Origin of the sequence: Methyloversatilis sp. XJ19-13, assembly GCF_024580155.1 — a bacterium.
Taxonomy (GTDB): Bacteria; Pseudomonadota; Gammaproteobacteria; order Burkholderiales; family Rhodocyclaceae; genus Methyloversatilis.
On record NZ_JANINH010000008.1, the window covers coordinates 18,329 to 73,116 of the forward strand.

The 54,788-nt window shown below is 66.2% G+C and carries 56 protein-coding genes (1 of these 56 cut by a window edge); 31 read left to right on the top strand and 25 right to left on the bottom strand.

Features of this window, described 5'->3' with window-relative positions; all coding sequences use genetic code 11:
• Nucleotides 1-72 precede the first annotated feature (72 nt).
• On the bottom strand, nt 73-612 hold the full coding sequence (locus tag NMQ14_RS11905) for a bacterioferritin (protein ID WP_257096438.1): 540 nt from the start codon (nt 610-612) through the stop codon (nt 73-75).
• A gap of 331 nt (nt 613-943) precedes the next feature.
• On the opposite strand from NMQ14_RS11905, the gene NMQ14_RS11910 reads away from it, so the two are divergent.
• From NMQ14_RS11910 to NMQ14_RS11930, 5 genes are all read left to right on the top strand, one after another.
• Nucleotides 944-1,108, top strand: coding sequence for a DUF1328 domain-containing protein (locus NMQ14_RS11910; protein ID WP_069037660.1), 165 nt, complete (start codon nt 944-946; stop codon nt 1,106-1,108).
• 49 nt (nt 1,109-1,157) lie between these two features.
• Nucleotides 1,158-1,562, top strand: a complete 405-nt coding sequence (locus NMQ14_RS11915) for a hypothetical protein (RefSeq protein WP_257096440.1) — start codon at nt 1,158-1,160, stop codon at nt 1,560-1,562.
• Nucleotides 1,563-1,656: 94 nt separating this feature from the next.
• Entirely contained in the window at nt 1,657-1,854 is a 198-nt protein-coding gene (locus NMQ14_RS11920) for a hypothetical protein (protein ID WP_257081093.1), read from the top strand.
• Nucleotides 1,855-1,886: 32 nt separating this feature from the next.
• Complete coding sequence (locus NMQ14_RS11925; RefSeq protein WP_257096442.1) at nt 1,887-10,238, top strand: GH36-type glycosyl hydrolase domain-containing protein; 8,352 nt, start codon at nt 1,887-1,889, stop codon at nt 10,236-10,238.
• Nucleotides 10,235-11,128 carry a YihY/virulence factor BrkB family protein gene (locus NMQ14_RS11930; protein ID WP_257096445.1) on the top strand — a complete coding sequence of 298 codons (894 nt, stop codon included), beginning with the start codon at nt 10,235-10,237 and terminating at the stop codon, nt 11,126-11,128. The genes NMQ14_RS11925 and NMQ14_RS11930 overlap by 4 nt, the downstream gene beginning before the upstream one ends.
• 6 nt (nt 11,129-11,134) lie before the next feature.
• On the opposite strand, the gene NMQ14_RS11935 is transcribed toward NMQ14_RS11930, so the two are convergent.
• The 5 genes from NMQ14_RS11935 to NMQ14_RS11955 form a co-directional block, all read right to left on the bottom strand.
• The gene (locus tag NMQ14_RS11935; protein ID WP_257096447.1) at nt 11,135-12,763 is read right to left on the bottom strand and encodes a diguanylate cyclase domain-containing protein; all 1,629 of its coding nucleotides are present in this window, start codon (nt 12,761-12,763) and stop codon (nt 11,135-11,137) included.
• 25 nt (nt 12,764-12,788) lie between these two features.
• On the bottom strand, nt 12,789-14,282 hold the full coding sequence (locus NMQ14_RS11940; RefSeq protein ID WP_257096449.1) for an ATPase domain-containing protein: 1,494 nt from the start codon (nt 14,280-14,282) through the stop codon (nt 12,789-12,791).
• Complete coding sequence (locus NMQ14_RS11945) at nt 14,279-14,560, bottom strand: hypothetical protein (RefSeq protein WP_257096452.1); 282 nt, start codon at nt 14,558-14,560, stop codon at nt 14,279-14,281. Before NMQ14_RS11945 ends, NMQ14_RS11940 begins: the two co-directional genes overlap by 4 nt.
• A gap of 298 nt (nt 14,561-14,858) precedes the next feature.
• Nucleotides 14,859-15,779 (bottom strand): OmpA family protein, encoded by a 921-nt coding sequence (locus NMQ14_RS11950; protein ID WP_257096454.1) that lies wholly within the window; start codon nt 15,777-15,779, stop codon nt 14,859-14,861.
• A gap of 31 nt (nt 15,780-15,810) precedes the next feature.
• Entirely contained in the window at nt 15,811-16,230 is a 420-nt protein-coding gene (locus NMQ14_RS11955) for a DUF4398 domain-containing protein (RefSeq protein WP_257096456.1), read from the bottom strand.
• Between the two features lie 273 nt (nt 16,231-16,503).
• Here NMQ14_RS11955 and NMQ14_RS11960 point away from each other — a divergent pair, with 273 nt between their 5' ends.
• Entirely contained in the window at nt 16,504-17,817 is a 1,314-nt protein-coding gene (locus NMQ14_RS11960) for a PHB depolymerase family esterase (protein WP_257096457.1), read from the top strand.
• Here NMQ14_RS11960 and NMQ14_RS11965 read toward each other — a convergent pair.
• Entirely contained in the window at nt 17,793-19,058 is a 1,266-nt protein-coding gene (locus NMQ14_RS11965; protein WP_257096459.1) for a ferric reductase-like transmembrane domain-containing protein, read from the bottom strand. The two genes, NMQ14_RS11960 and NMQ14_RS11965, sit on opposite strands and share 25 nt — an antisense overlap.
• A gap of 273 nt (nt 19,059-19,331) precedes the next feature.
• Here NMQ14_RS11965 and NMQ14_RS11970 point away from each other — a divergent pair, with 273 nt between their 5' ends.
• The 7 genes from NMQ14_RS11970 to NMQ14_RS12000 all read left to right on the top strand — a co-directional run bounded on the left by NMQ14_RS11970 (nt 19,332) and on the right by NMQ14_RS12000 (nt 22,517).
• Nucleotides 19,332-19,943: a hypothetical protein gene (locus NMQ14_RS11970; RefSeq protein ID WP_257096461.1), complete on the top strand. Its 612-nt coding sequence runs from the start codon at nt 19,332-19,334 to the stop codon at nt 19,941-19,943.
• A gap of 63 nt (nt 19,944-20,006) precedes the next feature.
• Entirely contained in the window at nt 20,007-20,222 is a 216-nt protein-coding gene (locus NMQ14_RS11975) for a glycine zipper 2TM domain-containing protein (protein ID WP_257096462.1), read from the top strand.
• A 107-nt stretch (nt 20,223-20,329) separates the two neighbouring features.
• On the top strand, nt 20,330-20,557 hold the full coding sequence (locus tag NMQ14_RS11980; protein WP_257096463.1) for a hypothetical protein: 228 nt from the start codon (nt 20,330-20,332) through the stop codon (nt 20,555-20,557).
• Between the two features lie 188 nt (nt 20,558-20,745).
• Nucleotides 20,746-21,078: a YqjD family protein gene (locus NMQ14_RS11985; RefSeq protein WP_257096464.1), complete on the top strand. Its 333-nt coding sequence runs from the start codon at nt 20,746-20,748 to the stop codon at nt 21,076-21,078.
• Between the two features lie 79 nt (nt 21,079-21,157).
• Complete coding sequence (locus NMQ14_RS11990) at nt 21,158-21,388, top strand: CsbD family protein (protein ID WP_069037647.1); 231 nt, start codon at nt 21,158-21,160, stop codon at nt 21,386-21,388.
• Nucleotides 21,389-21,713: 325 nt separating this feature from the next.
• On the top strand, nt 21,714-22,004 hold the full coding sequence (locus tag NMQ14_RS11995; protein ID WP_257096465.1) for a hypothetical protein: 291 nt from the start codon (nt 21,714-21,716) through the stop codon (nt 22,002-22,004).
• A gap of 198 nt (nt 22,005-22,202) precedes the next feature.
• Nucleotides 22,203-22,517 (top strand): BON domain-containing protein, encoded by a 315-nt coding sequence (locus NMQ14_RS12000; protein ID WP_257096466.1) that lies wholly within the window; start codon nt 22,203-22,205, stop codon nt 22,515-22,517.
• A 77-nt stretch (nt 22,518-22,594) separates the two neighbouring features.
• Here NMQ14_RS12000 and NMQ14_RS12005 read toward each other — a convergent pair whose 3' ends face one another.
• The 3 genes from NMQ14_RS12005 to NMQ14_RS12015 all read right to left on the bottom strand — a co-directional run bounded on the left by NMQ14_RS12005 (nt 22,595) and on the right by NMQ14_RS12015 (nt 25,632).
• Entirely contained in the window at nt 22,595-23,206 is a 612-nt protein-coding gene (locus tag NMQ14_RS12005; RefSeq protein ID WP_257096467.1) for a hypothetical protein, read from the bottom strand.
• Between the two features lie 152 nt (nt 23,207-23,358).
• Entirely contained in the window at nt 23,359-24,345 is a 987-nt protein-coding gene (locus tag NMQ14_RS12010; protein WP_257096468.1) for an NADPH:quinone reductase, read from the bottom strand.
• Nucleotides 24,346-24,372: 27 nt separating this feature from the next.
• Entirely contained in the window at nt 24,373-25,632 is a 1,260-nt protein-coding gene (locus tag NMQ14_RS12015; RefSeq protein WP_257096469.1) for a D-amino acid dehydrogenase, read from the bottom strand.
• A gap of 178 nt (nt 25,633-25,810) precedes the next feature.
• On the opposite strand from NMQ14_RS12015, the gene NMQ14_RS12020 reads away from it, so the two are divergent.
• Entirely contained in the window at nt 25,811-26,824 is a 1,014-nt protein-coding gene (locus tag NMQ14_RS12020; protein WP_257096470.1) for a class 1 fructose-bisphosphatase, read from the top strand.
• Here the strand turns inward: NMQ14_RS12020 and NMQ14_RS12025 are convergent.
• The 4 genes from NMQ14_RS12025 to NMQ14_RS12040 are packed head-to-tail and all read right to left on the bottom strand — an operon-like array spanning nt 26,812 to nt 30,425.
• The gene (locus NMQ14_RS12025) at nt 26,812-28,083 is read right to left on the bottom strand and encodes a TIGR03862 family flavoprotein (protein ID WP_257096472.1); all 1,272 of its coding nucleotides are present in this window, start codon (nt 28,081-28,083) and stop codon (nt 26,812-26,814) included. The two genes, NMQ14_RS12020 and NMQ14_RS12025, sit on opposite strands and share 13 nt — an antisense overlap.
• Nucleotides 28,083-28,730 carry a lytic transglycosylase domain-containing protein gene (locus NMQ14_RS12030; protein WP_257096474.1) on the bottom strand — a complete coding sequence of 216 codons (648 nt, stop codon included), beginning with the start codon at nt 28,728-28,730 and terminating at the stop codon, nt 28,083-28,085. Before NMQ14_RS12030 ends, NMQ14_RS12025 begins: the two co-directional genes overlap by 1 nt.
• Entirely contained in the window at nt 28,727-29,086 is a 360-nt protein-coding gene (locus NMQ14_RS12035; RefSeq protein WP_257096476.1) for a VanZ family protein, read from the bottom strand. Before NMQ14_RS12035 ends, NMQ14_RS12030 begins: the two co-directional genes overlap by 4 nt.
• A gap of 4 nt (nt 29,087-29,090) precedes the next feature.
• A complete protein-coding gene (locus NMQ14_RS12040) occupies nt 29,091-30,425 on the bottom strand; it encodes an undecaprenyl-phosphate glucose phosphotransferase (RefSeq protein ID WP_257096478.1) in 1,335 nt (444 codons plus the stop codon).
• A 253-nt stretch (nt 30,426-30,678) separates the two neighbouring features.
• Here NMQ14_RS12040 and epsL point away from each other — a divergent pair, with 253 nt between their 5' ends.
• Entirely contained in the window at nt 30,679-31,854 is a 1,176-nt protein-coding gene (gene epsL / locus NMQ14_RS12045; protein WP_257096480.1) for an XrtB/PEP-CTERM-associated polysaccharide biosynthesis outer membrane protein EpsL, read from the top strand.
• Nucleotides 31,855-31,861: 7 nt separating this feature from the next.
• On the opposite strand, the gene NMQ14_RS12050 is transcribed toward epsL, so the two are convergent.
• The 5 genes from NMQ14_RS12050 to NMQ14_RS12070 are packed head-to-tail and all read right to left on the bottom strand — an operon-like array spanning nt 31,862 to nt 36,029.
• Nucleotides 31,862-32,398, bottom strand: a complete 537-nt coding sequence (locus tag NMQ14_RS12050; protein WP_257096482.1) for an adenine phosphoribosyltransferase — start codon at nt 32,396-32,398, stop codon at nt 31,862-31,864.
• Entirely contained in the window at nt 32,395-33,456 is a 1,062-nt protein-coding gene (locus NMQ14_RS12055; RefSeq protein WP_257096484.1) for an aminopeptidase, read from the bottom strand. Before NMQ14_RS12055 ends, NMQ14_RS12050 begins: the two co-directional genes overlap by 4 nt.
• 7 nt (nt 33,457-33,463) lie before the next feature.
• Nucleotides 33,464-35,266, bottom strand: a complete 1,803-nt coding sequence (pabB, locus tag NMQ14_RS12060) for an aminodeoxychorismate synthase component I (RefSeq protein WP_257096486.1) — start codon at nt 35,264-35,266, stop codon at nt 33,464-33,466.
• 40 nt (nt 35,267-35,306) lie between these two features.
• Nucleotides 35,307-35,618, bottom strand: coding sequence for a DUF3301 domain-containing protein (locus NMQ14_RS12065; protein ID WP_257096487.1), 312 nt, complete (start codon nt 35,616-35,618; stop codon nt 35,307-35,309).
• A gap of 6 nt (nt 35,619-35,624) precedes the next feature.
• Nucleotides 35,625-36,029: a hypothetical protein gene (locus NMQ14_RS12070; protein ID WP_257096488.1), complete on the bottom strand. Its 405-nt coding sequence runs from the start codon at nt 36,027-36,029 to the stop codon at nt 35,625-35,627.
• Between the two features lie 204 nt (nt 36,030-36,233).
• On the opposite strand from NMQ14_RS12070, the gene NMQ14_RS12075 reads away from it, so the two are divergent.
• From NMQ14_RS12075 to NMQ14_RS12110, 8 genes are all read left to right on the top strand, one after another.
• A complete protein-coding gene (locus tag NMQ14_RS12075) occupies nt 36,234-37,184 on the top strand; it encodes an EpsD family peptidyl-prolyl cis-trans isomerase (RefSeq protein ID WP_257096489.1) in 951 nt (316 codons plus the stop codon).
• A gap of 74 nt (nt 37,185-37,258) precedes the next feature.
• Nucleotides 37,259-38,062 carry a polysaccharide export protein EpsE gene (epsE, locus tag NMQ14_RS12080; RefSeq protein WP_257096490.1) on the top strand — a complete coding sequence of 268 codons (804 nt, stop codon included), beginning with the start codon at nt 37,259-37,261 and terminating at the stop codon, nt 38,060-38,062.
• 12 nt (nt 38,063-38,074) lie between these two features.
• On the top strand, nt 38,075-39,463 hold the full coding sequence (gene epsF / locus NMQ14_RS12085) for a chain length determinant protein EpsF (RefSeq protein WP_257096495.1): 1,389 nt from the start codon (nt 38,075-38,077) through the stop codon (nt 39,461-39,463).
• Nucleotides 39,464-39,476: 13 nt separating this feature from the next.
• Nucleotides 39,477-40,340, top strand: a complete 864-nt coding sequence (epsG, locus tag NMQ14_RS12090) for a chain length determinant protein tyrosine kinase EpsG (RefSeq protein WP_257096497.1) — start codon at nt 39,477-39,479, stop codon at nt 40,338-40,340.
• Nucleotides 40,341-40,401: 61 nt separating this feature from the next.
• Complete coding sequence (gene xrtB, locus NMQ14_RS12095) at nt 40,402-41,271, top strand: exosortase B (protein WP_257096646.1); 870 nt, start codon at nt 40,402-40,404, stop codon at nt 41,269-41,271.
• A gap of 19 nt (nt 41,272-41,290) precedes the next feature.
• A complete protein-coding gene (gene tadA / locus NMQ14_RS12100; RefSeq protein WP_257096499.1) occupies nt 41,291-41,767 on the top strand; it encodes a tRNA adenosine(34) deaminase TadA in 477 nt (158 codons plus the stop codon).
• Complete coding sequence (locus NMQ14_RS12105; protein ID WP_257096501.1) at nt 41,767-42,246, top strand: L,D-transpeptidase; 480 nt, start codon at nt 41,767-41,769, stop codon at nt 42,244-42,246. Before tadA ends, NMQ14_RS12105 begins: the two co-directional genes overlap by 1 nt.
• On the top strand, nt 42,243-42,671 hold the full coding sequence (locus NMQ14_RS12110) for a GNAT family N-acetyltransferase (protein WP_257096503.1): 429 nt from the start codon (nt 42,243-42,245) through the stop codon (nt 42,669-42,671). The genes NMQ14_RS12105 and NMQ14_RS12110 overlap by 4 nt, the downstream gene beginning before the upstream one ends.
• On the opposite strand, the gene NMQ14_RS12115 is transcribed toward NMQ14_RS12110, so the two are convergent.
• From NMQ14_RS12115 to NMQ14_RS12135, 5 genes are all read right to left on the bottom strand, one after another.
• Nucleotides 42,641-43,045 carry a two-component system response regulator gene (locus tag NMQ14_RS12115; RefSeq protein ID WP_257096505.1) on the bottom strand — a complete coding sequence of 135 codons (405 nt, stop codon included), beginning with the start codon at nt 43,043-43,045 and terminating at the stop codon, nt 42,641-42,643. The genes NMQ14_RS12110 and NMQ14_RS12115 overlap by 31 nt on opposite strands.
• On the bottom strand, nt 43,042-44,766 hold the full coding sequence (locus NMQ14_RS12120; protein ID WP_257096507.1) for an ATP-binding protein: 1,725 nt from the start codon (nt 44,764-44,766) through the stop codon (nt 43,042-43,044). The genes NMQ14_RS12115 and NMQ14_RS12120 overlap by 4 nt, the downstream gene beginning before the upstream one ends.
• Before the next feature lie 104 nt (nt 44,767-44,870).
• Nucleotides 44,871-45,662 (bottom strand): NRDE family protein, encoded by a 792-nt coding sequence (locus tag NMQ14_RS12125; RefSeq protein WP_257096509.1) that lies wholly within the window; start codon nt 45,660-45,662, stop codon nt 44,871-44,873.
• Nucleotides 45,663-45,681: 19 nt separating this feature from the next.
• Nucleotides 45,682-45,975 (bottom strand): DUF4936 family protein, encoded by a 294-nt coding sequence (locus tag NMQ14_RS12130; RefSeq protein ID WP_257096511.1) that lies wholly within the window; start codon nt 45,973-45,975, stop codon nt 45,682-45,684.
• Entirely contained in the window at nt 45,975-46,997 is a 1,023-nt protein-coding gene (locus NMQ14_RS12135; protein ID WP_257096513.1) for a folate-binding protein YgfZ, read from the bottom strand. The genes NMQ14_RS12130 and NMQ14_RS12135 overlap by 1 nt, the downstream gene beginning before the upstream one ends.
• Nucleotides 46,998-47,108: 111 nt before the next feature.
• Between NMQ14_RS12135 and mltG the strand changes: the two genes are divergently transcribed.
• Genes mltG through queF form a run of 7 tightly spaced genes read left to right on the top strand, consistent with a single transcriptional unit; the run spans nt 47,109 to nt 52,581 of the window.
• Complete coding sequence (mltG, locus tag NMQ14_RS12140; protein ID WP_257096515.1) at nt 47,109-48,122, top strand: endolytic transglycosylase MltG; 1,014 nt, start codon at nt 47,109-47,111, stop codon at nt 48,120-48,122.
• A gap of 38 nt (nt 48,123-48,160) precedes the next feature.
• Nucleotides 48,161-48,778, top strand: a complete 618-nt coding sequence (tmk, locus tag NMQ14_RS12145) for a dTMP kinase (protein ID WP_257096648.1) — start codon at nt 48,161-48,163, stop codon at nt 48,776-48,778.
• Nucleotides 48,779-48,793: 15 nt separating this feature from the next.
• The gene (gene holB / locus NMQ14_RS12150; protein ID WP_257096516.1) at nt 48,794-49,831 is read left to right on the top strand and encodes a DNA polymerase III subunit delta'; all 1,038 of its coding nucleotides are present in this window, start codon (nt 48,794-48,796) and stop codon (nt 49,829-49,831) included.
• Between the two features lie 46 nt (nt 49,832-49,877).
• Nucleotides 49,878-50,243, top strand: a complete 366-nt coding sequence (locus NMQ14_RS12155) for a PilZ domain-containing protein (protein WP_257096517.1) — start codon at nt 49,878-49,880, stop codon at nt 50,241-50,243.
• A 60-nt stretch (nt 50,244-50,303) separates the two neighbouring features.
• Nucleotides 50,304-51,101, top strand: a complete 798-nt coding sequence (locus NMQ14_RS12160) for a TatD family hydrolase (RefSeq protein WP_257096518.1) — start codon at nt 50,304-50,306, stop codon at nt 51,099-51,101.
• Nucleotides 51,098-51,733 carry an ankyrin repeat domain-containing protein gene (locus NMQ14_RS12165; protein WP_257096519.1) on the top strand — a complete coding sequence of 212 codons (636 nt, stop codon included), beginning with the start codon at nt 51,098-51,100 and terminating at the stop codon, nt 51,731-51,733. Before NMQ14_RS12160 ends, NMQ14_RS12165 begins: the two co-directional genes overlap by 4 nt.
• A complete protein-coding gene (gene queF, locus NMQ14_RS12170; RefSeq protein WP_257096520.1) occupies nt 51,733-52,581 on the top strand; it encodes an NADPH-dependent 7-cyano-7-deazaguanine reductase QueF in 849 nt (282 codons plus the stop codon). Before NMQ14_RS12165 ends, queF begins: the two co-directional genes overlap by 1 nt.
• Here queF and NMQ14_RS12175 read toward each other — a convergent pair.
• The gene (locus NMQ14_RS12175) at nt 52,562-53,287 is read right to left on the bottom strand and encodes a uracil-DNA glycosylase (protein ID WP_257096521.1); all 726 of its coding nucleotides are present in this window, start codon (nt 53,285-53,287) and stop codon (nt 52,562-52,564) included. The genes queF and NMQ14_RS12175 overlap by 20 nt on opposite strands.
• 84 nt (nt 53,288-53,371) lie before the next feature.
• On the opposite strand from NMQ14_RS12175, the gene NMQ14_RS12180 reads away from it, so the two are divergent.
• A protein-coding gene (locus NMQ14_RS12180) for an ABC transporter permease (RefSeq protein ID WP_257096522.1) crosses the window boundary here: on the top strand, nt 53,372-54,788 show its 5' portion. The gene runs 1,064 nt beyond the window's last position; 1,417 of the gene's 2,481 nt are visible here — the first part of the coding sequence; the start codon lies at nt 53,372-53,374; its stop codon lies beyond the right edge, outside the window.

A 54,788-nucleotide genomic window follows, 5' to 3' on the forward strand; every position in this document is an offset into this window, starting at 1 on the left:
GGGGGCCGGGACAGGCGCTGCCTGTCCCGGCCCCGTCTTCATCGAGGCACAGGGCGTCGGGGGCATCCGCCCTTACACCGCCACCCCCTGCAGCAGGTCGGCCAGTTCGTCGGCGTGCTGCTCTTCCACAGCCAGTATCGATTCGAGCATGCGACGTGTGGTCGGGTCCTGCTCGCCCAGATGGAGGATGAATTCGCGATAGCTGTCGATGGCGATGCGCTCGGCGACCAGATTTTCGCGAATCATTTCGGCCAGCGTGCCGCCTTCGACATATTCGGCGTGACTGCGCGCGGTCAGTGTATCGGGCGAGAAATCGGGCGAGCCGCCCAATTGCACGATGCGTGCAGCCAGTTCGTCCGCATGGCCCTGTTCTTCCTTCGAATGCGTCAGGAACTCGCCGGCGACCGACTGCGAGTGAATGCCGCTCGCCATGAAGTGATGGCGGCGGTAGCGCAGCACACACACCAGTTCGGTGGCCAGCGCTTCGTTCAACAGCTTGAGCACCTGCGTGCGATCGGCGTCATAGCCGGCGGTGACGGCGCCATCCTCGACATGCTTGCGGGCGCGCTCGCGCAGGACGGCAACATCTGACAGCTTTGATTCGGTGTTCATGGCGTTCCTCGGCGAAAGTCTGGGACAGCGGGTGGGCAGTACAAAGCGGGTGGTTGGAGGTCGTTGTCCGAGCGGGCTCACCCGGGCGGGTGGCGGCCGGACACCGCCCCACTCTGGCGTGACGAAACCGCCCGGTCCGTGCGGTGGACCACTTAGCGCGCCTGTCGCCGTCCACGTTCGCCACCGCACAGACGGTCCCGGCCGCCGAGAGCTCAATAGGCCTTGTGGCGGGATGCCCCGGAAAAGTGAGCCTCGCACCCCGTTTCTTCCATGGCTTCGCGCTGCAACCCCGTCAGAGGCCGGGGGGCACCGTCATCGAGGAGGAGTTGTCATGCTGCATTACGCCATCGTGTTCTTCGTCATCGCCCTGATCGCCGCGCTGTTCGGCTTCGGCGGCATCGCCGCCAGTGCCGCCGGCATCGCGAAAATACTGTTCTTCGTCTTCATCGTGCTTGCCGTTGCAAGTTTCGTGTTCGGTCTTGTCCGTCGTGGATGAGGCGTTTGCGGGCCGCTGGCCACCCCTGATCAGAGAAAGCAGGCACACCATGAATGATCGCAACAAGAATGACCGTCAAGACGGTTTCGGCGCTGCGCCCGACAACTTTGCGGAGGCCATGGCGCACACCGCCGGGGAGGTGATTCGCTCGTCGAACCAGATCGCCCATCAGACGCTGGACCAACTGGCCGACTGCGTGGACAGCGCCCGCCTGCAGGTTGCGCCGGTGTTCGACCGGCTGGCGCACCGCGCCGACGAGATGAAGTACCGCGGTGTGGCGGCGGTACGCGACGGTTCGCAGCGACTGCGTTACCAGGCAGTGCGCGCCACCGACTCGACGCTGGGTTACGTCCGCCAAAAGCCGGTCAGGTCCCTGCTGTTTGCCGCCGCGCTGGGCGCCGCGGCAACGCTGCTGCTGTCAATCGTCGGACGCGCCGGAAGGCCGCGCGACTGAAACGTCGATCGCCGCGTCCGGCAACAGTGACCGCGCAGCCGTCAGCGCTGCGCCCGGTCGAATCTTCACATCGCTTCACGTCCCGGGAGATCGCATGCCTGCCAATACATTCTCTTCCGCCAGCCCGGACCCGACCTGCCTGAACGATCATCTCAGCCAGTGCGTCGTGGCACTCGGGCCGATGCATCGCATGCGTTGTGCAGCCGAGGCCGTCGATGCCTTCCTGGCGCCGCGTTTCGTCAGTCTGCTGCTGGTGATGTCGGCCCTGCTGCTCGCCGGCCTGTCGCTGTAAGAACGGCCCAGGGCTCCAATGACGATGTCTACATGACCCGGGCGCGACTGCGCCGGCAGATACCCGACGCAGGCGCCGAGGCGCTCGCACTGATCGATCCGTCACGCGGCGTGATCGAGTCACCGATCCGCGGCGAGCTGTTCAGCGCCGAACGTTTCCGGCAACACGGCCGCAGTCTGGGCGAGGCGCAGACCGCGCGGCTCAAGGCACCGCGCTCGACCGCCTTCTTCCCGCGCCTGCACGACAACATGAAGGTGCTGCGCGAGGCGCAGCACTACATCGGGCTGCAGGAACGCATCGGCCATCACGTCAGTCCGGCCGGTGAATGGCTGCTGGACAACTTCCATCTGGTGGCCGCCCAGATCAAGGCCGTGCATGACGGTTTGCCGCGGCGGTACTTCCGCGACCTGCCGGTGCTGGTCGGCGATCATCTGGCCGGCCTGCCGCGTGTCTACGGCGTCGCCTGGGCCTTCGTCGCGCACACCGACAGCGCCTTCAACGATGATCTGCTGATCGAATTCCTGAATGCCTACCAGCAGACCAGCGAACTGAACCTCGGCGAACTGTGGGCCCTGCCGACCACGCTGCGCGTCGTGCTGATCGAAAACCTGCGCCGCCTGTCCGAGCGCGTGGCGGCCGACAAGGCGGCACGCGAACTCGCCAATCTGTGGTGCGACGGGCTGGAACGCGAGGCGAGCGGCCACGCACGCATGATCGACGCCGACGCGATGTTCGGCCTGATGCAGGCGCGTCGTGTCGGTACCGTATTTGCACTGCAGGTGATGCAGCGGCTGCATTCCGATTCCGGATCGCGCTCGGCAGCCGGCCTGCGCGGTCGCGAGTCGGTGCGTGAAGCGCTGGCGCGCGCACTGCCGGACCCGGCCAGCGCGCAGGCCAGGCAGCAGGCCGACGAAGCGGCCGACAATCTGAGCGTCAGCAACGCCATCGGTTCGCTGCGCATGCTGGGCGACGCCGACTGGCGCGCGCTGATCGCGCAGACCAGCATGCTGATGCAGCTGATGCTGGCTTCAGCGACCTTCCGCGCCGAACGCGACGACACGCAGGACGCCACGCTGCATGCCATCGAGCGGCTGGCGCGCACGAGCGGCCACAGCGAACTGGCGGTGGCGGAGCGGCTGCTTGAGCATATGCGTGTTCCGGTCAGTGATCCGGAGCTCGACCCGTCGTCGCCGATCGAGTCGCCAAGCTTCTGGCTGCGCGGCGGGGGAAGCGCAGCGATGCGCCGGACGCTGGGCCTGCGTCCGGCCGTTCTGTCCGGCTTCGGCGAACTGCGCAACCGATACGCTGTTCCGGTCTATCTCGCCTTGCTGGGCTTTGGCACCGTGCTGTTTGCGCTGGGGTTCATGCAGCATGCCGTGGCACCGTCCGTCACCGCTCCGATATGGGCAATGCTGGCCGTGCTGGCGCTGCTGCCGGCGAGCGAAGCGGTGATCGCCGTGCTCAACCGGCTCATCAGCGAATGGGTACCGCCACGCCGCCTGCCGCGGCTGGCGCTGCTCGCCGGCATTCCACCCACGCTGCGCGTGCTGGTCGTGGTCCCGGCCATGCTGTCGTCGGCCACCGCCATCCGCGCGCTGGCGCGCCAGCTTGAACGCCATCATCTGGCGAACTGCGAGCCGTACGCGCAGTTTGCGCTGCTCACCGACTTCAACGATTCGAAGGTCGCGCATGACGGGCCGGACGCCGCACTGCTGGCCACCGCCGTCACCGAAATCGACCGGCTCGAAGCGCTGTATCCGCCCGACGCGATCGGTGAGGGCCCGCGCCATCGCCGCTTCCTGCTGCTGCATCGCGACCGGCTCTGGTCGGACAGCGAACAGTGCTGGATGGGCTGGGAACGCAAGCGCGGCAAGCTCGAACAACTGATCGACCTGCTGGCAGGCGGGCTGTCGGGGTTCGTCGATCTGGGGCCGCGTTCGAAACCGGCGCCCGATACCCCCTTTGTCGTCACGCTGGACAGCGACACGCTGCTGCCGCCAGGGGCCTTGCGCGAGCTGGTCGGTGTGGCGGCGCATCCGCTGAATCGTCCGCGGGTCGATGTCGCGCGCGGCCGCGTGGTGTCCGGTTATGCGGTGCTGCAGCCGCGCATCGTCACGCCGCTGCCGTCGCCGCTGCACGCCACACCCTTCCACAGCCTGTTCGCCGGCCGCTGCGGTGTCGACCCGTACAGCGCTGAAACCTCCGAGCTGTATCAGGATCTGTTCGACGAAGGCACGTTCACCGGCAAGGGCTTGTTTCACGTCAAGGCGATGCAGGCCGTGCTGTCAGGGCGGCTGCCCGAAGGCCAGGTGCTCAGTCACGACCTCCTCGAAGGGTCGATTGCGCGCTGCGGCGGTGTCAGCGACATCACGCTGATCGAGGACGCGCCGATGCACGCCGACGTCGCCGCCTCGCGCGTGCACCGGTGGACGCGCGGCGACTGGCAGCTGTGGCCGCTGCTGTGGCGCGCCCGCCGCTTCGATCTGAATGCCATCAACCGCTGGAAAATGATCGACAACCTGCGCCGTTCGCTGGTGGCACCGTTTTCGGTCGTGCTGCTGCTGGTCGCGTTCGGCAGCGATGTGTTGTCGCCATGGGGCGTGCTCGCACTGATGGGCGCTGCCTTCGGCGGCGGCCCGCTGCTCGGCGCACTGGCCGGCATGGCACCGGCGCGTGACGACCTCGCGCTGCGTCACTTCTATCAGCAGGGGCTGGTCGATATCGGTCGCGCGCTTGGCGGCATGCTGTGGAATCTGGCGCTGCTGCTGCGCAACGCGCTGCATCTGGGCGACGCCATCGTGCGCGCGCTGTGGCGCACGGCAATCAGCCGCAGACGCCTGCTGCAATGGACCACTGCAGCCGATGCGCAGTCGGCGGCACGGCACAGCCTGGCCGGTCTGTGGCGCGTGCATTGGCCGGTCAGTGCACTGGCGGCGGGTGTTCTTGCGCTGCTCTGGTGGCGCGGGACGGCGTCACCCTGGCTTGCCCTTTCGGTGTGCGCACTGTGGGCGGCCACACCGCTGTGGGTCGCGCTGGCCAGCCGCGCATCGGCGCACCGGCATCGCTACAGGCTGGCCGCCGGCGATCGCGCCTACCTGCTCGATGTGGCGCGCCACACCTGGCGGCTGTTCGAGCGCCATGTCGGACCGGCCAGCAATTGGCTGCCGCCTGACAATGTGCAGACCGTGCCGTACATGATGGTCGCGCAGCGCACCTCGCCGACGAATATCGGCCTCTATCTGCTGTCGACCGCCTGCGCGCGGCGTTTCGGCTGGATCAGCACGCTCGAACTGCTGACCCGCTGCGAACGGACGCTGGCCACGCTGGCCGTGCTGCCGCGACATCGCGGCCACTTCCTTAACTGGTACGACACGCAGACGCTCGCGCCGCTGGCGCCGGCCTATGTGTCGGTGGTCGACAGCGGCAATCTGTGCGGTCACCTGATCGCGCTGGCCGGTGCCTGCGACGCGCTGGCGGCGCGACCGGCAGACGGCGCCGACCACGCATGCAACGCACCGCTGCGCCTGATCGCACTGGCGGCACAGTGCCGTCGGCTGGCGCTCGAAGCGGAATTCGCCTTCATGTACGACGAGCGCCGGCGCCTGTTCCACATCGGCTATCTGGTCGAGGAGCAGACGCTCGACAAAAGCTACTACGACCTGCTCGCCTCCGAGGCGCGGCTGGCCAGCCTGTGGGCGATCGCCAAGGGCGACGTGCCGGTCAAGCACTGGGCCGCGCTCGGGCGGCCGTTCTTCGCGACCGGCAGCGAAGCGGGGCTGCGCTCCTGGTCGGGTTCGATGTTCGAATACCTGATGCCGTCGCTGGTGCTCGAAGAGTTGCCGGGCAGCGCACTGGCCAGCGCCGCGCAGGCCGCCGTGCGCGAGCACCGGGCCTTCGGGCGCACCCACGGCGTGCCGTGGGGCCTGTCGGAATCGGCCTATGCCGCGAGCGACCACACGCTGGCCTACCAGTATTCGCCACAGGGCGTGCCGCGACTGGCGCTGCGCCGCACGCCAGCCGACGAAATCGTCGTCGCGCCCTATGCCCCGGCGCTGGCGGCCATGGTCGAACCGGCCGCCGCGCTGGAAAACCTGCGCCGGATGGAAGGCATGAACGCCCGCCGCGACCTGGGGTTCGCCGAGGCGCTGGACTTCGTGGCCGACCGCCAGACCGACGGCAGCGCGTTCACGGTGGTCAGTACCTTCATGGCTCACCATCAGGGCATGACCATCGTTGCCCTGGCCAACCTGCTGCTCGATGGTGCGCCACGGCGCTGGTGCATGGCCGAGCCGCGCATCGACGCCGTCGCGTCGCTGCTGCAGGAGCGCGTGCCGCGCGAGGTTTCGCGACTGCTCGCGCCGCCGCCGGCGCCGACCCGCAACGACCGGCGCGATGCCTTGCCCGGCGTCACCCGTCTGGTCAGTCCGGGGGCGTCGGCGCTGCAGCCGACGCACCTGCTGTCGAATGGTCGCTATTCGGTCGCGCTGCGCGCCAACGGTGCCGGCTGGAGCCGCTTCGGCACGGCCGACGTGTCGCGCTGGCGCGACGACGCGCTGCGCGATGTCTATGGCACCTTCTTCTATCTCCGGCGCACGCCGGACGCCGCACCGGTGTCGATCACCCAGCATCCTGCGGCCGACCCGCGGGCCGACTACAGTGCCACCTTCCACAGTGACCGCGTCTGTCTCGACGCGCAGTGGGCCGACCTGCGCACGCGCTGCACCGTATGGGTCAGCCCGGAAGACGACGTCGAGTTGCGCCTCATCGAGCTGTGGAACACCTCGTCGGAGCCGATCGAAGTCGAACTGATGTCGATGTTCGAAGTGTCGTTGTCCGACGCGCGCGCCGACGAAATGCATCCGGCCTTCGCCAAGCTGTTCGTCCAGGCGACCTGGGATGAAGCCAGCCGTGCCGCCTACTTTTCGCGCAAGCCGCGGCTGTCGACCGAAAGCGGGCTGCACGCCGTGCATTTCATCGCGCACGCCGACCTGCACCTGACGTCGGTCGCGGTGCAGACCGACCGCGCGCGCTGGCTCGGGCGCCATTGCGACGCCGCGCATCCGCGGGCGGATTACAGCAAGGCGGCGGAGCCGTCGATCGCCCCGCATGCACCGGAACAGGACTGCGTGACCGGGCTCGACCCGCTGGCTTCGCTGTCGATGCGCCTGAGCCTGCCGGCGCACGGCATGGCTTCGCTCACCATCGGCACCGCGGCCGCGGATGCGCGCGACACGCTGCAGGCGCTGGTCGAGCGCTACCGGCAGGACGCCATGGTCGAACGTTCATCGTTGATGTCCGGCACGTTTGCGAGCATCCGGCTGCGCGAAATGCGGGTCAATGCCGACGATCGCGCCGCCATCCAGTTGCTGACGACGACACTCGCACTGCTGATGTCGCGTCCGGTACCGCTTGAAGCGCCGGCCGGCGGCGCGCTGCACGACCGGCGCGCGCTGTGGCGGTTGGGCATGTCGGGCGACCGGCCGATCATCGTGGTGTGTGCCAGCGCCGAACAGGGCATCCGCATGCTGAGGTCGCTGTTCCAGGCGCTGCGCTGGTGGTCGTGGGGCGGACTGACCTGCGATCTGGTGGTGATGAACAGCGAGGCGCGCTCCTATCTGATGCCCTTGCAGGCCGAACTGGCCGCCCTGCGCGAGCGCTACGCGGCCGAGGTGGTCGCGACGGCGTCGGCACGTGCCTGCGGCCTGTATCTGGTGCACGCCGACGATCTGTCGCCGGCCGAGCGCGCAGCTTTGAATGCGCTGGCGCGCGCCAGCCTGCACGCCGACGGCCGGCCGCTGTCGCATCACGTGCAGGATCTGGTCGACTGGCATGACAACGCCCTCGATGCGCGTGCCGACCAGCCGGCGACGGCACTGCCCGTCGCGCGACACGGCGCCATCGGCCTGCCGCCGAAGGGTGCATTCGACGGTGCAAGCGGCGATTTCCGCTTCACGGTCACCGATGCGCACCGCACGCTGCGGCCGTGGATCAATGTGCTCGCCAATCCGGATTTCGGCAGCCAGGTGTCGGAAGCCGGCACCGGCTACTCCTGGGCCGGCAACAGCCGGCTGAATCAGATCACCGGTTGGTCCAACGATCCGGTCGGCGATGCGGGCGGCGAAGCCTTTCATCTGCAGGACCTGCGCAGCGGCGACATCTGGAGCATCGGCGCTGGCGCTGCTGCAGCCGATGTGCCCTACCGCATCGAACACGGGCAGGGCCTGACGACGCTGCGTCACCGGCGCGGCGACATCGAGGTGAAGGCGATCTGGTGCGTCGACCCGGAGCAGTCGATCAAACAGGTGCGAATCGTGCTGACCAATTGCGGTACCCGCGCCCAGTCATTGCGGGTGATCGGTCTGTTCGAGTGGGTGATCGGCGCGCTGCGCACCGATCGCCAGTCGGTCCGCACGATGTTCGCGCGGCTGGCGCCGGCCGATGCCTCGGCGCGGCCGATCGAGGCGCTGCTGGCCACCCAGTGCGATGGCCATGCCGGCTTCGGCAACAGTACCGCCTTTGTTGTGCTGCAGCGCGAGGGCGCCGACGGCAGACCGGGTGTCGCCACGCTGGCCGACTGGACCTGCGACCGGCGCGAAATGTTCGGCCCGGACGGCCGGCAAGTCATGCCGGACCGGCTCGGCGCGCAGGACGCCCTCGGCGTTGATCCGTGCGCCGCGCTGTCGGCGACGGTCAGTCTGGCGCCGGGTGAGGCGTCCACCCACGTGTTCCTGCTCGGTCACGCGGACTCTCCGCGTGCCGCCGGCACGCTGGCGCGCACCGCCGCGGAGCAGGGCGCCGTGCAGCGCGAGCAGGCCGTGCGCGCAAGATGGGCCGGGCTGCTCGATGCCGTCACGGTGAGCAGCCCCGACCCGCTGTTCGATGTGCTGGTGAATCGCTGGCTGCCCTACCAGACGGTGGCCTGCCGCCTGTGGGCGCGTGCCGGCTTCTACCAGTCGGGCGGCGCCTTCGGCTTTCGCGACCAGCTGCAGGATGCGATGGCGCTGTGCGTCGCCGCGCCTGCGCTGCTGCGTGCCCAGCTGCTGCTGTCGGCGTCGCGCCAGTTTCCCGAAGGCGATGTTCAGCACTGGTGGCATGCGCCGACCGGCGCCGGCGTGCGCACGCGATGTTCCGATGACCGCCTGTGGCTGCCGTTTGCCGCGGCCCGCTACATCGAGGTCACGGGCGACGTCGAGGTGTTCGACGAGCTGGTGCCGTTCCTCGAGGGCGACCCGATACCCGAAGGTGCGGAAGACGCCTACTACGTGCCGCGGGTCGGCACGCAGCCGGTGTCGCTGTACGAACACTGCGCACGGGCCATCGACTGCAGTCTCGCGGTCGGCACGCACGGGCTGCCGCTGATCGGCACCTGCGACTGGAATGACGGCATGAACCGGGTCGGTCATGAAGGACGCGGCGAGTCGGTCTGGCTGGGCTGGTTCCTGTGTCAGGTGGTGGCCCGCTTTTCCGTGCTTGCGCACGCCGAGGGCGAAACAGGCCGCGCCGAACGCTGGCAGCTGGCCGCTGCCGGCTGGCGCGATGCCCTGCACGGCGAGGCATGGGACGGCGAATGGTTCGTGCGTGCCTTCTTCGACGACGGCACGCCGCTCGGCTCGCGCCGCAACGAAGAATGCCGCATCGACCTCATTGCGCAGGCCTGGGGCGTGCTGTCCGGCGTGGCCACACCGGCGCAGCAGCAGGCGTCGATGGCATCGGTCGACCGCCTGCTGACCGACGAGACGAATGGCCTCGTGCGACTGCTCGATCCGCCGCTGCAGCACGCCCGGCCCGATGCCGGCTACATCCAGGCCTATCCGCCCGGCGTGCGCGAGAACGGCGGCCAGTACGCGCACGCTGCGGTCTGGGCACTGATGGCGCAGGCCGAACTGGGTGACGTCGACGCGGCCTGGCGCACCTTCACCGGACTCAGTCCGGCCCACCGCTCGGACAACGCGGTGCGGGGCGTCGCCTATGGGATTGAACCTTATGTGATGGCGGGCGACATCTATACCCAGCCCCCCTATGCCGGACGCGGCGGCTGGAGCTGGTACACCGGTTCGGCCGCCTGGATGCACCACGCGGCCATCGAATCGATATGCGGCCTGCGGGTGCGTCAGGGCCGCCTGTGTGTGGTGCCTCGTCTGCCCAGCCACTGGCCCGAGGTGACGCTGACCGTGCTGCGTGCCGGTCGCCGGCACGAAGTTACCGTGTGTGCGGCGGGTGCGCTGGTCGATATCGCCCGCGCGCGAGCGGCCGGCCTGCTGCCGCTGGCGGTCGGTGAGTGGCTGGATCTGGCGTCTGCCGGCGATCACAGCCGCCATCTGGTGATCGCTGCGGCGAATGTGACCTCGGCCGCCCGCTCGCCGGTACAGGCGGTCACGGCATGAAGCTGCCGCACGCGCTGGCCGTAGTGTGGCGGATCGCGCTGGCGACCCTGCGCCGCTACGACGACGCGCGCGGCGTGACGTACGGCGCGGCAGTGGCGTTCTACGCGGCGTTTGCGATTGCGCCGCTGATCGTCGTCGTGACCCGCGTCATGTTCTGGGTGCTCGGCGACGAAAGTGCGCAGGTGGCGCTGATCGATGCGCTGTCCGGTCTGATCGGTCCGCGCGAAGCCGGTACCGTGTCTGATCTGCTGCAGCGTGCGAGCGAACGTTCTAGTGGTGACGGCAACGGCACGCTGGGCCCCTGGCTGGCGCTGGGTGGCACGCTGATCGGTGCAACCGGCGTGTTCATCGAATTGCGCGCCGCACTGCAGGCCATGCTGGGCGAGAAGGCCGTGCCATTTTCCTGGCTCCGGCTGCTGCAGGTCAGGCTGCTCGCGCTGGGCATCGTGCTCGGCGGCGGCTTTCTGCTCGCGGTGGCGCTGGTCGCGCAGACCGCGGTGCTGCTGGCGATGCACAAGGTGACCAGCCACTGGCCGGTGCTGCTGCCGGTGGTGGTGCTGGTCGAAGCGGTGTTTTCATTCGGCGTGATCGCGCTGCTGTTCGCCACCCTGTTGCGCTGGCTGCCCGACCATCGCATGCCCTGGCTGCACGCCGCGGTCGGCGCCTGCTTCGCTGCCATGCTGTTCATGCTGGGGCGCTACGGCATCGGGCTGTACATCGCGACCACCGCCACCGAATCGGCGCTGGGTGCGGCCGGCTCCTTTGCTGCGCTGCTGATCTGGTTCTACGGATCGAGCCAGATCTTCCTGCTGGGTGCTGCGCTGGCGGTGGAAGTCATACCGGCTGCGCCTGCGCGTGCCGTGCAATCCGCCGCAGCCAGCACGCACTGAGCGCCTTCAACCCTGCAGCATGGCGACCGCAGGCTCGTCCTGCGGCAGGTTGATCGAGAACTGGCTGCCGAGCCCGGGTCCGCCACTGGTGGCCAGCAGTGTGCCGCCCTGTGCTTCGACCAGATCGCGCAGCATGTGCAGCGGCATGCCGCGGCGGCGCGGAGAAGGTACGGTCGACTCGGCGGGCGCAAAGATCGTGGGCAGCGCGTCGGCTGCAACGCCTGCGCCGTCGTCCGATACGGTGATCCGCACCCATCCATCGACCGTGTCGACCGAAAGGCGTATTTCGCTACCGTCGGCTGAATGGCTGGATGCGTTTTCGAGCAGCCGGGCGATGATGCCGATCAGGCGCACTGCATGGCCCCGCGCAGCCGGCAATCCGCCCGGCCAGGAGGTAACCAGACGCTGACGCCTGCATTCGAGCGCGCGGTGCGCCTGATCGGCCGCTTGACCCAGCACCGTCATCAGATCGATCGGCCGCCGTTCGAACATGACGTCGGCGCCACCGGGCTGGGCCGACTCGACCAGATCATCGACCAGCCTCGACATGCGGCGCACCTGGCGCTTGATGATGGCCGGCAGCCGTGCGCGCAACGCCTCGTCCTGCCGGGCGCGGCTGAACAGCCCGGCTGCCGTGCGGATCGGGCGCAGCGGCTTGCGCAGGTTCCGGGCCACCATCGACAGGAAGCGGATCTGCTGCCAGCGCAGCTGATTGGCCTGTTCGTCGAGTTCCTGCGCAGACATCAGCGCCAGCGTCAGGTTTTCGTTCGCCTCACGCAGGTTGCGCACATGCATTTCACGTTCGGCCAGAACGAATTCGCGATGCGATGCGGGCAGCGGCCGGACCGGACCGACGCGCGGTGTCAGGCCGACGGCGCGCGCGATGTCTTCGCGGTGAAAGTCGAAGCAGCCGCCGCCTTCGCGTTTGGCGCGATACATGGCAACGTCGGCGCGGTCGATCAATGTGCCGGCGTCGTCGCCATCTTCCGGAAACAGGGCGATGCCTATGCTGGCCGACAGGCGCAGCGCGATGTCTCCGACATGGCAGGGCTCGCCCAGCGATGCCAGCATCTTGGCGGCAATCTGGGCCGCATCCGATGCCTGGTTGACTTCAGCCAGCAGCACCAGGAATTCGTCGCCGCCGTAGCGGCTGACGGTGTCGGAGTCACGCACCACGCTTTCGAGTCGACGTGCGACCTGGCACAGCACGGCATCGCCGACCGGATGACCGAGCGTGTCGTTGATCGGCTTGAAGTAGTCGAGATCGACGAACAGCACCGCGATGTGCGTGCTGCGCCGCCGGGCCAGCGTGATGGCGCTGTCGAGCCGGTCATTCATCAGGGCGCGGTTGGGCGTACCGGTCAACGGATCGCGCTGGCCGTTGCGTGCCAGTTCGTCCAGCGTCAGCGTGGCGCTTTCCGCTATCGCTTCGGCCTGCAGTGCAGCGAGCACGAGGTTTTCATTCGCTTCGAGCAGGTCGGCGGCCTGTGTCGCACCGAAAGCATGCTTCAGGTCTTCGAGCTCGCACTGCAGCCGCGTCAGTTCGTCTTTCAGCGCCTGGGTCTGCGCTTCGAACTGCGCGACGGTCTTGCTTGCTGCGGCGGGCAGTTCGTCGTCCGGCGACCGAGTGTTCATGATGACCTGAACTCGCCGTGGCGAGTCAGGTTGCCGAACCCTGCAGACCCGCGCCGTTCGCATCTTCCGGGTCGCGCCGTGCCGGCTGCCCGCCGAGCAGCCCTTCGTGGCCCGTGATCCGTTCGCCGATGCGGATACCTTCATCGGCGATGGTGAACTGGCGCAGCTCGTTCGAGTGCGCGCTGCCGCGCACCTTCACCACGGCCATCACGCGCTTGAGCCGGCTGTCGACCTCGACATAGCGCTGCACGATGATGGCGTCGGTCATGAAGGCGGTGCCATAGGGGCTGAAGCGCAGGTCGTTGTAGCGGTCTTCCAGCTCCGAGGTCATCAGTACGGTGACACCGGTGCTCGCCAGCGCCGATACCAGGCGGGACAGCGATTCGCGGAAGTCGGCGCGGAAAGTCGGCGCCAGCGCCAGCTCAAAGCCGGACAGCGAATCGATGACGACCCGGCTCGCCTTGATGCGGTCGACTTCGGTGATCAGCAGACGGGCGATTTCGTCGACCGATACACCGGGTGCGCTACTGTCGACCACGCCGATGCGGTCGGCCCGGATCAGCGGAGCAAGCGCTGCGCCCTGGGCCAGCCGCGGCCGCTGTTCGAAGGCGGCGATGACCGACGTCTCGCCCTGGCGCGCACCTTCGGTCAGAAAGGCGGTGGCCAGGGTGCTCTTGCCTGAGCCTGACGGGCCGGCGACCAGCAGCGAAAAGCCGCGCGGCAGGCCACCACCCATCATGTCGTCCAGACCGGGCACGCCCATGCCTACGCGGGCAGCACCGGCCGCCGCGCGGTCGACGCGCAGTGCGCCGGACACCTGCGGCGGCGCGAACACCTGGATACCCGAACTTCTGATGCGGAAGGTGTGCAGACCGGGCAGCGAAGGCTGGCCGCGCATCTTCATGATTTCCATCTTGCGCACCATCGAGTTGCGTTCAACGCTCTGGCGCAGCCAGATCAGGCCGTCGGCGACGGTGAAGATCGGGTTTGGGTCGCAATCGCTGAAGTATTCGCCGATCAGGAAGGTGGTCGCCTGCCAGCTCGTCATCAGCACGCCGAGATTCTGGATGAAGTGCTGCAGCGTGATGAAGGACGTGCCTTCGTTCTGGCTCGCCAGAATGACCGACCGGAAGGAATCGACGAATACCAGCCCCGGTCCGCGCGCTTCCACCTCGGCCACGATGTGTTCGAGTACCTTGTCCAGATTGCCGCAGGCGACATCGTCGGCCAGATTCACGAAGCGGATCGAGCGGTTCAGCTTGTCCAGTTCGAAGAAATCGAACTGCTGCTGATAGCGCAGCATTTTCAGCGGCGGTTCGCCCAGCACGGTGAAATAGATCGCCGGCCGCTCAGGCGTGGCCAGTGCGAACATGATCTGGTGCGCCAGCGTGGTCTTGCCGCAGCCCGGTGGGCCTGCGATCAGATTGCAGGAAAACTCCGGCAGCCCGCCGCCGAGCACTTCGTCGAGCCCTGGAACACCCGTCTTCAGACGATTGATGCTTGCTTTGCCGGTGGTCATTGCGAGGTGTCCTGCGCGGCCGAGCCGCTTGAATTGTTGTCGAGTACCGGCCGCAGCAACCTCTCGGTCAGTGATGCACCGATGAGTGTCGACAGCAGAGCACGGAAGTTTTCGAGCAGCGCGCCATGGGCGACGGCGGCTTCGGCTTCGGACTGCAGCTGCAATGCACTGCGCAGCGACACCAGTACATCCTGCCCGGCCGCAGCGTCACACACCGGAGCGAGCCAAGGATGGGTGTCACGCGTCAGGTAAAGGCTGCGTTTGAGGAGCGCAGTCATGCCGCGCTGGCCGATGAGGGGTGAAAGACTTGCGTGCAGCGTCTGCCATGCGGCAACGGTCGCATCGAGCCTGGATGAAGCCGGAAGTGGCGGGGTGGCGGCATCCGCCTGGTGAAATCCCGCTTCCCGGACGTCTCGTGAGTCGCTTTGCATCAATGGTCCGGTGTTGGTTGGCTGGCCGCTGCCTGCCGATGTTACGCCCCGGGAACATTCTTCCGTCCGGCTTTTCGCACTGGCGGCGCCTGCGAACTGGATACCTTGCGGCAGCAGACGGGCCCCCGGGCGCACCCTCGCCTGCTTATTGACTGCTTGATACGCCGCTCGGCGGCGGCCCGAAAACGATGTCCACGCGCCGGTTCATCTGCCGACCGGCGGCCGTGTCGTTGCCGGCCACCGGCTGATCTTCGCCGAATGCGCGCGTGCTCAAGCGGTCGGACGCCACACCGAGCGTGACCAGTTCGGCCATGACCGCATTCGCCCGGCGCCCGGATAGCGCGAGGTTGCTCGCGGAGGAGCCTACGCTGTCGGTATAGCCCTCGATTGTTGCGCTGCGTTGCGGGTTGCGCTTGAAGAAATCGGCCAGACGGATCATGTCGGCCGATCCGCTGGACAGCAGATCCGCCTTGCCGCTGTAGAACAACACGCCGCCCAGCGTGACGACCATGCCGCGGTCGGTCTTCTTCGCATTCAGGGCCGTCAGTTCCGCTTCCAGCGTTTCGACGCGCGACCGGCTCTGTTCCATGCTGGCCTGATCGCGCAGCGCGGACGATTCGGCCGCGGCAAGCTGCGTGCTCTTGACCTGGCTGCGTTGCTCGGAGGCGATCAGCTGGCGGCGTGTGTTGTCGGCCTCGGCAGTCCGTTCGGCGAGCCGCATGCGGTCGCGCTCGGCGGCCGCTCCCGCGGTCACGGCCTGTGCCGCGCGACCGGTCGCGGTTTCACGGGCGATCAGGATGCGCTGGTCGGCCAGATAGGCGAGGTGGTCGACGGTGTCCTTGCGCGTGCCCGCCGTCCAGGCCTGTTCGGCCTTGCTGACGGACGCTTCCGCGTCGCGCAGTTCGTCGGCAGCCAGCGCGCTGACTTGCGGGTCGCTGCGCGCCGCGGCGACGCGTTCGCGTGACTGGTCGAGTGCACTGTTGCGCTCCGGCACGCTGCTGCAGGCGGCCAGCGAGGCGCCGAAGAGGGCGATGCACAGTGTGCGGATCTTGGCTTGGGGTGTCATCTGGGGGCTCCTGATGCGCTGACCGTTCAGGTCAGCGAACGATCTTGCGGTTGATTTCTTCCTGCAGCACGCGGGCGGCGTTCTGCGACTCGGTGGCGCTGCGCTGCGAGCGAACCGACTGGGCATGCGCTTCGGCAACATGAGCATCGAGTTCGGCCTGCTCGGCCAGATGGCCGGCGTGTTCGTAGTCCTTGTTCGCCACCGCCTGACGGGCACGGGTGAGCTTGCCGATGGCGATCTGCAATTCCGCCGGCGCGTTCTCCCGGGTGCCGGCGCTGCTGGCCCGTTCGACTGCGGCTTCAGCGACGGCCATCTTTTCAACCGGCGGCGGCGTGGAGGCGCAGGCGCCGAGCAACATGGCGGCAAGTGCCAGTGCCAGCAAGGGCCAGGTCGTCCGGGCTGTGGCCGGCAGTGAAGGTGCGAGGCGGGTGTGCGCGGTGTGCATGGTCATGGTGTTTCCCTGGGCAATGTGTCCATCGACTGCGGCCGGGTGGCGGACCGTGGTGGTGAAGCTTCGACTGCAGCCTGAGCGCCGGCAGATCTGCTGTCTGTCTGTTTGCGCACATCCGTGCCGGCGCGCTCCGTGGTCCCGGGCGGTCGGAGTGCGGCAGCGCACAGACCGGATGAGGCCTGTCGCGCACATTCAGGTTGAACTGGCGCCGCTCGCCTGCGTTCCGGCCGTCCGTCGGAGCGGGGCCGCAGCCGCCCCGCCCCAGGGAACGTCATGCAAACAAGCCCGCAGATCGAACAGACCCGGCGACGACGGGTGATCCGGCGTCTGCTGGACGAACTCGCGTCATGCGATCCGGATGACGACGCCTACGAGCGCAAGCTCGACCTGCTCGGCCGGCGCATCGCGCGCCGCGTTCCGCCGATGGCCGGGTGGCTGCCCGGCCACGCGACCGCCGCGCGTCCGCGCGTGGCCGGTCGACGGTCGCCTCAGGCCGCCTCTGGTTGGCAAGCCTTCTGGCGACGGCAGCAAGCGCGGCTGGCAGGGCTGGGCGGCGCAATGATGAATCTGATCAGGGCGGCATCCACCATTCGCGCAGCGGACAGTCCGCGAAGTCCTTCGCGCTTGCGACCGGATCCGCCCGCGGCCGAAGGGTCGGGTCATCCGACCGCGCCGGACGGCCGGCGGGTCGGTCGGCTGATCGGCCGTTTCGGCGCCGGACCACAGGTCGAGGGCGCCGACTGCCATTACTTGCTGTACGAACCCGCATTCCGTACCGCCGGCCCCTCGCCACTGCTGGTGATGCTGCATGGCTGCAATCAGGGGGGCGCCGAGTTCGCGGCCGGCACGCGCATGAACGAGGTGGCGGAAGATTCGGGCGTTGTCGTGCTGTATCCGGAACAGTCAATGGGTGCCCATGCGCTGCGCTGCTGGAACTGGTACGCCTTGCAGGACGTGTCGAACAGCGCCGGAGACGCGGCCCTGATCGCCCGCCTGACGCGCCGGGTGATGCAGGACCAGGACATCGATCCGGCGCGCGTCTATATCGCCGGCATGTCGGCCGGCGGCGCGATGGCAGCGGTGCTGGCGCGCGATTATCCGGGGCTGTTCGCCGCGCTGGGCGTGCATTCCGGCATCGCGGCCGGGCGCGCACACGATGCGCTGTCGGCCATGCGCATCATGGAGTCCGGGCCGGACAAGCTGCCGCAGGCCGTGCTGTCGCCGACCGAACACAGTGTGCTCCGGCTGCCGTGCATCGTCTTCCACGGCGACGCCGACACCACCGTGCATCCGTCGAACGCCGATGCGCTGTACGCCGCTTCGGGTCCGGATGGCGAGAATGCGGCGAGCGGACATGCATCGTCCGAATCCACGCCTGCTGGCGAAGGGCAGCGTGGCTACACCCGTTCCGCCACGTTCGGCGCGTCGGGCGTGAGTCGGAGCGAGCGCTGGATCATTCACGGCGCCGGCCATGCATGGACCGGCGGCGACGGCTCGCAGCCCCATACCGACGCCTCCGGACCTGACGCATCGAGACAGATGATGCGTTTCTTCCTGCAGCATCATCTGAACCCGAAGATTTCGTAGCGGATGTTGCCGGCCGGGATGCCACGTTCATGCATCCGCGTGCGGACTGCCTGCAGCAAGCCTTTCGGACCGCAGAAGCTGATGTCTGTCGTCGCCGGCGGGTGCGCGAAGACCAGGGCGTCGAGGGCATGACCGAACGCCGGGTCGGCGCCACCCCCCTTGACCGGAAAGAAGGCCGCTCCGCGTGCCTCCGCCTGCATACGCAAGCTGTCGATCTCGGGAAAATCGCGGCCCGGGCTGCAGAAGTAGAACAGGCTCACCCGATCGAAGTGCTTGCCGTCGGCATCGGTCAGCCACGCGATGAAGGGTGATATGCCGACGCCGCCGCCGATCCATATTTCGCAGCGTGCGTCGGGCAGGCGCTCGAAACGCCCGAATGGCGCATAGAGGTCGGCATGCATGCCGGTCCTTGCACTCGACACCAGTCGCTGCGTGTAATCACCCAGAGCCCGGATGATGAACTGGATACGCCCATCCGGCCGGCTGCCGCCGGCGATGGTGAATGGATGCGGTTCGCGCAGCCCGTCCTCGCTGAGCGACAGGAATGCGAACTGCCCGGCCTCGAAGCGGATCGGTTGCCCCAGCGGTCGCAGATCGAGGTGCACCGCCGAGAGGCCGTGCTCGACGGCCACGATCTCATATGCCGCGTGACGCGACATCAGCGGATACAGCAGAAGTTTGTAGACCGCAGCGGCCAGGCCGAGGCCGCACAGCGCCGCCAGCCAGACACCTGCCGGGCTGACCAGGGCGATCGGCGACTTGATGCTGACGGCATGGAACACGACGACCAGCAGTGCCAGCCCGGACAGTTTGTGCCACCACCGCCAGACGCTGTAAGGAATGTTCCGGTTCAGTGCCAGCAGGACCAGCAGCATCAGTGCAACGAAACCGGACTGTCGGGCCAATCGCGCGACGGCCGGGTCGAGCGCGAGAACGGCCGCCTTCGTCCAGCTGTCGCTGTCGGCCTTGAACATGAGATGAGCGGACGCAAACACCAGCGCCCAGACGCCGAGCCATTTGTGGGTGCGGTACACGCGGTCAAGGCCGCCGAAGGCGGATTCGACCCATTGCCAGCGTGCGCCCAGTAGCGCTGCAGCGGACATCAGCGCGAGTGCTGCGACACCGGCGCCGAGGCTGAATGCGCCGAGTGTCAGCCGGCTGTCGGCGGGCAGTTCCAGGGACACGAGAAGGAAGCTGACGACTGCCAGCGTGAAGATCAGGGCCCGGCTGTCGGGGATCATGGCTTTCCGTATTCAGGGTGGGGTGGGCAGGACGTGCGCCCGACGCCATGGTGTGCCGCGGCCGGGTCCGGAGATGCAGGCTTCATTTCAAGGCCTGGAGGGGACCGACGTCTGCTCGCTGACGCACAGACCCTTTGTGTGTCAGCAGACAGACAGCGTCGGTGTGACTGCATACCGTGATGGTGCCGGACTGCACAGGTCCGGGTCCGTCCATGCAGTGGCCGCTCCGGCCCCGCCCGGGACGTGACGGCAGATCACGATAAGGGAACCCCCATGAACACACTCCGCACCCATGCGCTGGCGCTTGCCATCGGCCTTGCCTTCAGCACCGGCGCCATCGCCGAATCGCTGACCAAGGCCGAGCACAAGGCGGCCAAGGCGCAGATCTCGTCGGACTACAAGGTAGCCAGGAAGGCCTGCGATTCGCTGTCGGGCAATACCGAAGACATCTGCGTCGCCGAAGCGCAAGGCACCGAAAAGATTGCCCGTGCCAATCTGGAAGCGCAGCGCAAGCCGTCCGACAAGGCTGACTACAACGTCCGCATTGCGCGCGCCGATGCGGCCTACGCCGTTGCCAACGAGCGGTGCGACGATCGCGCCGGCAATGCGAAGGATGTCTGCGTCGAGGAAGCCAAGGCCGCGCGAACGACGGCCAAGGCGGATGCAACGGCAAAGATGAAGATGTCGGTCAGCAACGCCGCTGCGGGCGAAGCATCGAGTGACGCGCGCATGAAGGCGGCCGAACAGAACGCCGAGACGCGCAAGGAAGCGAAGGAAGAAAAGGTCGACGCGCGCTATGACGTCGAGCAGGAGAAATGCGACAGCCTGGCGGGCGACGCGAAGGATCGTTGCATCGACGCGGCAAAGATCCGCGCCGGCAAGTAGGTCGGTCGCCCATGCAGCACCTCGCGGCCACCCGGCCGCGATACCCGGATACGAGGTCACACCATGAACACGAAATCAAATATTGCAACGATCGCCATCAGTGCTGCATTGCTCATCGGGCTCAGCGCCTGCTCGGGCATGTCGGACCGTGATCGCAACACCGCCATCGGCGCGGGTGCGGGTGCGGTCGGCGGTGCAGTGCTGACCGGCGGCAGTGCGGTGGGCACCGTTGGCGGCGCCGCCGTCGGTGGTCTGATCGGACGCGAAATCAAGAAGTAAGCAAGCCTTCGAGCTCTGGCTCGGTGTGGGGGGTGATGGGGCGCGACCGGAAGCGGTGTCGCCCCATGACCCGTGTCAGGTATGCGGTTGAACGACGGAGTTTCTCCATGAAGAAGAATGCGCAAAAGCTGGGTGCCGTGATGGTTGCCGGACTGTTTCTCGCTGTGTTGTCGGGTTGCCAGAAGGAAGGCCCGGCCGAAACCGCCGGCAAGAAGCTGGATGCCGCGGTGGGCAACACCTCGGACGCGATCGGTGATGCGACCGAGAAGGCGGGAGACAAGCTCGAAGATGCCGGTGACAGCATCAAGGATGCGACACGCAGCGACGGGAAGTAAGGTCGCACCGCGGGCGCTGCGTTCGCTGCCGAACAGACGCTGTTTGCCGTGCGACACACACTTGTCATCGCGGGGCGAACCCTGGCTTCAGGGTCGTCAACGCCCGGCGGGTCCGCCGGACCTTCAATGCAGTGGCGAGTTTCAGGGCTGTGCCCGCCCGCCGGCTGCGCCTTAATCAAGGAGGCACGATGAATACGGATTTCAATGGTGGTGACGCAGGCATCCAGGGCAAGAAGGATGTACTGGTGAGTGATGTGAAAGCGGTGGTGAGCGATGCCGATGCCTTGGTCAAGCAGGTGATCGACAGCACGGCGGGTGAAATTTCCGCGGCGCGCACGAAGATCGAGACGCGCCTGACCGATGCCCGTGCCGGCCTGGACCGCGCGGCACATGCGGTGTCGGACAAGGTGCACCGCGCGGCGGACAACACGCGCGTCTATGTCAGCGAAAACCCGTGGAAGGCGATCGGCGTGGCCGCCGCCGCCGGACTGCTGGTGGCGCTGCTGATGCGTCGCCGCTGAACATCGCCGTCACACGGAACGGCTGCAGGCGACCTGCATGCAGCGCTCAATCTTCAACTGTAAATCGAAAGGACATGAAATGAACTGGGATATCGCCGAAGGCAACTGGAAGCAATTCAAGGGCAAGGTCAAGTCACAATGGGGCAAGCTGACCGATGATCAGCTCGACGTGATCGCCGGCAAGCGCATCGAACTGGCCGGCCGGATCCAGGAAGCGTACGGCATCACGAAGGACGAAGCGGAACAGCAGATCGAACAGTTCGAAAAGCTGAACGAAGACAGCACGCGAACGCCCGACAGGCTGCCTTGAAGCGTGTTTGCCCTCGCTGCGCGTCAGTGGTCTGCCGCATCCGTCGACGGTTCGTCGACCGCCTGATCAGTCGCTTCGTATCGATACAGCGCTTTCGCTGCGAGTCGATTCACTGCGTGTGGGAGGGCAATCTGCGGACCGCAGCGGTTGAACGGTCGGGCACCGACCACTCCGCGACGCCGGGCAAGTGATTCCGGACCTTGCAGCCCAGGTGCCTGACGGTGGTCTGCGTCTGCCAGGCGAACCCATCGGACATCGGCTGCCGCGCACGATACTGCTGCTCGAACCCGACCTTGCGCGAGCGGGTCGGATCCGGCTTGCACTGATGGCGCTGGCCACATCACGCCTGCGCGTCGAATGGGCGGCCACATTGCCCGATGCGCTGCAACGTCTTGGCCGGGCGGAGATCGAGGCGGTATTGCTCGGCGGACGTCTGTGTGACGGCGACGGCGCCGATACGCTGGACCTTGTCCGCCAGGCGAGGCCGGATGTCCGGGTGTGGCTGATGTGCCGGGCCGGCGTCGACGCTGCATCGGCGCTGCCGGATACGTTCTGCCGGTGCATCGAGGCGGAGCAACTGGAACGCCTGCCCGCCGGAATGGCGCTGATACCGTGATTTCTGTACGCCAGCGCACCGACGCTCAACTATGGCGAGCGCATGCTGCGAACGCTCCGGCCAGCGCGATGGTGCATGGCCGGACGTTTCCTGACAGACAGGGTCGCCAAGCGCTCGTCCCGTTCATCGAACGCGTGCGTGCGATGTCCTGCCGAGCGACGTCAGGCGCTCGAACAGCCGTTTTCAAAGGAGTTTCCCATGCATGACATCAAACGATATCTGTCGGCCGCCTTTCTGGCCGTAGCCCTTGCCGGCGCCGTAGGCTGCGCTGCCACTTCCAAGCAGGAAGGTACCGGCGAGTATGTTGACGACAGCGTCATCACCACGAAGGTGAAGGCCGCCATCCTGAACGAAGCGACCTTGAAGGTCGCCGAGATCAACGTCGAAACCTTCAAGGGCGTCGTTCAGCTCAGCGGGTTCGTCAATTCCGCCGCCGACATCACGAAAGCGATCGAAGTGACGCGCGCCGTGGGTGGCGTCAAGTCGGTCAAGAACGACATGCGCCTGAAGTAAGGCGCAGTCGTCCGCAGCACTCGAAGCCCTTGCGCACATCGTGCGCAAGGGCTTCGTCACGTGCGCGGCACGAAACGTCAGATGCTGATCGCGCCACGCGTCCTGACCTTGCCGGTCGCCTTGTCGAGCAGCGCCTTCACTTCTTCCGGGGTTGGTAGCAGCGCCTTGAACTCCGGTGCCTGGAAGTACAGATTGACGCGATGGTTGCCGAACGGCTCAAGTGCATCGCACGACACATAGTGCTGAGTGCCCTCGCGCGCGTCGGTGCGTTCGTCGATGAGGTCGAATTCGCCGGTTTCGCAGTTGGCGTCGCCGACGCGGATGGACGAGAAGTAGGCCGGGTCGTCCTTCATGATCAGGGCCGTCCAGGCGCTGAGTTGCGCGGGTGTGACCCGCTCGCCGAAGGTTTCTATCGTCAGCTGCAGACCCATGCGGTCACCGCTGCGTCCGGCGAGGAAGGTGCAGATTTCAGTATGGGTATCGACCGGCGCATCGGCCTGGCCCTTGTAGAGGTTCAGCACGTCCGTCGCCGGAAGGCGCACGATGCCGAAGCCCATTTCAGCCAGATCTGCAGTATCGACGAGGTCACAGGGTGTCTGGCCGGCTTCGCCGGCCGATGCGCTCTGGCAGCACGCGGCCACCATCATCGCGAAGCCGTATCGGCGTATTGACGTCGTATTCGAAGTCATGTTCCGTCCTCCAGGGGCACCAGAGAGGGGCGGCGCAGATGTCCGCTTGCATGCCGGGTCGCGCTGCCGTCGCGTGCCCACGAAAGCGCACGGCAACGCCACATCATCGTACATCCATTGCGCGCGGGGCTGCGCGCCCGGGTACCTGAAGCTCAGTCGAGCGCCAGCACGATGTTGCCGACCACCTGGCCCTGTTCGATCCGGGCATGTGCGTCGGCGATCTGCGACAGGGGCAGGCGTTCCGCGATGCGGTGGATCACGCGGCCGGTCGCCAGCAGCCGGGTCAGGGTGTCGATCACCGCGCGGCGCTCGGCTTCGTCCAGCGTGTAGACGAGGATGACGCGCAGCGTGATGTTGCGGGCCGCCAGGGCGAAAAAGGGCAGCGAAAACTGCGGCGTTCCACTGCCATAGACGAGCCATTCGCCGCCCGGACGCACCAGTCCGATGTCCATGACGGCATTGGCGGCCACATCGACTTCGACGATGCGGTCGACGCCCCGGCCGCCGGTCGCGTCGGCCACCTGCGCGGCGACATCCTCGGTGCGGTAGTCGATGACCCGGTCGGCACCGGCATCGCGGGCAAGTCCCGCCTTGGCCGCGCTGCTGACGGTCGCGATGACCTGCCGTGCGCCGAGCAGTTTTGCAAACTGCACGGCGTAATGACCGACCGCGCCGGCACCGCCCGCCACCAGTACAGATTTGCCGGCCACGCCGCCGAGCGCAAGCAGTGCGTGCAACGCAGTGGTCGCCGGAATGCCCAGGCAGGCGCCGGCTTCGCCGCTGATCGGGTCAGCCAGGGCAACCGCCTGCGCCTGCGGCAGCGTGATGAACTGCGCCGCAGTGCCGCAGGCGCGTCCCCATGCAGCGTTCCACAGCCAGACCCGCTCGCCGATCCGCGACGTACTGACGTCCGACCCGACCGCGTCGACGATGCCCATGCCGTCGCTGTGCGGAACGATGCGCGGAAAGGGCATGCCGCCCGCCCGCAGGCCGGCGCGCGCCTTGACGTCGGACGGGTTGACGCCGGACCACTGCAGCCTGACCCGCAGCTCGCCCGCCGCCGGGACCGGATCGGGCAACTCTGCCACCTGCAGTACCTGGTGGGCCGGGCCGGTCTGGTCGTAGAAGGCTGCGCGCATGGGAGTGTCCGGTCGGGCGCCGGCGCGTCAGTGACGCTTGCCGGTCAGGTGGGGGAATTCGATGTCCGAGCTGCCGCCGTCGACGAGATCGGCGAGCAGGCGGGCCGAGCCGCAGGCCAGCGTCCAGCCGAGCGAGCCGTGGCCGGTGTTGTACCAGAGCCCCGGTATGCGGCTGCGGCCGATCAGCGGCACATTGCCCGGCGTGCACGGGCGCAGTCCGGCCCACGCCTGCGCGGCATCGATATCGCCGGCATCCGGACACAGCGTGCGGGTCAGTCCGGTCAGCAGCCGCACACGTTCGTCCTCCACGGTGACGGTGTGACCTCCCAGCTCGGCCAGACCCGCCACGCGGATGGTGTCGCCAAGACGGGACATCACGATACGGTGCTCTTCATCGGTGATGCTGACGCGCGGCGCATTCGGACCGGCCGGAAAGGTGATCGAGTAGCCCTTGATCGGATAAAGCGCCGGGCGCGGGCCATGCTGTTCGACCAGTGCGCGCGTGTGGGTACCCAGCGAACACACGATCTGGTCCGCGCACAACAAACCGCGCACGCCGCGTGCATCGCGGACAGCCACGCCGCGCACCCTGCCTTCGTGCATATCGAGGCTGTCCGCCGTGGTTTCGTAGTGGAAAACAACACCGGCGTCGGCACAGCGCTGCGCCAGCTGGCGGGTGAACGCGCAGGCGTCACCCGATTCGTCGTTCGGCGCGAACAGCCCGCCGATCAGGTTGCGCGTGCTCGACGCGAGTGCCGGCTCGATGTCGATGCAGCGCGCGGCGTCGCAGACGTCGATCCGGATGCCGTGCTTGTGCAGGATGCGCGCGCGCTGCTGTGCGTGGGCCAGCTCCTTGCGGTTGAAGAACACATGAAGGATGCCGCTTTCGGCGTGCGCGTAGTCCAGCTGCTGTGTACGCCGCAGCAGGCCGAGTTCGACCTGGCTGCGGATGGCCAGCCGCGCCAGCGCATCGGTGTTGGCCCGCACGCGTCCGGGACGGCATTGCAGCAGGAAAGCGGCCATCCAGCGCCACTGGCGATGGTTCACGGTCGGCGAAAAGCGCACCGGCGCGGTCGAGCGACCCATGCCGCGCAGACCGATGCCCGGCGCCTGCGGCGTGGCCCAGGGGCCGGCGTGGCTGACCGAAATCTGGCCGCCATTGGCGAAGCTGGTTTCCATGGCCGGCTGCTTCTGACGGTCGACCACAGTGACGGAATGTCCCGCCTGGCGCAGATACCAGGCGGTGGTGATGCCGACGACGCCGGCACCTAGAACGAGTATGTGCATGCGGATCTGATTCTGAAGGACACCCTCAGGACTGTTCTGGCAGTCTGCAGGTTCCTTGTGTGAGCACCGACCTGCAACCAAAAACAAGGTCGAAACGGCAGTCGGCGTGAAATCCTGCGAGGTGTTTCATGGTGCTGTGCACGATAATCGATTTTCTGACCCCACGGAGCCGTACCCCATGTCCCGCATCACCCTCAGCCAGTTCCTGATCCAGCAACAGCGCGACGGTGAGCGCATCAGCGCCGAGTTGCGCTTTCTGGTCGAGGTGGTGGCACGTGCAGTCAAGGCAATCGGCAACGCGGTGGGCAAGGGCGGACTGACCAATTCGCTCGGGGAGGCCGGGGGCGAGAACGTGCAGGGCGAGGTGCAGAAGAAACTGGACGTGATCGCCAATGAAATCCTGCTCGAGGCGAACGAGTGGGGCGGTCATCTTGCCGCGATGGCGTCGGAGGAGATGGACGCGCCACACCAGATTCCGAACCGCTACCCCAAGGGCGAGTACCTGCTGCTGTTCGATCCGCTCGATGGCTCGTCGAACATCGATGTGAACATTTCGACCGGCACCATCTTTTCGGTGCTGCGCTGCCCGGATTTTGCCAATGGCGGTGCCGCAGCAGTGGATGAAAGCGCGTTTCTGCAGCCGGGTACGCGCCAGTTGGTTGCCGGCTATGCGGTGTATGGTTCGGCGACCCAGCTCGTGCTGACGCTGGGCGAGGGCGTGCATGCCTTCACGCTGGATCGCGAAACCGGCAGTTTCGTCATGACCACCGCCAACATGCGCATTCCGGACGATACGAAGGAATATGCGATCAATGCGTCGAACGCGCGTTCGTGGGAAGCGCCGGTGAAACGCTACATCGACGAACTGATCGCCGGCAAGACCGGCCCGCGCGGCAAGGACTACAACATGCGATGGGTCGGCTCGATGGTGGCCGACGTGCATCGCATCCTGACGCGCGGTGGCATTTTCCTGTATCCGAAGGATACGAAAGACTCGACCAAGCCTGGCAAGCTGCGCCTGATGTATGAAGCCAACCCGATGGCGATGCTGATCGAACAGGCCGGCGGGGCAGCGACGACCGGCTATCAGCGCATCCTCGACGTGCAGCCGGAAAAGCTGCATCAGCGGGTGCCGGTCATCCTGGGGTCGAAGAACGAAGTCGAGCGTGTGCTCGGCTATCACTCGGCCTGAAGTGCGGCCTGACGCGGCGCGGCGGCAAGCCGCCTGAGCATGCCGGCCGCCGCGACGCGACCGCTGGCCATGCTGGCAGTCAGCAGATAGCCGCCGGTCGGCGCTTCCCAATCGAGCATTTCACCGGCACAGAACACGCCGGGCCGTGCCTTGAGCATCAGGTCGGCGTCGAGCGACTCCAGCGTCACGCCGCCCGCGGTGCTGATGGCTTCGGCCACCGGCCGGGTGGCGGTCAGGCGCAGCGGAAGGGCTTTGAGGGTTGCCGCGATGCGCGCCGGATCGCTCAGTGCCGCTTTGTCGAGTACCTCGAACAACAGCCCGGCTTTCGCCCCGTTGATGCCCAGTCGTCCGGCCAGATGCGACGACAGCGAGCGCGCGCCGCGCGGGTGGGCGGCTTCGGCCAGCACGCGCGCCGGCTCGTGCGCCGGCAGCAGATCGAGTGCGATATCGACAAAGCCGTCGACGTCGAGCCGTTCGCGCAGCGCGGCAGACAGCGCATAGATCAGGCTGCCCTCCAGTCCGCTCGCGCTGATCAGGCATTCACCGCTGCGCGATATCGACCGGCCTGTCGCGTCGGTGAAGCCGATACGCACATTCTTCAGTGGTGCCCCCGCATGCCGCTGCGCGAAATGGGCGCTCCACGCAAGGTCGAAGCCGCAGTTCGCCGCACGCAGTGGCGACACCGCGACGCCACGGCTTTCGAGCAGCGTCGACCAGCTGCCATCCGAACCCAGTTGCGGCCAGCTCGCGCCGCCCAGCGCGAGCAGGGTGGCTGCTGCCGGTCTGGCGACATCGCCGTCCGGCGAGTGAAAGCACAGACGACCCTCGTCGTCCCAGCCTGTCCAGCGGTGATGCATGTGGAAGTGCACGCCGGCCGCACGCAGACGTGTCAGCCAAGCGCGCAGCAGCGGCGCGGCCTTCAGGTCGCGTGGAAAGACGCGGCCGGAAGAACCGATGAAGGTGTCGACGCCCAGCCCGTGCGACCACGCGCGCAGGGCGTCTGCGTCAAAGCCGGCCAGCCAGCGCGCGATGTCGTCGCTGCGCTCGCGGAAGCGTTCGATGAACTGCGGCAGGGCTTCGCTGTGCGTGAGGTTGAGCCCGCCCTTGCCGGCGAGCAGGAACTTGCGACCGACCGAAGCCTTGCCGTCGAACAGGTCGACCCGGATGCCGGCGGACGACAGCACTTCGGCGGCCATCAGACCGGCCGGACCCCCGCCGACGATGGCGACATCCAGCGCCGGCGGCAGACTGGCGTGCATCAGTTGGCTGACTGGATCAGGCGCATCTCGCTGCTGTCGGCGCGCAGCTTGTAGGGACTGGGTGGCACGACCGGCTCGGGCGGTGCAGCGAGGCGCTTCAGCGCTTCGTAGCGGTCGCTCACGCGCGGCACGTAGGCGCGCGTTTCCGCGTAGGGCGGCATGCCACCGAACCGGCGGACCGCGCCGGCGCCGGCGTTGTAGGCAGAAAGTGCCAGTTCGACGTCGCCGAAGTGATCAAGCAGATCGCGAAGGTGACGTGCGCTGGCGCGCAGGTTGTCGACCGGCTTCAGGGCGTCGGTCACGCCATAGGCCCGCGCGGTCGCCGGCATCATCTGCGCCAGACCGAGTGCGCCCTTGGGAGACACTGCGTGCGGGTTGTAGGCGGACTCCGCCTGTACGACGGCATGCAGCAGTTCGGGATCGATGCCGCCTGCCACGGCCGCCTGTTCGATCTGCGCGGCGAATGGCAGCCCGCTCAGTGCCTGCCGCCTGGCTTCCCGCTGTTCCACTTCGCTGAGCCGCAACAGTTCCGGCTGGAGCAGGCGATAGGTCGTGCCGTCGCCCAGCCTGAGCCGGTATTCCGAGCCGTTGGCCTGCGCCAGCAGCGGCAGGCCGGCAAGCAGAAGAACGAACCATCCGCGCGTCATGAACGGATGCCTCGGGCCACGATGTACCGGGCAAGCAGCACGGCAAGAACGATGCCGACGCCGTTCGCAAGCAGGTCGGCCAGATCGGCTTCTCGGCCGGGCAGCGTCAGTTGGCGCCATTCGTCGTACAACGCGATCGCGAATGCGAAGACGGCGCAGCTGTAGAGCCAGCGTTGACCGAGTGCAAGCCAGAGTGAAAAGGCGATGGTGCCGAAGGTGGCCATGTGCGCGAGCTTGTCCCATGGGCTGGGAATCAGGCCGACCGCCAGCTCGGTTTCGCCCAGTTTGACCAGACTGGCGATCATCACCGTGGCGACCCCCATTGCAAGCCACTGGACGACCGGCGGGCGCTTCACGGCCTCAGTACGCATTGCGGTCCTTGAACACCACCGCAACGGTTTTTACGATGATCCACAGGTCAAGGCCGATCGACCAGTTGCGCAGGTATTCCAGGTCGAACTCGATGCGCTTCTGCATCTTGTCCACCGTTTCGGTTTCGCCGCGATAGCCATTGACCTGCGCCCAGCCGGTGATGCCCGGCTTGACCTTGTGGCGGACCATGTAGCCCTTGATCAGCTTGCGGTAGGTTTCGTTGTGCGCCACGGCGTGCGGTCGCGGACCGACGATGCTCATCCGCCCCTGCAGCACATTTAAGAACTGCGGCAGTTCGTCGAGCGAGGTGCGGCGCAGGAAGCCGCCGAACGGCGTGATGCGCTGATCATTTCGCGTCGCCTGCTTCACCACCGCACCATCGTCCTGCACTGTCATCGAGCGGAATTTGTAGACCACGATCTCACGGCCGTCGAGGCCGTAGCGGCGCTGCCGGAACAGCACCGGTCCGGGTGAAGTCATCTTCACACCGATGGCGATCGCCAGCAGCAGCGGCGAAATGAGCAGCAGGATCAGACACGACAGCACCACATCGCTGCTGCGCTTCACCAGGCCGTTGATGCCGGTGAACGGCGTGTCGCACACCGCCACGACCGGCACGCCGGCCACGTAGTCCATGCGGCCCTGGATCAGGTCGGTCAGGAAAATGTCCGGTGCGAAGAACACGCTGGCCGTGGTGTCCTTCAGATCGTCGAGCAAAGCGAGGATGCGCGGCTGGCTGGCCATCGGCAGCGCCAGATAGATCTGGTCGATGCGATGCGCCTTCACATAGGCGGCGAGTTCGCTCAGGCGCCCGAGCAGCGGATGCCCGTTGAGTTGCGTGATGCGCTCCGGCGACCGGTCATCGAAATAGCCAAGACAATGAATGCCGAGGAAGGGGTTGAAGGAAAACTGTTCGGCCAGCTGAACGCCGATGTCGTTGCAGCCGACGATGATGACCCGGGTCTGGTTCTCCACTTGCGCGGCAGACCGTTTCAGGTAGGCCCGTGCGGTGAAGTGGGCCACCAGCTGGGTCGCCGGCGCGGCCACGAGCCACGCCAGCACGACATCGATCGGAAAGTTTTCGATGTACTGGCTCGCGTAACCAAAGAACAGCAGGATGAACGAGATGAGCATCCAGTTGATGACGCACTGCCGGACGACGCGACGCGGCCGCATGCTGAGCAGCGACGAGCCCGGGAAGGACAGCGAGAACACCACCAGCGACAGCACGACGTAGCGCGCGTCGACGATATCGCCGAAATAAAGGGCGCATGCGATCAGCGAAAGGATGAGCGAGAGCGGGTCGAGGAACATCTCGACCATTCCGGGAAGACTTAGCGGTGCCCGCAATACGGAAGTGTTACGCTCAAACTTGGCGAGCATTGAGATAGAAACCGATGTATTCAAACTTGGGGAGATCTTGGGGAGACGCGTCGCCGTAGAATAGCGGACTGCGGTTATACGATTTTTACGATTTACGCGCTGGCAAGGAAAGCGTCACAGTCTGCGGCCATACTATTTTAGTGCAATGAACAATAACTTATCGCTTCTTCCGCGCTCGCTGCAGTGCCTGCTGATGCTGATTGCCCCGTTTTCCGCGCTTGCCGGGGAAGGCGATGTATTCAGTCTCGTGACGTCCGGTGCCTGGCAGTATCAGGACAATGTGTTCTATCTGCCTGACGGCCAGGAGCCGACGTCTTTCGGTCCGAACACGCCGCGCGGCGACCACAGCTGGACCGCCACGCTCGGCGTGACGGCCGACAAGACGATCGGCCGCCAGCGCCTGACTGCAAGCGCCTCGCAATCGGCGGTGCGCTACAACGATCTGTCCGTGCTCGACTACGACGGCCAGAATATCGTCGCCGGTTGGCAGATGCAGGTCGGCAGCGACTTTTCGGGCAATCTCCGCTACACCAACCGCAAATACCTGGGCGGCTTCGGTGACTTCCGTTCAGCCGTGCTCACCAAGAACATTATCGATGCGGAAACGCTGCGTTTCGACGGTGCATACAAGATCGATGCCTACTGGTCGCTGTTCGGCGGCGTGGGCAAGGATAACCAGCGCAACAGCACGGAAATACGCCGCCGCAACGATTTCGACATCGAACGGCTGGAAGCCGGCGTGCGCTACACGACGCGCGGCGGCACGCAGTTCGAACTGCTCGGGCGGCGCAGCGACGGCGACTATCCGCAGCGCCTGCCGATCCTGAACCAGACCAATTCCTACAAGCAGAAGGACATCGAATTGCGTGTGCGCTGGCAGCCGGTCGGCCACTCCCGACTGTCGGGCGCCATCGGCCAGTCGAAGCGGGAGCACGAAAATGTGCCACAGCGGGATTACGACGATGTCTACGGCCGGGTCGGCTGGGAATGGCAGCCGACCGGGCATACGGCCGTGAATTTCCAGGCCGAGCGGCAGATTTCGGCGCTCGATGACAACTTTTCCAGCTATTTCCGCACCACCACCTATTCCATCGCGCCGATCTGGCAGGCCACCGGCAAGCTCCGGGTAGATGGGCGGGCGCAATGGGTGGCACGCGACGGCGAGGGCGATACGTTCTTCACCGCACTCGGGTTTGACGGCACGCCGCGTCAGGAAGATCTGACCACCTACAGTCTCGGTGCAACGTGGGCGATCGAGCGCAACCTGTCGGCCAATGTCGAAGTGCGCCGTGATGAGCGCGAATCGAACAACCAGTTCTTCCAGTACCGCGTGCGCAGCGTGTCCGCGTCGCTGCAGTACGTTTTCTGAACGCCCTTCAGTAGCGCAGCAGCGCCCGCGCGTCCCAGCCCTGCGCGGCGAGCCGGGCCGTGCCGCCGAGGGCGGGCAGATCGATCAGGAAGCGGAAGCCGGCAACGTCGCCGCCGGCCCGGGCGATCAATTCTCCGCAGGCCAGTGCGGTGCCGCCGGTGGCGATCAGGTCGTCGATCACCAGTACCCGGGCACCCGGCTTCACCGCGCCGACCTGCATTTCCAGCCGGTCGCTGCCGTATTCCAGCGCGTAGTCGATGCCGTGGTTCGGACCGGGAAGTTTCCCCGGCTTGCGTACCGGCAGCAGACCGCAGCCGAGCCGCTGCGCGACGGCGCCGCCGAGCAGGAATCCTCTTGCTTCGATGGCGGCGACCAGATCGATGCTGTGCGGCGCGACGCCTTCGGCCAGGGCCTCGAGTGCCAGCGAGAAACCGTGCGCATCGGCCAGCAGCGGCATCACGTCGCGGAACTGTATGCCGGGCGACGGGAAGTCGGGAATGGTGCGGATCAGCGCCTGCAGGTGGCGTGCGTCATCGATGTTCATCGGGCCGGTTCCTTTGCCGGGGGCAGATCGAGGCGGGCGCGCCGTTCGTCGCGCGGCAATGCGGCCAGCGCGCGCAAGCTCGCCCAGACGGTAGGCAGGTCGGGAGACGCATCGATCAGCCGCGTGAAGGCAGGCTTGGCTGCGCTGTACAGGCCGATCGACGCGAGGGTGGCATTGTTGATGTCCTGCGCGAACCAGCGGTCGTAGCCGCGAAAGCCACCCCAGTCGCGTTCGCGCACGCGGGCGTATTCATCGCCGAGCGCCCCGATCAGGCGCGCCTTTTCACGGCGTTTTTCGGCGTCGCTCGACGACGACCGATAGACCTCATCCAGCGCTTCCCGGTACTTCAATACCAGTGCGGCGAAATCGGCACGGATGCGCTGGTTGCGCTCGAAACCTGCGCGCAGTGCGTCCTTGCCCGGGCGCATCAGCCAGCGCCGGACACCTTCCTCTTCCACCGCACTGGCAAAGGATTCGTTGAACTCGGTATCGTCGCGCACATAGACGATCTGATGCGACAGCTCATGCACGATGAGCCGCACCAGTTCGGTTTCCGGGTAGTGCACGAAGGTGTTCAGCAGCGGATCGTCGAACCAGCCGAGGGTGGAGTAGGCAGGTACGCCGCCGACATGCACGTCAAGCCCTTCAGCGCGGCGTGCATCGGCGTAGGCCCGCGCGTCGGCTTCGCCGAAGAAGCCGCGGTAGCTGACGCAGCCCGCGATGGGGAAGCAGGACTGGGCCGGCTGCACCGACAGCGGATCGGCGGCAAACACGTTCCACACGACGTAGGGCCGACCCAGATCGGCGTAACGACGGTAGCTGCCATTGTCCGGCAGCGCCATTTCGCGGCTGGCCCAGTCGCGGATCTCGACCGCCAGCGCAAGCCTTTCGCGCAAGGTCTGCGGTGTGGCAGGGTCGGCACCGATCTGTCCGACCGGTCTGGCCAGTCGCCACAGTTCGAACTGTCCGCTGGCTGCCTGCCAGTAGTAGTGCGGCGAGAAACTGCCGTTGCAGCCGACGAACAGCGGCGTCAGGGCCAGCAGGAACAGGCGTCGCAACGCTGACTCAGCCCGCGTCACGGTCACCGGCGAACGGGTCTGCGTAGGCGGGCACCGGTACCGGTGTGGTGTCGGCCGGGCTCTCGTCGAGATTGACGGGTATCCAGCCGCGTACGCTGTTGATGAACCACATCTGTTGCGCACGGGCGATATCGTCGCGCGTCAGCACCTGTTCGCGCAGCACGCCGCTGTCGACCAGATCGCGCCGCAAGGTGCCATCGAGCAGGCCGCTGGAGACGGGGGGCGTCAGTTGTTCGCCATTGATATCGAGCACCAGATTGCCGCGTGTGAACTCGGTCAGTTCGCCGGCGTCGTTCCACAGCAGTACATCGAACGCGGAGCCGGCACAGTGCGAGAAGTGGGCGTCATAGACCGAGCGCCGGGTTGTCTTGTGATACAGAAAAGGTTCGGCGCGCGACACGGGTTCGACCGCCAGACGCACGCTGCAGGCACGCGTGTCGGCGCTGCCGGCGGCCGTGCTGTCGAGCCGCACGGCGCCATCGGCGCCATACAGCAGGCGCACGCGGAAGCGGCCTGTCGGGTGGCGCAGCGCATGGGCTTCGAGTGCCGCGCGGGCCGCATCGGGGGCGTCGAAGCCGAAGAAGCGCGCCGACGAGGCAAGCCGCGACAGGTGTCGTTCCAGCAGCGCGTACTGGCCATCTTCAAGCAGCAAGGTTTCGAGCAGCTCGAAATCCCGCGCGGCCCGGGACAGGAAACGGCTCTTGGTGCGCACTTCCTCGTACTCGTCGGCCGCCACCGAATCCCATGTGATGCCGCCGCCCAGACCGCAGCACATGCGGCCGCTGGCCACATCGAGCGTGACGGTGCGGATCGCGACGTTGAACCGGGCGGCACCGCCCGGTGCGATATGGCCGATCGCGCCGCAATAGACCTCGCGCGGTGTGGTTTCCAGATCCGAAATGATGTCCATCGCCTTGAGCTTGGGCGCGCCGGTGATCGAACCGCACGGAAACAGCGCGGCGAATACATCCTCGAGCGTCACTTCAGGGCGCGTGCGCGCGGTGATGGTGGATGTCATCTGCAGCACGGTCGGGTAGTTCTCGATCGAGAACAGATGCGGCACCTGAACGCCGCCGGGCATCGACAGCCGCGACAGGTCGTTGCGCAGCAGGTCCACGATCATCAGGTTTTCGGCGCGGTTCTTTTCCGAGTCACGCAGCCAGCGCGCCAGTTCAGCGTCCTCGCGCGGCAACTGGCCGCGCCGTACCGTGCCTTTCATCGGTCGTGTGGTGAGCACGCCGTCCTGCCAGGAAAAGAACAGTTCGGGCGAGGCGGACAGGATGCGGTGGCTGCCGATGTCGGCAAAGGCGCAGAAGTCAGCCTGCTGGGCGACGCGCAGCCGCTCGTAAAAAGCCCGCGCATCGCCCTCGAACGAGGCCAGCGCGCGGATGGTGTAGTTCATCTGGTAGGCGTCGCCGCGCCGGATCGCGGCATGGATGGCCTCGATGCACAGTTCGTAGCGCTCGCGCGGGGTGTCCAGCGTCCACTCGGAAACCGAGAAGGCGCCTGGCGCATGGGGCGGCGCATCGAGCGGTGCCTCGTGCAGGCCGAACCACACCAGCGGCAAGGTATTGCCCGGCAATACGCGGGCGGCGCGGTCGAACGCCGGGGCGGCCTCGTAGGCCACGAAACCCGTCGCATGCAGACCGTCGCGTGCAGCCTGCGCAACCCGCTGCAGGGCCGGCCTGACCGCAGCCGGCGTTTCGGCACGCACGATCTCCACCGGCGGGCCGAACACCAGACGTCGGGGCAGCCGGCTGGGCGAGGCGAAATCCAGTATGAATGTCATGGGCAGGCGGGTGTGCTCGGGCGATTTGAGGGCTGACGTGTCAAATGATGTGAGGTGCGATGTACAGCGCCACGACACGCTTGCCGATCAGGGTGACGGACCCCTGCCGGCGCCGGGTACCGTCATCGCTGTATTCGAAGCCGTAGGTGCGCTGGATGCGCATCTGTCCGTTGTCGTCGCGTGCCAGCCAGGCCTTGCGGATGGCCACCGTGTCGTCAAGCAGCTGCACGCCGTCGGCCTGGCAGGCGGCGCGGCTCGCCTCCATGCCGATTTCGCGGGCGCTGAGGCTGTCCAGCCACAACCATATCAAGCCTCCGATGACCAGCAAGGCACTGAGTTCAAAAACCGGCATGGTCGGTCAGGCCCGCAGTGCGGGCTGGCGCGCGACGTAACGCGCGAGTTTGTGGTCGGCCTGCTGCGACAGCCGGGCGGCCAGCTGTTCGGGTGTCAGTCCCGGGTAAAGCCGGCTCAGAACCAGCAACATGCACAACAGCACGTCGGCAGCTTCGGCGATGGCGGCTTCCGGTTCCAGCGTCTTGTGCGGCTTGAAACCGCGCTCGACCAGCACTGCTTCGGCCAGTTCGCCGCATTCTTCGGTAAGTTTGCACAGCAGCATCAGCGGATCCATGCGTTCATGGGCCGCGAAAACCTGCAGGGCGCTGAGAAAGGAATCGGCTGGAATGGACATGGTGAAAGCGGATGCGATATCAGCGCCGATTCTAGCCTGTGCCGCCATGCCCGCCACACCTGCCTGATCGCTCACGCCCGGGACCGTATGGCGGCAGGCGCGTGCGCGGCTGAACTTGAAACATTGTGCAAACACGCATCCGGAGTCCGCTCCATTACGGAAACATTTCACGCAATGGCGCCGTAACACAGCGCGGGTACTGTTAATGCTTGAGGACTTGGGCTATCTTGGCAATCGACCTAAGTGTCACAAATCCGCAACAAATTTTTCGGGGACAACATGTCACACCACGCAGGTCGAGCACTCGTTCTTTCCATTCTGGCGACGGCAATGCTGGCGGCGTGCGGCGGAGAGAGCGGTGACAAGAAGGTCGCCACACAGGTCGCAGCGAAGGTCAACGGCGGCGAAGTGTCGGTGCATCAGATCAATCAGGTCATGCAACGCACCAATGTGAGCAGTCCCGAACAGGCCAAGGCAGCGAGCCGACAGGTGCTGGAACGGCTGATCGATCAGGAATTGCTTGTCCAGCAGGCGATCGACAAGAAGCTCGACCGCGATCCGAAAACCCTGCAGGCGATCGAAGCCGCCAAGCGCGAAGTGCTCTCCCGCGCCTACCTCGAACAGGTTTCAGCGGCCGCGCCCAAGCCGACCGAGTCCGACATCAGTACCTACTATGCCGAACATCCCGAACTGTTTTCCGAACGGCGCATCTTCAGCCTGCGCGAGCTTGCGATCCAGGCGGGCCCGGAATTCATGCCGAAGCTGCAGCAATACATGGCGGAACCGCGCAACATGCAGCAGGTTGCCGAGTGGCTGCGTTCCGAGAATGTACGCTTCACGGCCAACGCGGTGACCAAGCCGGCCGAGCAGCTGCCGCTGGAAATGGTCAAGAACATTCACAAGCTCAACGATGGTCAGGTTGGCATGGTGCGGACCGGAAACACGATACTGCTGCTTGAAGTGGCGGCGTCGCGCAGCGTGCCTGTCGACGAGAAGGCGGCGCAGCCGGTGATCGAACAGTTCCTGCTCAATCAGCGCAAGACCGAACTGGCGAAGGCCGAGGTCAAGAAGCTGCGTGACTCGGGCAAGATCGAGTACCTCGGTGAATTCAGTGCGCCAGCCGATGTGCCGGCGGCGCCCGCTGCGCCGGCATCTGCGACGGAAACGCCTTCGGCAGTGTCGCCGGAGGCAGGCACCGCGGTGGACAAGGGCTTGTCGGGTCTCAAGTAGGACGACGTCCGGCCGCGCTTTCCGGCCCTCCTGCGGAGGGCTTCAGTCACCTTCATCACCTGGATAGGTCCACCATGACGAAGTTTTTGCGCCTGCTGTGTGCATTCTGGTTCAGCGCACTCCTGCTGCCGATGGCCCATGCGGTCGATGCCCGTGAATATGCGCTGGGTTCCGGCGACGTGGTCAGGGTGACCGTGTTCCAGAATCCCGATCTCACCGTTGAAACGCGGGTGACCGAGAACGGCAGCATCACCTATCCGCTGATCGGGGCGGTCAACGTGGGCGGCCTCACGCTACCGGCAACCGAGAAGTTGATCGCAGACAAGCTGCGCGAAGGCGGCTTCGTGCTGAAGCCTCAGGTCAACGTGCTGGTGCTGCAGATCCGCGGTAACCAGGTTTCGGTGCTCGGGCAGGTCAATCGTCCGGGGCGCTACCCGATCGAGATTGCAGGTACGACCGTAACCGACATCCTTGCGATCGCCGGTGGTGCGTCAGTCAATGGTGCTGACGTGGTGACGCTGGTCGGTACGCGCAACGGCGAGCCGTTCCGCAAGGAAATCGACGTGCCTTCGCTGTTCCAGCCGGACGGCATGAAATCGGACATCGCAGTGCAGGGCGGCGACATGGTTTACGTCCATCGCGCCCCGGTGTTTTACATCTATGGCGAGGTCAATCGCCCGGGGGCCTATCGCCTGGAGCGCGGCATGTCGGTCATGCAGGCGCTTGCCCAGGGTGGCGGCATCACGCTGCGCGGCACCGACAAGCGCATCCGGCTGCATCGCCGCAACGCATCGGGCCAGGTTGATACGATGGAACCCGAAATGGCGTTGCCACTGCAGAGTGATGATGTTGTGTATGTGCGCGAAAGCCTTTTCTGATCGGACGAATTCATGACTTTTCAGCAGTTTCTTCTGATTCTTCGCGCACGCTGGCTGGTCGGGCTGGCCGTGCTATTCGTGGTCATTGCAACGACCGTGGCGGTAAGTCTCGTTCTGCCCAAGCAGTACGAGTCGGCGGCGTCGGTGCTGATCGACGTAAAGTCGCCGGACCCCATTCTCGGTGTCACCCTGCCGGGGCTGGTGTCGCCGGGTTACATGGCGACGCAGATCGACATCGTGACCTCGGACCGCGTTGCACAGCGCGTCGTGCGCGTGCTCGGCTTCGAAAAAAGTGCGCAGGCGGTAGAACAGTGGCGCGAGGCGACCGAAGGCAAGGGCTCGATCGATGCCTACTTCGCCGAGTTGTTGAAGAAAAAGCTCGACGTGCGCCCGTCGCGTGAATCGAACGTGCTGTCGATCGCCTTTTCCGGCCAGGATCCGGCGTTTTCGGCAGCCGTGGCGAATGCCTTTGCCCAAGCCTACATCGACACCAATCTCGAACTGAAGATCGAGCCGGCCAAGCAATACGCCGCGTGGTTCTCGACTCAGTCAAAGTCGCTGCGCGAAGCGCTTGAACAGGCGCAGACCAAGTTGTCCGAATTCCAGCAGGAAACCGGCATCGTGAACACCGACGAGCGCCTGGACATCGAAAGTGCCCGTCTGGCCGAGCTGTCGAGCCAGTACACCGCGATCCAGGCGCAGCGCAGCGACAGCGCGTCACGCCAGGCACAGGTCAGCCAGTCGCAGATCGAAACACTGCCGGAAGTGCAGCAGAACTCGCTCATCATCGGGCTCAAGTCCGAGCTTGCACGCGGCGAGGCGCGCATGACCGACGCCAGCCAGCGCTTCGGACGCAATCATCCGGAGTACCAGCGCGCGCAGGGCGAAGTGGATTCGCTTCGTGCCAAGCTCGAAGCTGAAATGAAGAAGGTCGCCAGCACCCTGGGAACCAGCAACCGGGTGAACGTGCAGCGGGAAGCAGAGGTCAAGGCATCTCTGGCGGCACAGAAGGACAAGGTTCTGGAGCTGAAGAAGCAGCGTGACGATCTGGCGGTGCTCCAGCGCGAGGTCGAAAGTGCGCAGCGTGCCTACGATGCGGTGGCGCAGCGCTTCACGCAGACCAGCCTGGAAAGTCAGACCACCCAGACCAATATCGTCGTGCTGACGCCGGCCACGCCGCCGTTGGAACATTCCAGCCCGAACCTGCTGCTGAATACGCTGGTCGCCGTGTTCCTCGGCGTACTGCTGGCTGTCGGCACCGTGCTGCTGCTCGAACTGCTCGACCAGCGCATCCGCGGTGACGATGACCTGCAGCAGCTTCTCGGGGTGCCCGTACTGGGTCTGATCTCGACCGCCAAATTCGGCAAGGGCGCCAAGCGCGCCCGCGCAGCCGCTGCCTGAAGGACACTCCGGAATGAATGCATCCACTTCGCTCGACACCGGCTCCGGCCGGGCCATCGGCGCCATCCTGATCGACGCTGGCCGGCTCAGCCCGGATGGTGCGGAACGCATCCTGCGCGCGCAGCGCGATGGCGGCCTGCGCTTTGGCGACGCGGCCATCTCGCTCGGTCTGCTGAAGGAATCCGACATCCAGTTCGCGCTGTCGCGCCAGTTCGACTACCCCTTCCTGCAACCTGGCGAAAGCAGTGTCAGCGACGAGGTCGTCGCGGCCTACCGTCCCTTCACGCACCAGGTCGAAGAGTTGCGCGCGCTGCGCAGCCAGCTGATGCTGCGCTGGTTCGATGCCGAAGCCGAGCGCAAGACGCTGGCCATCGTCAGCCCGGAACGCGGCGAAGGGCGCAGCTTCATCGCCGCCAATCTGGCGGTGGTTTTTTCGCAGCTCGGCGAGCGTACGCTGCTGATCGACGCCGACATGCGCAATCCGCGCCAGCACACGATGTTTTCCGTCAGCAACCGGCTCGGCCTGTCGGAAACGTTGGCCGGACGCGGTGGTCCGGAAGCCGTGCAACGCGTGCCGGCGCTGCTCGACCTGTGCGTCATGCCGGCGGGTGCGGTGCCGCCGAATCCGCAGGAACTGCTTTCGCGACCGATGTTCAGCCAGCTGCTTGGCCAGCTGGCGAAGGATTTCGACGTGATCCTGATCGATACGCCGGCGGGGGCCGAGTATGCTGACGCACAGACCATCGCCGTGCGTGCCAGTGGCGCGCTGATGGTGGCGCGCAAGAACGTGAGCCGCGCTTCGCGCCTGCACCGTCTGGCTGACGAGCTGGTCACCGCGAGTGCCACCCTCGTGGGCTCGGTGATGAACGAGCCCTGATGTACCCGGTCGAAAGGCTTTACCGTCCGTGAATCTACCGTCCATGTCCTCCCAGTCTTCGATGCGGCTCGGCCTGCATGCCCTCTCTGCGGGCTGGGCGCCATTCTGGATCGTCATCGCAGGCATGGCGGCCATGTACGGGCCGAGCTTCCACGACCTGTTCAACGGTATCTGGGCCACAGATGAAAACGCGCATGGCCCGATCGTGCTTGCTGTTTCGCTGTGGCTGCTCTACACGAAGTGGAACGAAATCGCCGACAGCATCGAGTACGCCCCGGCGCCTGCGCTGGGCTGGCCGGTACTCGTATTTGCGCTGCTGCTCTACGCGCTCGGTCGTTCGCAGGACATCCTGATCTTCGAAATCGGCTCGCTGATTCCGCTGCTGGCGGGTCTGCTGCTGGTGTTCTTCGGCAAATCGACGCTGCTCAGGCTGTGGTTTCCGCTGTTCTTCATGCTGTTCATGATTCCGCTGCCCGGTGTGCTGGTCGACACCATCACGCAGCCGATGAAGATGGCGGTGTCGTGGGCGGCTGAACATCTGCTGTACGCCCTCGGTTACCCGATCGCACGCACCGGCGTCATCCTCGTCATCGGCCAGTACCAGTTGCTGGTGGCTGACGCCTGTGCCGGTCTGCATTCGCTGTTCACGCTGGAAGCGCTCGGCCTGCTCTACCTCAACCTGGTGAAGCACGATTCGCTGAGCCGCAACATCACGCTGGCCATCCTGATCGTCCCGATCTCGTTCTGCGCCAACGTCATCCGGGTCATCGTGCTGACGCTGATCACCTACCACTTCGGCGATGAGGCGGGGCAGGGCTTCCTGCACGGCTTTGCCGGCATGGTGCTGTTCATCAGCGCGCTCATCCTGATCATCGGCGTCGATTCAATGCTGCGCTTCGGCGTACGGGTGGCCGAGCCACGCGCCAGTTGAGCCCGGGCGGGCGGCACCAATGAGCAGCATCGAATCCGATCTCGCGTTCATGAACGAAGCGCTCGCGCTCGCGCGCGAAGCTGGTGCACTCGGTGAGGTACCGGTCGGCGCCGTTGTCGTGTGCGACGGTGAAATCGTCGGTCGTGGCTACAACCGCCCCATCATGGCGAACGATCCGACGGCACATGCCGAGGTAATGGCGCTGCGCGCCGCAGGTCAGGCGCTCGACAACTACCGCATGCCGGGCTGCACGCTGTACGTGACGCTCGAACCCTGTGCCATGTGCAGCGGCGCGATCCAGCATGCGCGCATCGCGCGCGTTGTGTTCGGTGCGCGCGATCTCAAGACCGGTGCCTGCGGCAGCGTGACCGACCTGTTTGCAGAAGCGCGCCTGAATCACCACGCGACGGTCGAATCCGGTCTGCTCGAAGCGGAATGCGGCCGTCTGCTCAGCGATTTCTTCGCCGCCCGGCGGCGTCGCACCGACACCGCCTGATGCGCCTGTCGCTCGACATTCCCACGCAGTGGATGCAACTGTACGACGATCGTGACGTGCTGATCCGTCGCTACCGGGTGTCTACGGCGCGCAATGGCAGTGGTGAGCAGCGAGGCAGTTACTGCACACCGCGCGGACGCCACATCATCCGCGCGCGCATAGGTGGTGGTTCGCCGTCCAATACCGTTTTCGTGCGGCGCCGCCCGACCGGCGAATGCTGGTCGCCCGAGCTCGCGGCCAGTCACCCCGGCCGCGACTGGATACTGACCCGCATCCTCTGGCTGTCCGGTTGCGAGCCGGGCTTCAACCGTCTGGGCGAGGTCGATACGATGCGCCGCTTCATCTACCTGCACGGCAGTCCGGACACGGCGGAGATGGGGGTGCCCGGGTCGATCGGCTGCGTGCGCATGCGCAATCGCGACATCATCGAACTGTTCGATCTGGTGCCGGCCGGCACCCCGGTGGATATCCGCGATTGAGCGCGCTCACCGTCGTCGTCGGCGACTGGACGTCACTCGAGCCGGCGCTCCGGACGGTGCGCGAGGCGGTGTTCATCCTTGAACAGGGGATTCCGGCCGAGCTGGAGTGGGACGCCGATGACGCAACCAGCCGGCATGCACTGGCCTGCATCGATGGCGCGCCGGTGGCCTGCGGACGCCTGCTGCCGGACGGACACATCGGGCGCATGGCCGTGCGGGCGGCCTGGCGCGGCCAGGGGATCGGTCGGGCCATTCTCGATGCGCTCATCGATTCGGCGCAGCAGGTCGGCATGCCCTTGCTGCAACTGCACGCGCAGATGCACGCAACCGGCTTCTACGAAAAGGCAGGCTTCGCCGCCGAGGGGCCACCGTTCGACGAGATCGGCATCGAGCATCAGAGGATGGTGCGCACCCTGGTCAGCTGAGGCAGCGTTTCGTCCTCCAGCGGCTTCACGATGAAATCGGTGACCCGCGCGTAACCCATCGCGCGTTCGCGCTCGTGATCGAGTGGCGACGAACTGAGCATGCAGATGCGCGCATCGCCCTGCTGATCGTCGGGCAGCTGATGAAAGCGGTCGAGAAATTCGAAACCGTCCATGCGCGGCATGTTGATGTCGAGCAGAACGAGATCGACATCGTGGAACGGGTGGTCGGCGAACCACGCAAGCGCCTGTTCCGCCCATTCGAATACCTTCACGCGCAAAGCCAGACCGGAACGTTCCAGCAGCAGGCCGTGAAAGTAATTGTCGGCTTCGCTGTCGTCAATCAGCATGATGGTGCGCAGCTGCGGCGGGTTCATGCGGCGGCCATCCGGGGCGGCATGGCCGGCAGACAGGCCGACAGCGGCAGCGCAAGTACGAAACAGCTGCCGCGGCCTTCTTCCGACTCCACATAAAGCCGCGCACCGTGCATGTCGGCAATGCGCCGGCTCAACGCAAGGCCAAGACCGGTGCCTTCGAACTCCGAACGCGCGTGCAGACGCTGGAACACGCCGAAAATCTTTTCGTGAAAGCCGTCCGCAATGCCGATGCCGTTGTCGATCACCTGGATGCGCAGCTCGTGCTCATCCGATTCGGCCCGGATGCTGATGACCGGGGCTTCGCCCGGCCGGTGGAACTTCAGCGCATTGCTCACCAGGTTCTGCAGCAGCAGGCCCAGCAGGGTCCGGTCGCCGCGCACCGCCGGCAGCGGGGCCACGTGCAGCGTGGCGCCAGCCTTTTCGATCGCATCGGACAGTACCTGCCGGGTGTCTTCGAGGCTTTCATTCAGGTCCACGCGGTCAAGCCGCGCTTCGCTGTTGTCGATGCGCACGAAGGAAAGCAGGTCATTGACCAGCGTGCGCAGGCGCTCTCCGCCGCGCAGGATGAAATCGATGTAGCGGTCGATGCGCTCGCTGTCCGCCTCATGCCGGTCGCGCGCCAGCAGCTTGGCAAAGTTGAGGATGGAGTTGATCGGCTCGCGCAGGTCGTGTGAGGCGACATGCACGAACTGCTGCAGCCCCATGTTGCTGCGCTCGAGTTCGTCCAGCGTCCGGCGCAGGTGTTCTTCCGCTTCGAGCCGGGCCGTGATGTCTTCACCCATGCCGAGCAGGCCGATGCCGATGCCGCGTTCATCGACCAGCCGCGTGGTGTGCCATGCCACCGTACGGAATTGCCCGTCCGACGTCATCACCCGGCCGTGGAAACGACGCGATCTGTCGCTTCCGGCCTCAATCAGGCCGCTGAAGAACTCACGGGCGGCGGCACGTTCCTGCGCCGGGAAGCACAGGTCGAACCAGTCCTCGCCGCGCAACGAACTGCTCGGCCGGCGCAAAACCTCGCCGGTGCGGCAGTTGGAGCGCTCGATCCGGCCTGCCGCGTCGGTGACCACCATCATGTTGCCGGCGACGTCGAAATACAATTCCGCCCGGTCGCGTGCCTGCTGCAGTTCGCGCGTGCGCAGGGCAACCAGCGTCAGCATTTCCTCGTTGAAGCGCTGCAACTGCTGCTCGAACAGCGATTGGCGTGCGGTAGCTTCCTGCAGCGCAATCACCTTTTCGCGCAAACGGATCTGCGCGACGACCTGGCGCGCCAGCACGTTGAGCGCGTCGCGCTGTGCAGCATCGAGCGAGCGCGGTACCACGTCCAGCACGCAAAGGGTGCCGATCCGTTGTCCGGCGCCGATGTCGAGCGGAGCGCCGGCATAGAAGCGCAAGCCCGGTGCTCCGGTCACCAGGGGATTGTCGTGGAAGCGCTCGTCGTCCCGGGCGTCTCCGACCACGAATACGTCGGAACCGAGTATGGCATGGGCGCAGAACGCCATGTCGCGCGGTGTCTCGGAAGCGGTGACACCCATGCGCGACTTGAACCATTGCCGGTCCTTGTCGACCAGACTGATTATGGCCATCGGCGTGCCGCAGATCTGCGAAGCCAGACGCGTCAGGTCATCGAACGAAGGTTCGGCAGGCGTATCGAGCAGCGCTGTAGCGTTCAGCGCGGCCAGTCGTTCAGCTTCTCCTGGGGGCAGGGGTGCGGCAATCATTGGGCAAGGTCTTGAAGCGGGGACACGATCACGACAATGTGCATTTTCGACATTGTGAAGACAAAACTTGATTGCACGCGCATGAATTGAGGCGTTACGGGCCTTCAACGGTGCAGATTGAAGCGCGATGCACCCTGATACCTGCCGCGGCAGCCGTAGCGTCGCTCTTCGACACACAGGTGTCGATCGGTCAGTTGCAGCAGAGTGCCTGATCGTGTGCCGTACTCGTCGCCGCTGATGAAAACCGGTGACAGCCGCCGTTCCCATTCGATGCCGACGCCGGTGTCAGGCAGGTCGGCGTCGTCGGCCGGTGTATCGTCGGCGAGCAGGGCGAAAGCCTTGTCAGTGAGCGAAGCGAACGTCGGCGCCTCATCAGCTTCCGGCGTGCCCGGCATCCGTGAAAGGCCGTCGCGCGCCCGGACCAGTTTGGGCCACGGCGTGCCCGGCAGGTGATTGGACACGGCGTGCAGGCCCGGTTCAAGCGTGCGCAGGCTGACCTTGCCGTCGCCCGGGTGACCGATCCATAGCAGCGAGTTGCCGTCGCACAGCAGCAGATTGAAGCCGTTGTAGTCACCACCGGTGTGACGCAGCGTGTCCGCGTATTCCGGTCCGCTCGCCTGCCCGGTCAGGAAATCCGATACCAGCAGGCCGCGCGAGCGGGCGTCCGCGCGCTGCGCGGACGGATCGCGGAAATTGGTCAGCGCGGCAAAGCGGCCATTGCGGGTGACACCCATCCAGGTGCCGCCGGATTGCAGATCGCGGCCGGCCAGCACGTCCGGCGCGTCCGGCCAGAAGGCCAGCGGTGCCGTCGGGCGGCGATGAAATTCGTCGCGATTGGCGATGACCAGGAGCGGCATGTCGGGCCGCACCCGCCAGCCGAGCGCGATCAGGCACATGACGGGATTGTCCGGCCGCTCATCCGGGCGCGCGGAAACGTTCCATGTGGCGCCGGCTGCCTTCGGCCAGCAGTTCGAACAGACCGTGGCGGAACGCGTGACTGCCCAGTTCGATCTCGAATTCGTACTGGTCGCTGACGCCTTCGTAGCTTTCCATCCAGGTCGACGGGTCATCGAGCCGGCGCCGCACCCGGCCGGCGATGCCGGTCGCTGCGTGCAGCGAGGCCTGCATGGTGGCGAGCGCCGCCAGCAGTTCGGCTTCGCGCCCGGCTTCAATGCGGTAATAGACGAAGTAGTCGATGCGCACGGCCATCACTCGCCCAGCGAGTAGGGCATCGGCAGCAGCGTCAGCGCCGTGCCATCCGGGCTGGCCAGCTTCACCGCGCCGGCGGTCGTGCTCGACATCTGGATCACGGCCAGCAGTTCACAGCCGCCATCCGGATGGGCGACCGCATCGACCACTTCGCCGCAGGCCTGATCGTTCGTGTCGGCGCCATACACCGGTGTTCCGGCCGGCGGCGGCGGGCAGTCGGCCTGCGCGCGGTACATGCGTCGCTTGAGCTTGCCGAGATACTGAGTACGGGCGACGATTTCCTGCCCCGGATAGCAGCCCTTCTTGAAATTGACGCCGCCGGTCAGTTCGAAGTTGACCATTTGCGGCACGAAGGACTCCTGCGTTTCCGGCCACACGCTGACCAGACCGTCGCGGATGTCGAAACGCCGCCAGACCGGGGTGCCGGCGGGTGTTGCGTGCGCCGACAGCGCGCTCCACAACGGTGCGAGACGTTCCGTCGGCAGCACGATTTCGAATCTGTCCCCGGCCAGTTTGAGTACCGTCACGTCGTCGGTGCCGGCTGTGGTCATGACATCCGCAGGCACCGTCAGCCCGGCTGCAACCAGGGCGGCGACGGCGTTGCCGCCGGCCAGTCCGAGTGCGGGGCGCGCGGCGCTGCTGTCCGAAAGCGTCACCTTCGAGCGCAGCACATACATCGACAGCTTCTTGCGCATCGGTTCGGCCAGCGCTGTCGGCAACTGCACGACCACGGCGCTGCCCTCGCGCCAGATCGTGAATGCGGCCAGCAGACGTCCCTTCGCGCTGCAGAAGCCGGCGAGCCGCGCGGTGTCGGCCGGCAGGCCCTTGACGTCCTGCGTCAGCAGGTTGTGCAGGAAGGCCGAGGCGTCCTCGCCGTCGGCGTGCAGGCGCGACAGGTGGCTCAGCGGCACGAGCACGGTGGCGTCATGCGCCGCGCGCATTTCGGCGGCGGCATCCTGCATGGCCGGAAACTGGCCATCGTTGGCCACAGTGCCGGCCGGGAGAAGATCGGTGAAGGTCATGGTAGGCGGAAACGGAAGTCAGGCGGTTGATGCTGAAGGTCGGCGACCACGTAGGAGAGGTTAACATATGCGACCCGGCGTGCTGCGCCGCCCGCCAAACGCCTTTTCCGCATGATCCGTGTTCTCGTCCGTCTCGCCCTGCTTGCGCTGGTCGCAGCGCTCGCTGCCGTCGCTGCGCTGGCGTGGTATGCCCAGCGTCCGCTGGTCTGGGACGGCGAGGCGGTCGAATTCACGCTGCGCCCCGGAACGGCCCTGCGTCAGGCGACGCGTCAGATTGCCGCAGCCGGTGTGCCGGTCGAGCCGGCCCTGCTGGGGCTGATCGGGCGGGTGGCCGTTGACGGCACGAAGCTTCAGGCAGGCAGCTATGCCTTCCGCAGCGGGCTGACGCCGGTCGAACTGCTCGAAATGATGACGCGCGGCGACGTGACGTTGCGCGAAGTGCGTCTGATCGAAGGCTGGACCTGGCGTCAGGCACGCGCGGCACTGGCGGCGCACCCGGATCTGCTGCAAGAGGGGGCGGCGCTGGATGACGCGCAGCTGCTCGCGCGCATCGGCAGCGATGCGCCATTCGCCGAAGGCTGGTTTTTCCCCGACACCTATCTGTTTGCCAGCGGCGACAGTGATCTTTCGGTGCTCAGACGTGCACATCACGCGATGCAGGCACAGCTCGCGCAGGCGTGGCAGAACCGCCCGGCCGATCTGCCTTATCACTCGCCGCAGGACGCGCTGATCATGGCGTCCATCATCGAAAAGGAAACCGGTACCGCCACCGACCGGCCGATGATCGCCTCGGTGTTCGTCAATCGCCTGCGCGTCGGCATGCCGCTGCAGACCGATCCGACCGTGATCTATGGTCTGGGCGAGCGCTTCGACGGCAATCTCACACGCGCCCATCTGCGTGCAGACACGCCGTACAACACCTATACCCGGGGCGGCTTGCCGCCAACCCCGATCGCGTTGCCCGGCCGGGCGGCGATCGATGCCGCCCTCAATCCGGCGCCCAGCCCCTACTATTACTTCGTCGCACGCGGCGACGGCAGCAGCGAGTTTTCGCGCACGCTGGCCGAACACAATCGCGCCGTCGACCGCTATCAGCGTCGTCCGGCGAGGAGCGAACGCAAATGAACGCAACCCGGATGAACGCAGACGAGGCCGCCCTACAGATGCAGACACACCGTTTCATCACTTTCGAAGGCATGGATGGCGCCGGCAAGAGCACCCAGATCGCCCACGCGGCGGACTGGTTGCGCACGCGCGGCGAGTCCGTGCTGCTGACCCGCGAGCCGGGCGGCACGCCACTGGGTGAGTCGCTGCGCGCATTGCTGCTGCACGAAGCCATGCATGCCGATACCGAGGCCCTGCTGATGTTCGCCGCCCGTCGCGAACATCTGGCACAGGTGATCGAGCCGGCGCTGGCGCGTGGCGAGTGGGTGTTGTGTGACCGTTACACCGACGCCAGCTTCGCCTATCAGGGCGGCGGCCGGGGCATCGAGGCGGCCCGTCTCGGCGTGCTGGAGCAGTGGGTCCAGCGCGGTCTGCAGCCGGGCCTGACGCTGCTGTTCGATCTGCCGTGCGAAGTCGCGGCGCAGCGTCTGGCGGCGAGTGGCGGCGACCCGGATCGATTCGAGAGCGAGCAGGCCGACTTCTTCAACCGCGTACGGGCGGCCTATCTTGAACGGGCCACCGCCGAGGCCGTGCGCATTCGCGTCATCGATGCTTCAGCGAGCCCGGACATGGTCTCGATTCAACTCGAAGAAATACTTTCAAAGTATTGTAATTAAATGATTCATGATTGGTTGAAGCCACAGTGGAATCAGGTGCTCGCCGGCGCGGACCGCATGCCGCACGCGCTGTTGCTGGCCGGCCCGTCCGGTGTCGGCAAGCGCGAATTCGCCGAGGCGCTGGCGGCACGCATGTTGTGCGAGCGCGCCAGAGGCGCTGAAACCGCCTGTGGTGCGTGTGCGTCCTGCGTGCTGATCACGACCGACAATCATCCTGATCTGCTGACGGTACGCCCGGAAGCGCTCGACGACGAAGCGGGCGAGGGCGATGACGCAGAGGACGGCGAAGGCGGCAAGGCGAAGTCGAAACTGATCCGCATCGCGCAGGTACGCGCCGTCATCGAACGGCTCGGCGTGGGATCGCACCAGGGGGGCTACCGCGTGGTGCTGCTGTATCCGGCCGAAGCCATGCTGTCCGAATCCGCCAATTCACTTCTCAAGGTACTTGAAGAGCCGCCCGTAAATACATTGTTTTTATTGATTTCAGACCGGCCTAGAAATTTGCTGCCGACGATACGCAGCCGTACCCGTCTGCTGCCCTTTCACTTGCCGCCGATCGACCAGTCGATGGCCTGGCTCAAGGCTCAGGGCATTGCGCAGGCGGCCGATGCGCTGGCGCTGTGTGCCGGCGCGCCACTGCATGCACGCGATCTCGCCACCTCAAAAGACGCTCAAATTCAAGGCCAGTTTGTCGATGATGTATCGAGGCTCGCCATCGACGCACCGCTGGACGTGGCGGCGCGCTGGGCCGGCTGGCTGCAGGGCCGCAAGAAGGGCGAGCCCGGGCTGACCGACCTGCCGACGCTGGTGACCTGGCTGCAGCGCTGGATGGCCGATCTGGTCATGCAGTCGACCGCTGGCGCACCGCGCGTGTTCGTGGCGCGTCAGGCGGCGTTGCAAGCGCTTGCACAACGCAGCGATGTCGCGACCGTGCTGCGTGGGTACAATGAATTGCTGAAAGTCCGGGCGCTGGCGCATCACCCGCTGAATGCCCGGCTGTTCGTGGAAGACATGCTGCTGCGTTACGCCAGATTGTTCCGGGCGCCACGCTGAGCGAAACTTGATGTACTTGATGTCAGCAGACCCCGGGACAACAGGAATGAGCGAACCGCAGGTCACGTCGGGCAACCGCCGCAGCGTACTGTCACTCGCCGTCAGTTCGAAATCGGTGCTGTACGCCGCCTACATGCCCTTCCTGAAGGGCGGCGGGATATTCCTGCCGACCAACCGCGTCTACAAGATCGGAGACGAGGTGTTCCTGCTGCTCCAGTTGATGGACGATCCGGCCAAGCTGCCGATCCAGGGCACCGTTGCGTGGGTGACGCCGCCGGATGCGCAGGGCGGCAAGCAGCAGGGCATCGGCCTGCGCTTCGGCGACGACGACAGCAGCAAGGCTGCGCGCGCCAAGATCGAATCCGTCATCGGCAGCCATCTGGCGTCCACGCGGCAGACACACACGCTTTGACCGGGTCGCCCGTGCGCGGCCCGGGCGACCCCAACGAATACGTTTTTTTCCGGTTCTTCAATGTTCATCGATTCCCATTGCCACATCGACTTTCCCGACCTGGCCGTCCGCGAGGACGAACTGATCGCCAACATGCGTACGCAGCAGGTCAGTCATGCGCTGTGCGTGTCGGTCAATATCGAACAGTGGCCGCGCGTCACCGCGATGGCGGGCCGGCACGACAATGTGTTCGCCTCGCTGGGCGTGCATCCGGACTATGAAGACGTGACCGAGCCCGATGTCGCGCAGCTGGTGAAGCTGTCCGACCACCCGCGCGTCGTGGCGATCGGCGAAACCGGGCTGGATTACTTCCGCCTGACTGGTGACCTCGAGTGGCAGCGCGCGCGCTTCCGCACCCACATCCGCGCTGCGCGCGAATGCGGCAAGCCGCTGATCATCCACACCCGATCGGCGGCCGAAGACACGCTGGCCATCATGCGCGATGAGAAGGCGCACGAGGTCGGTGGCGTCATGCACTGTTTCACCGAATCGCTGGAGGTGGCCGAAGCGGCGATCGACATGGGTTTCTGCATTTCCTTTTCCGGCATCGTCACGTTCAAGAACGCGCAGTCGCTGCGTGATGTGGCCAGGGCCATTCCGGCGCGCGCCATGCTGATCGAAACCGATTCGCCCTACCTCGCGCCGGTGCCCTACCGCGGCAAGATGAACGAGCCGTCCTTCGTGCCGCACGTGGCGGCCGAACTGGCGCGCGTGCGCGACATGTCGCTCGATGACGTCGCCCGCGTCACCAGCGACAACTTCTTCCGCGTGTTCAGCGACGCTGCGCGGCTGGCCGGTCGCCTCGGAGTGGCGGCATGAAGACACTGCGCATCGTGGTGCTGAGCACCTGCCTCGCAGCGACCAGCGGCGTGCTGGGCGCCGCCTACGATGACCTGATCAATGCCGCCAATCTGGGCGACGCACGTACCGTGGCTGCCTTCGTCGATCGCGGGCTGGATGTGAATTCGGTCGATCCGCGCGGCGAAACGCTGCTGATCATCGCCTCGCGCGCCGGTCACCTTGATCTGGTCAAGGCGCTGCTCGACCGCCGTGCCAGGCTCGAAGCCGTCAATGCGGTCGGCGAAACCGCACTTGCGGTGGCGGCGTACAACGGTCACGCCGAAGTGGTCGACCTGCTGCTGGCGAAGGGTGCCGACCCGGTCAATACACAGGGCTGGTCGGCGCTGCATTACGCCGCCATGCAGGGTCACAGCGCGCCGCTGAAGGCGCTGATCGCCCGCGGCGCACCGGTCGATGCACTGGCGCCGAATGGCGCGACCGCATTGATGCTGGCTGCGCGCAGCAACAACATCGACACCGTGCGCGTGCTGCTGGCGGCGCGTGCCGATGCCCGGGTGCGCGGGCGCGACGGCGAAACGGCGGTCGACTGGGCCCTGAAGGTCGGCAATACCGATGCGGCGGCGCTGATCCGCAAGTCGATGGGGCCGTGATGGACGACGAACGCCAGTTGCCATCGCATTCGCCGCTCGGGCGCAGCTCCGACTACCCGGACCGCTACGACGCCGGGCTGCTGTTTCCGATGCAGCGCACCGCCTCGCGCCAGTCGCTCGGTCTGCTGCAGGCCCACACGCTGCCGTTTTCCGGCATCGATCGCTGGCACGCGTGGGAAGTATCCTGGCTGGACCCGCACGGCAAACCGCAGGTGGCGATCGGCCGCTTCGACATTCCGGCAGACAGCCTGTGCATGGTCGAATCCAAATCGCTGAAGCTCTACCTGAACAGCTACAACAACGAGCGCATGGTGTCGCGCGAAGCGGTGCGGGCGCTGATCGAAACCGATCTGTCGGCGGCCTGCCAGTCGGGTGTGATGGTCGAACTGTATGCGCTCGACGCCTTGCCGGCGCTGGTCGGGGAGCAGGGTGGCGCACTGCCGGGTGACTCGATCGATGGGCCGGAGCTGAGTTTCGATTGCTACCAGCCGGACGCGTCATGGCTGTCGGCGGGCGGTGATCCGGTCGAGGAGTGCCTGCGCTCCGACCTGCTGAAAACCAACTGTCCGGTCACGCTGCAGCCGGACTGGGCGACCCTGATGGTGCGTTACCGGGGCCCGCGCATCGATCGCGAGGGCCTGCTGCGCTATGTCGTGTCCTTCCGCAACCACGCCGATTTCCACGAACACTGCGTCGAGCGGATCTATATGGATCTGTTGCAGCGCTGCCGGCCCGAGCGTCTGACGGTCAACGCCTTCTACACGCGGCGCGGCGGGCTGGACATCAACCCCTGGCGCAGCAATTTCGAACAGCCGGACGGGCGCTTCGTCAAACTTGCCCGTCAGTGAGCCGTTCGCGCAGCGCGCTGACCGCCGCGCGGAATTCGGGCGCACCGCCGTAACTGGGGTGACGCGCCGGCAGTGCGTCGATGCCCATGTCGGCCAGGCTGGCCTGGCAGATGCGGCCGATCGCCAGTCGCGGCACGCCAGGAAAAAGCGCGAGGAACTGTTCCAGCAGGGGCCGCAGCGCGCGCCGCTCGGTCACGCTGGGCGCGCGATTGGTCAGCGGCTGGTCGGGCAGGTGAGGATGATAGGCGACCGCATTCCACAGCACGAAGTCGCGCGCCGGCCAGCGCTGGTCGCGCATCGCGCCCCACACGATGCTGGCGGTGCGTTCCAGCATGCCGTCGCGGTTCTTCAGCTGCGGCAGCTCGCGGCTGGTGCGCCGGAAACCGCCGTCGAAATAGTCATCAAAACAATCGTCGCCACGCCCTTCGGCACAGCGCGCCAGCACGTCGCGTTCGCTGGTCATCGCCATGCCGGAGAATTTGGCGCCGCTGTAACTGGGGGCCTCGGCGATCAGCAACACGCGGGCGCGGCCGAGCCGGGCCGCCAGGTAGCGATGCAGTTGGTCGGCACGGATCTGCGGGGCGTCCGGCGAGCAGTCGTGTACCGGGTCGTGGTCGCCCCACGGGTTGAACATCGTGCGCGGGTCGGGAATCAGCGCGCCGGCGACGACTGCGGTCACGAAATTGTCGAGATCGTTTGCGGACATCGAAGGTCTCACCGGCCGGACACGAAAGGCGCGCATTGTGCATGACAAGCACCCGCACGGAAAATTGAAAGCAGAAAGCACCCTATGAAAGCTGACCTGATGTTTGCCGCGCGCATGGCGCTGCGCGATTTCCGCGCCGGCGAGCTGCGCATCCTGCTGGTGGCGCTGCTGCTCGCGGTGGCCGCACTGACCTCGGTGTCCTTCTTCACCGATCGCGTGTCGCGTTCGGTGGTCAGCGAAGCCAACCAGCTGCTCGGCGGCGATCTGCTGGTCGCCTCGCGCGACCCGGTGCCCGACGCCTATGCAGACGAGGCGCGCTCGCGCGGTCTGCGCGCCGTCAATACCTGGAGCTTCACCAGCATGGCGTCGAGCACCGATGGCGCCCAGCTGGTCGGGGTCAAGGTGGTGTCCGACGGTTACCCGCTGCGCGGCAAGCTGCGCATTGCTCCGGCACTCAATGCGCCGGACGCGGAAACCCGTTCACTGCCCGCACCGGGCACCGTGTGGCTGGACGAACGCGCGACCAGCGCGCTGGGCGTGCGCACCGGCGACACCCTGACGCTGGGCCAGCTCACGCTGCAGGTGGCTGCGGTGCTCACGTTCGAGTCCGACCGCGGCGCCAGCTTCTTCGCCATCGTGCCCCGACTCATGCTCAACGCGGCCGACCTGCCGGCGAGCGGGCTGATCCAGCCGGGCAGTCGCATCAGTTACCGGCTGCATCTGGCGGGTGAAGATGCCGTCGTGCGCAGCTATGCGTCATGGCTCAAGCCGAAGTTGACGGCGGGCGAAAAGATCGAAACCGTCGATGAGGCCCAGCCCGAGGTGCGCGGAGCGCTCGACCGGGCGCAGAAATTCCTGCGTCTGGCGGCCATGCTGGCGGTGGTGTTCGCCGCGGTGGCGGTCGGCCTGTCGGCGCGTCGATACATGCAGCGGCATCTGGATGGCTGTGCGGTGATGCGCTGCCTGGGCGCCACGCAGGCGCGGCTGACGCGGCTTTTCCTGATCGAATTCGTGCTGGTCGGCATCGTGGCCTGTGCCGCCGGGTGTGCGGTCGGTTACGTGACCCAGTTCGGCGTCGAAGCGCTGCTGGCCGGGCTGTTCGTCTCGAAGCTGCCACAGCCGGGGCCGCTGCCGCTGGTGTACGGCTTTGCAGTCGGCATGACGCTGATGCTGGGCTTCGTCTGGCCGCAGCTGCTGCGCCTGCGCCGGGTGTCGACGCTGCGCGTGCTGCGCCGCGAATGGGACGAAACCGACCGCATTTCATGGGGTGCATACGCCTTCGGTCTGGCCTGCCTGTCGGCGTTGATCGTGCTGATGGCGGGTGATGTGACGCTCGGTCTGGTGGTGGTCGGCGGGTTCGTCATCGCCTGCGGGGTCTATGCGGCCGTGGCCTGGCTCGCGCTGGCCGCCGTGGCGCGGCTGCGCGGCGGCACGGCCGGCGGCTGGCGCTACGGCCTGGCCAGCCTGACCCGGCGCCGCGCTGCGTCGGTCATGCAGATCG

Excerpts from the sequence above, each read along its gene's own strand:
- NMQ14_RS11905 (WP_257096438.1), bottom strand. The coding sequence starts at position 612 with ATGAACACCGAATCAAAGCTGTCAGATGTTGCCGTCCTGCGCGAGCGC.
- NMQ14_RS11910 (WP_069037660.1), top strand. The coding sequence starts at position 944 with ATGCTGCATTACGCCATCGTGTTCTTCGTCATCGCCCTGATCGCCGCG.
- NMQ14_RS11915 (WP_257096440.1), top strand. The coding sequence starts at position 1,158 with ATGAATGATCGCAACAAGAATGACCGTCAAGACGGTTTCGGCGCTGCG.
- NMQ14_RS11920 (WP_257081093.1), top strand. The coding sequence starts at position 1,657 with ATGCCTGCCAATACATTCTCTTCCGCCAGCCCGGACCCGACCTGCCTG.
- NMQ14_RS11925 (WP_257096442.1), top strand. The coding sequence starts at position 1,887 with ATGACCCGGGCGCGACTGCGCCGGCAGATACCCGACGCAGGCGCCGAG.
- NMQ14_RS11930 (WP_257096445.1), top strand. The coding sequence starts at position 10,235 with ATGAAGCTGCCGCACGCGCTGGCCGTAGTGTGGCGGATCGCGCTGGCG.
- NMQ14_RS11935 (WP_257096447.1), bottom strand. The coding sequence starts at position 12,763 with ATGAACACTCGGTCGCCGGACGACGAACTGCCCGCCGCAGCAAGCAAG.
- NMQ14_RS11940 (WP_257096449.1), bottom strand. The coding sequence starts at position 14,282 with ATGACCACCGGCAAAGCAAGCATCAATCGTCTGAAGACGGGTGTTCCA.
- NMQ14_RS11945 (WP_257096452.1), bottom strand. The coding sequence starts at position 14,560 with ATGACTGCGCTCCTCAAACGCAGCCTTTACCTGACGCGTGACACCCAT.
- NMQ14_RS11950 (WP_257096454.1), bottom strand. The coding sequence starts at position 15,779 with ATGACACCCCAAGCCAAGATCCGCACACTGTGCATCGCCCTCTTCGGC.
- NMQ14_RS11955 (WP_257096456.1), bottom strand. The coding sequence starts at position 16,230 with ATGACCATGCACACCGCGCACACCCGCCTCGCACCTTCACTGCCGGCC.
- NMQ14_RS11960 (WP_257096457.1), top strand. The coding sequence starts at position 16,504 with ATGCAAACAAGCCCGCAGATCGAACAGACCCGGCGACGACGGGTGATC.
- NMQ14_RS11965 (WP_257096459.1), bottom strand. The coding sequence starts at position 19,058 with ATGATCCCCGACAGCCGGGCCCTGATCTTCACGCTGGCAGTCGTCAGC.
- NMQ14_RS11970 (WP_257096461.1), top strand. The coding sequence starts at position 19,332 with ATGAACACACTCCGCACCCATGCGCTGGCGCTTGCCATCGGCCTTGCC.
- NMQ14_RS11975 (WP_257096462.1), top strand. The coding sequence starts at position 20,007 with ATGAACACGAAATCAAATATTGCAACGATCGCCATCAGTGCTGCATTG.
- NMQ14_RS11980 (WP_257096463.1), top strand. The coding sequence starts at position 20,330 with ATGAAGAAGAATGCGCAAAAGCTGGGTGCCGTGATGGTTGCCGGACTG.
- NMQ14_RS11985 (WP_257096464.1), top strand. The coding sequence starts at position 20,746 with ATGAATACGGATTTCAATGGTGGTGACGCAGGCATCCAGGGCAAGAAG.
- NMQ14_RS11990 (WP_069037647.1), top strand. The coding sequence starts at position 21,158 with ATGAACTGGGATATCGCCGAAGGCAACTGGAAGCAATTCAAGGGCAAG.
- NMQ14_RS11995 (WP_257096465.1), top strand. The coding sequence starts at position 21,714 with ATGGCGCTGGCCACATCACGCCTGCGCGTCGAATGGGCGGCCACATTG.
- NMQ14_RS12000 (WP_257096466.1), top strand. The coding sequence starts at position 22,203 with ATGCATGACATCAAACGATATCTGTCGGCCGCCTTTCTGGCCGTAGCC.
- NMQ14_RS12005 (WP_257096467.1), bottom strand. The coding sequence starts at position 23,206 with ATGACTTCGAATACGACGTCAATACGCCGATACGGCTTCGCGATGATG.
- NMQ14_RS12010 (WP_257096468.1), bottom strand. The coding sequence starts at position 24,345 with ATGCGCGCAGCCTTCTACGACCAGACCGGCCCGGCCCACCAGGTACTG.
- NMQ14_RS12015 (WP_257096469.1), bottom strand. The coding sequence starts at position 25,632 with ATGCACATACTCGTTCTAGGTGCCGGCGTCGTCGGCATCACCACCGCC.
- NMQ14_RS12020 (WP_257096470.1), top strand. The coding sequence starts at position 25,811 with ATGTCCCGCATCACCCTCAGCCAGTTCCTGATCCAGCAACAGCGCGAC.
- NMQ14_RS12025 (WP_257096472.1), bottom strand. The coding sequence starts at position 28,083 with ATGCACGCCAGTCTGCCGCCGGCGCTGGATGTCGCCATCGTCGGCGGG.
- NMQ14_RS12030 (WP_257096474.1), bottom strand. The coding sequence starts at position 28,730 with ATGACGCGCGGATGGTTCGTTCTTCTGCTTGCCGGCCTGCCGCTGCTG.
- NMQ14_RS12040 (WP_257096478.1), bottom strand. The coding sequence starts at position 30,425 with ATGGTCGAGATGTTCCTCGACCCGCTCTCGCTCATCCTTTCGCTGATC.
- epsL (WP_257096480.1), top strand. The coding sequence starts at position 30,679 with ATGCTGATTGCCCCGTTTTCCGCGCTTGCCGGGGAAGGCGATGTATTC.
- NMQ14_RS12050 (WP_257096482.1), bottom strand. The coding sequence starts at position 32,398 with ATGAACATCGATGACGCACGCCACCTGCAGGCGCTGATCCGCACCATT.
- pabB (WP_257096486.1), bottom strand. The coding sequence starts at position 35,266 with ATGACATTCATACTGGATTTCGCCTCGCCCAGCCGGCTGCCCCGACGT.
- NMQ14_RS12065 (WP_257096487.1), bottom strand. The coding sequence starts at position 35,618 with ATGCCGGTTTTTGAACTCAGTGCCTTGCTGGTCATCGGAGGCTTGATA.
- NMQ14_RS12075 (WP_257096489.1), top strand. The coding sequence starts at position 36,234 with ATGTCACACCACGCAGGTCGAGCACTCGTTCTTTCCATTCTGGCGACG.
- epsE (WP_257096490.1), top strand. The coding sequence starts at position 37,259 with ATGACGAAGTTTTTGCGCCTGCTGTGTGCATTCTGGTTCAGCGCACTC.
- epsF (WP_257096495.1), top strand. The coding sequence starts at position 38,075 with ATGACTTTTCAGCAGTTTCTTCTGATTCTTCGCGCACGCTGGCTGGTC.
- epsG (WP_257096497.1), top strand. The coding sequence starts at position 39,477 with ATGAATGCATCCACTTCGCTCGACACCGGCTCCGGCCGGGCCATCGGC.
- xrtB (WP_257096646.1), top strand. The coding sequence starts at position 40,402 with ATGCGGCTCGGCCTGCATGCCCTCTCTGCGGGCTGGGCGCCATTCTGG.
- tadA (WP_257096499.1), top strand. The coding sequence starts at position 41,291 with ATGAGCAGCATCGAATCCGATCTCGCGTTCATGAACGAAGCGCTCGCG.
- NMQ14_RS12105 (WP_257096501.1), top strand. The coding sequence starts at position 41,767 with ATGCGCCTGTCGCTCGACATTCCCACGCAGTGGATGCAACTGTACGAC.
- NMQ14_RS12115 (WP_257096505.1), bottom strand. The coding sequence starts at position 43,045 with ATGAACCCGCCGCAGCTGCGCACCATCATGCTGATTGACGACAGCGAA.
- NMQ14_RS12120 (WP_257096507.1), bottom strand. The coding sequence starts at position 44,766 with ATGATTGCCGCACCCCTGCCCCCAGGAGAAGCTGAACGACTGGCCGCG.
- NMQ14_RS12125 (WP_257096509.1), bottom strand. The coding sequence starts at position 45,662 with ATGTGCCTGATCGCGCTCGGCTGGCGGGTGCGGCCCGACATGCCGCTC.
- NMQ14_RS12130 (WP_257096511.1), bottom strand. The coding sequence starts at position 45,975 with ATGGCCGTGCGCATCGACTACTTCGTCTATTACCGCATTGAAGCCGGG.
- NMQ14_RS12135 (WP_257096513.1), bottom strand. The coding sequence starts at position 46,997 with ATGACCTTCACCGATCTTCTCCCGGCCGGCACTGTGGCCAACGATGGC.
- mltG (WP_257096515.1), top strand. The coding sequence starts at position 47,109 with ATGATCCGTGTTCTCGTCCGTCTCGCCCTGCTTGCGCTGGTCGCAGCG.
- tmk (WP_257096648.1), top strand. The coding sequence starts at position 48,161 with ATGCAGACACACCGTTTCATCACTTTCGAAGGCATGGATGGCGCCGGC.
- NMQ14_RS12155 (WP_257096517.1), top strand. The coding sequence starts at position 49,878 with ATGAGCGAACCGCAGGTCACGTCGGGCAACCGCCGCAGCGTACTGTCA.
- NMQ14_RS12160 (WP_257096518.1), top strand. The coding sequence starts at position 50,304 with ATGTTCATCGATTCCCATTGCCACATCGACTTTCCCGACCTGGCCGTC.
- NMQ14_RS12165 (WP_257096519.1), top strand. The coding sequence starts at position 51,098 with ATGAAGACACTGCGCATCGTGGTGCTGAGCACCTGCCTCGCAGCGACC.
- queF (WP_257096520.1), top strand. The coding sequence starts at position 51,733 with ATGGACGACGAACGCCAGTTGCCATCGCATTCGCCGCTCGGGCGCAGC.
- NMQ14_RS12175 (WP_257096521.1), bottom strand. The coding sequence starts at position 53,287 with ATGTCCGCAAACGATCTCGACAATTTCGTGACCGCAGTCGTCGCCGGC.